This is a genomic window from Mucilaginibacter mali, assembly GCF_013283875.1.
Classification (GTDB): domain Bacteria; phylum Bacteroidota; class Bacteroidia; order Sphingobacteriales; family Sphingobacteriaceae; genus Mucilaginibacter; species Mucilaginibacter mali.
Window position 1 is genome coordinate 5413379 of the sequence record NZ_CP054139.1, and the last position, 57671, is coordinate 5471049.

Annotated in this window: 56 protein-coding genes (2 of these 56 running past the window's edge); 31 read left to right on the top strand and 25 right to left on the bottom strand. The window is 47.1% G+C overall.

Annotation, left to right across the window (positions count from 1 at the left end; all coding sequences use genetic code 11):
* From HQ865_RS22975 to HQ865_RS22990, 4 genes are all read left to right on the top strand, one after another.
* Positions 1-524 carry the 3' portion of a hypothetical protein gene (locus tag HQ865_RS22975; RefSeq protein ID WP_173417150.1) on the top strand. The gene continues 181 nt to the left of window position 1, outside the view, so only the last 524 of its 705 coding nucleotides appear in the window; its start codon lies off the left edge, out of view; the stop codon is at positions 522-524.
* A gap of 6 nt (positions 525-530) precedes the next feature.
* Positions 531-887: an MmcQ/YjbR family DNA-binding protein gene (locus HQ865_RS22980; protein ID WP_173417151.1), complete on the top strand. Its 357-nt coding sequence runs from the start codon at positions 531-533 to the stop codon at positions 885-887.
* Between the two features lie 158 nt (positions 888-1045).
* Complete coding sequence (locus tag HQ865_RS22985; RefSeq protein WP_173417152.1) at positions 1046-2794, top strand: M14 family zinc carboxypeptidase; 1749 nt, start codon at positions 1046-1048, stop codon at positions 2792-2794.
* A complete protein-coding gene (locus HQ865_RS22990; protein ID WP_173417153.1) occupies positions 2795-3412 on the top strand; it encodes a rhomboid family intramembrane serine protease in 618 nt (205 codons plus the stop codon).
* A 56-nt stretch (positions 3413-3468) separates the two neighbouring features.
* Here HQ865_RS22990 and cysS read toward each other — a convergent pair whose 3' ends face one another.
* The 3 genes from cysS to HQ865_RS23005 form a co-directional block, all read right to left on the bottom strand.
* Entirely contained in the window at positions 3469-4929 is a 1461-nt protein-coding gene (gene cysS, locus HQ865_RS22995; protein WP_173417154.1) for a cysteine--tRNA ligase, read from the bottom strand.
* 138 nt (positions 4930-5067) lie between these two features.
* Positions 5068-5406, bottom strand: coding sequence for a DUF5615 family PIN-like protein (locus HQ865_RS23000; RefSeq protein ID WP_173417155.1), 339 nt, complete (start codon positions 5404-5406; stop codon positions 5068-5070).
* Positions 5403-5633, bottom strand: a complete 231-nt coding sequence (locus tag HQ865_RS23005) for a DUF433 domain-containing protein (RefSeq protein WP_202020421.1) — start codon at positions 5631-5633, stop codon at positions 5403-5405. The genes HQ865_RS23000 and HQ865_RS23005 overlap by 4 nt, the downstream gene beginning before the upstream one ends.
* Before the next feature lie 173 nt (positions 5634-5806).
* Between HQ865_RS23005 and HQ865_RS23010 the strand changes: the two genes are divergently transcribed.
* From HQ865_RS23010 to HQ865_RS23035, 6 genes are read left to right on the top strand one after another with little or no spacing between them, the layout of a single operon-like run.
* Positions 5807-6274, top strand: coding sequence for a MarR family winged helix-turn-helix transcriptional regulator (locus HQ865_RS23010; protein WP_173417156.1), 468 nt, complete (start codon positions 5807-5809; stop codon positions 6272-6274).
* A gap of 16 nt (positions 6275-6290) precedes the next feature.
* The gene (locus tag HQ865_RS23015) at positions 6291-7385 is read left to right on the top strand and encodes an efflux RND transporter periplasmic adaptor subunit (RefSeq protein ID WP_173417157.1); all 1095 of its coding nucleotides are present in this window, start codon (positions 6291-6293) and stop codon (positions 7383-7385) included.
* 5 nt (positions 7386-7390) lie between these two features.
* Positions 7391-10531 (top strand): efflux RND transporter permease subunit, encoded by a 3141-nt coding sequence (locus HQ865_RS23020; RefSeq protein WP_173417158.1) that lies wholly within the window; start codon positions 7391-7393, stop codon positions 10529-10531.
* Positions 10532-10536: 5 nt separating this feature from the next.
* Positions 10537-11856 (top strand): TolC family protein, encoded by a 1320-nt coding sequence (locus HQ865_RS23025; protein WP_173417159.1) that lies wholly within the window; start codon positions 10537-10539, stop codon positions 11854-11856.
* A 60-nt stretch (positions 11857-11916) separates the two neighbouring features.
* The gene (locus HQ865_RS23030; RefSeq protein WP_173417160.1) at positions 11917-12297 is read left to right on the top strand and encodes a response regulator; all 381 of its coding nucleotides are present in this window, start codon (positions 11917-11919) and stop codon (positions 12295-12297) included.
* On the top strand, positions 12294-13151 hold the full coding sequence (locus HQ865_RS23035; protein WP_173417161.1) for an N-acetylglucosamine kinase: 858 nt from the start codon (positions 12294-12296) through the stop codon (positions 13149-13151). The genes HQ865_RS23030 and HQ865_RS23035 overlap by 4 nt, the downstream gene beginning before the upstream one ends.
* Before the next feature lie 259 nt (positions 13152-13410).
* Here HQ865_RS23035 and HQ865_RS23040 read toward each other — a convergent pair whose 3' ends face one another.
* On the bottom strand, positions 13411-15117 hold the full coding sequence (locus tag HQ865_RS23040) for a S41 family peptidase (RefSeq protein ID WP_173417162.1): 1707 nt from the start codon (positions 15115-15117) through the stop codon (positions 13411-13413).
* 271 nt (positions 15118-15388) lie between these two features.
* On the bottom strand, positions 15389-17254 hold the full coding sequence (locus HQ865_RS23045; RefSeq protein ID WP_173417163.1) for a DEAD/DEAH box helicase: 1866 nt from the start codon (positions 17252-17254) through the stop codon (positions 15389-15391).
* Positions 17255-17435: 181 nt separating this feature from the next.
* Here HQ865_RS23045 and HQ865_RS23050 point away from each other — a divergent pair, with 181 nt between their 5' ends.
* The 3 genes from HQ865_RS23050 to HQ865_RS23060 all read left to right on the top strand — a co-directional run bounded on the left by HQ865_RS23050 (position 17436) and on the right by HQ865_RS23060 (position 19172).
* Complete coding sequence (locus HQ865_RS23050; protein WP_173417164.1) at positions 17436-17681, top strand: hypothetical protein; 246 nt, start codon at positions 17436-17438, stop codon at positions 17679-17681.
* A gap of 54 nt (positions 17682-17735) precedes the next feature.
* Complete coding sequence (locus tag HQ865_RS23055; RefSeq protein WP_173417165.1) at positions 17736-18296, top strand: NUDIX domain-containing protein; 561 nt, start codon at positions 17736-17738, stop codon at positions 18294-18296.
* 108 nt (positions 18297-18404) lie between these two features.
* Positions 18405-19172, top strand: coding sequence for a lysophospholipid acyltransferase family protein (locus tag HQ865_RS23060; protein ID WP_173417166.1), 768 nt, complete (start codon positions 18405-18407; stop codon positions 19170-19172).
* A gap of 119 nt (positions 19173-19291) precedes the next feature.
* On the opposite strand, the gene pyrH is transcribed toward HQ865_RS23060, so the two are convergent.
* The 6 genes from pyrH to rplM all read right to left on the bottom strand — a co-directional run bounded on the left by pyrH (position 19292) and on the right by rplM (position 24263).
* A complete protein-coding gene (pyrH, locus tag HQ865_RS23065; protein ID WP_173417167.1) occupies positions 19292-19996 on the bottom strand; it encodes a UMP kinase in 705 nt (234 codons plus the stop codon).
* A gap of 49 nt (positions 19997-20045) precedes the next feature.
* Positions 20046-21161 (bottom strand): N-acetylglucosamine-6-phosphate deacetylase, encoded by a 1116-nt coding sequence (gene nagA / locus HQ865_RS23070; RefSeq protein ID WP_173417168.1) that lies wholly within the window; start codon positions 21159-21161, stop codon positions 20046-20048.
* Positions 21162-21554: 393 nt separating this feature from the next.
* Entirely contained in the window at positions 21555-22394 is an 840-nt protein-coding gene (gene tsf / locus HQ865_RS23075) for a translation elongation factor Ts (RefSeq protein WP_173417169.1), read from the bottom strand.
* A 147-nt stretch (positions 22395-22541) separates the two neighbouring features.
* Positions 22542-23390: a 30S ribosomal protein S2 gene (gene rpsB / locus HQ865_RS23080; RefSeq protein WP_173417170.1), complete on the bottom strand. Its 849-nt coding sequence runs from the start codon at positions 23388-23390 to the stop codon at positions 22542-22544.
* Positions 23391-23411: 21 nt separating this feature from the next.
* Complete coding sequence (rpsI, locus tag HQ865_RS23085; RefSeq protein ID WP_173417171.1) at positions 23412-23798, bottom strand: 30S ribosomal protein S9; 387 nt, start codon at positions 23796-23798, stop codon at positions 23412-23414.
* 27 nt (positions 23799-23825) lie between these two features.
* Positions 23826-24263: a 50S ribosomal protein L13 gene (gene rplM, locus HQ865_RS23090; RefSeq protein WP_173417172.1), complete on the bottom strand. Its 438-nt coding sequence runs from the start codon at positions 24261-24263 to the stop codon at positions 23826-23828.
* Positions 24264-25096: 833 nt separating this feature from the next.
* Here rplM and HQ865_RS23095 point away from each other — a divergent pair.
* From HQ865_RS23095 to HQ865_RS23105, 3 genes are all read left to right on the top strand, one after another.
* Entirely contained in the window at positions 25097-26635 is a 1539-nt protein-coding gene (locus tag HQ865_RS23095; protein ID WP_173417173.1) for a YifB family Mg chelatase-like AAA ATPase, read from the top strand.
* Positions 26636-26649: 14 nt separating this feature from the next.
* Positions 26650-27069: a hypothetical protein gene (locus tag HQ865_RS23100; protein WP_173417174.1), complete on the top strand. Its 420-nt coding sequence runs from the start codon at positions 26650-26652 to the stop codon at positions 27067-27069.
* A gap of 165 nt (positions 27070-27234) precedes the next feature.
* On the top strand, positions 27235-28155 hold the full coding sequence (locus tag HQ865_RS23105; protein ID WP_237073557.1) for a DOMON domain-containing protein: 921 nt from the start codon (positions 27235-27237) through the stop codon (positions 28153-28155).
* A 47-nt stretch (positions 28156-28202) separates the two neighbouring features.
* On the opposite strand, the gene HQ865_RS23110 is transcribed toward HQ865_RS23105, so the two are convergent.
* The 3 genes from HQ865_RS23110 to HQ865_RS23120 all read right to left on the bottom strand — a co-directional run bounded on the left by HQ865_RS23110 (position 28203) and on the right by HQ865_RS23120 (position 31798).
* On the bottom strand, positions 28203-28949 hold the full coding sequence (locus tag HQ865_RS23110) for an energy transducer TonB (protein ID WP_173417176.1): 747 nt from the start codon (positions 28947-28949) through the stop codon (positions 28203-28205).
* A 66-nt stretch (positions 28950-29015) separates the two neighbouring features.
* Entirely contained in the window at positions 29016-30305 is a 1290-nt protein-coding gene (locus tag HQ865_RS23115) for a GntT/GntP/DsdX family permease (protein ID WP_173417177.1), read from the bottom strand.
* A 5-nt stretch (positions 30306-30310) separates the two neighbouring features.
* Positions 30311-31798: a gluconokinase gene (locus HQ865_RS23120; protein WP_173417178.1), complete on the bottom strand. Its 1488-nt coding sequence runs from the start codon at positions 31796-31798 to the stop codon at positions 30311-30313.
* 356 nt (positions 31799-32154) lie between these two features.
* Between HQ865_RS23120 and HQ865_RS23125 the strand changes: the two genes are divergently transcribed.
* Positions 32155-32832, top strand: coding sequence for a hypothetical protein (locus HQ865_RS23125; protein ID WP_173417179.1), 678 nt, complete (start codon positions 32155-32157; stop codon positions 32830-32832).
* Positions 32833-33093: 261 nt separating this feature from the next.
* Here HQ865_RS23125 and HQ865_RS23130 read toward each other — a convergent pair whose 3' ends face one another.
* The 3 genes from HQ865_RS23130 to HQ865_RS23140 all read right to left on the bottom strand — a co-directional run bounded on the left by HQ865_RS23130 (position 33094) and on the right by HQ865_RS23140 (position 34190).
* Positions 33094-33768: a hypothetical protein gene (locus HQ865_RS23130; protein ID WP_173417180.1), complete on the bottom strand. Its 675-nt coding sequence runs from the start codon at positions 33766-33768 to the stop codon at positions 33094-33096.
* 72 nt (positions 33769-33840) lie between these two features.
* Positions 33841-34032: an IS110 family transposase gene (locus tag HQ865_RS23135; protein WP_173417181.1), complete on the bottom strand. Its 192-nt coding sequence runs from the start codon at positions 34030-34032 to the stop codon at positions 33841-33843.
* 11 nt (positions 34033-34043) lie between these two features.
* A complete protein-coding gene (locus tag HQ865_RS23140) occupies positions 34044-34190 on the bottom strand; it encodes a hypothetical protein (RefSeq protein ID WP_173417182.1) in 147 nt (48 codons plus the stop codon).
* Between the two features lie 519 nt (positions 34191-34709).
* Between HQ865_RS23140 and HQ865_RS23145 the strand changes: the two genes are divergently transcribed.
* The gene (locus HQ865_RS23145) at positions 34710-35117 is read left to right on the top strand and encodes a hypothetical protein (protein WP_173417183.1); all 408 of its coding nucleotides are present in this window, start codon (positions 34710-34712) and stop codon (positions 35115-35117) included.
* 385 nt (positions 35118-35502) lie between these two features.
* On the opposite strand, the gene infB is transcribed toward HQ865_RS23145, so the two are convergent.
* The 4 genes from infB to HQ865_RS23165 form a co-directional block, all read right to left on the bottom strand.
* Positions 35503-38478, bottom strand: a complete 2976-nt coding sequence (infB, locus tag HQ865_RS23150) for a translation initiation factor IF-2 (protein ID WP_173417184.1) — start codon at positions 38476-38478, stop codon at positions 35503-35505.
* Between the two features lie 61 nt (positions 38479-38539).
* Positions 38540-39775, bottom strand: coding sequence for a transcription termination factor NusA (nusA, locus tag HQ865_RS23155; protein WP_173417185.1), 1236 nt, complete (start codon positions 39773-39775; stop codon positions 38540-38542).
* A 1-nt stretch (position 39776) separates the two neighbouring features.
* Positions 39777-40244, bottom strand: coding sequence for a ribosome maturation factor RimP (locus HQ865_RS23160; RefSeq protein WP_173417186.1), 468 nt, complete (start codon positions 40242-40244; stop codon positions 39777-39779).
* Positions 40245-40337: 93 nt separating this feature from the next.
* On the bottom strand, positions 40338-40757 hold the full coding sequence (locus tag HQ865_RS23165; protein ID WP_173417187.1) for a hypothetical protein: 420 nt from the start codon (positions 40755-40757) through the stop codon (positions 40338-40340).
* Between the two features lie 141 nt (positions 40758-40898).
* Between HQ865_RS23165 and proB the strand changes: the two genes are divergently transcribed.
* From proB to HQ865_RS23195, 6 genes are all read left to right on the top strand, one after another.
* Positions 40899-41978 (top strand): glutamate 5-kinase, encoded by a 1080-nt coding sequence (gene proB, locus HQ865_RS23170; protein WP_173417188.1) that lies wholly within the window; start codon positions 40899-40901, stop codon positions 41976-41978.
* 3 nt (positions 41979-41981) lie between these two features.
* Positions 41982-43229 carry a glutamate-5-semialdehyde dehydrogenase gene (locus HQ865_RS23175; RefSeq protein WP_173417189.1) on the top strand — a complete coding sequence of 416 codons (1248 nt, stop codon included), beginning with the start codon at positions 41982-41984 and terminating at the stop codon, positions 43227-43229.
* A gap of 58 nt (positions 43230-43287) precedes the next feature.
* On the top strand, positions 43288-43743 hold the full coding sequence (locus HQ865_RS23180) for a hypothetical protein (RefSeq protein WP_173417190.1): 456 nt from the start codon (positions 43288-43290) through the stop codon (positions 43741-43743).
* Between the two features lie 86 nt (positions 43744-43829).
* Positions 43830-44426 carry a DUF4142 domain-containing protein gene (locus HQ865_RS23185; protein ID WP_173417191.1) on the top strand — a complete coding sequence of 199 codons (597 nt, stop codon included), beginning with the start codon at positions 43830-43832 and terminating at the stop codon, positions 44424-44426.
* Between the two features lie 462 nt (positions 44427-44888).
* Complete coding sequence (locus tag HQ865_RS23190; protein WP_173417192.1) at positions 44889-45905, top strand: Gfo/Idh/MocA family oxidoreductase; 1017 nt, start codon at positions 44889-44891, stop codon at positions 45903-45905.
* A gap of 41 nt (positions 45906-45946) precedes the next feature.
* Positions 45947-46525, top strand: coding sequence for a TlpA family protein disulfide reductase (locus HQ865_RS23195; protein ID WP_173417193.1), 579 nt, complete (start codon positions 45947-45949; stop codon positions 46523-46525).
* A 128-nt stretch (positions 46526-46653) separates the two neighbouring features.
* Here HQ865_RS23195 and HQ865_RS23200 read toward each other — a convergent pair whose 3' ends face one another.
* The 3 genes from HQ865_RS23200 to mqnB are packed head-to-tail and all read right to left on the bottom strand — an operon-like array spanning position 46654 to position 48681.
* Positions 46654-47493, bottom strand: a complete 840-nt coding sequence (locus HQ865_RS23200; protein WP_173417194.1) for a menaquinone biosynthesis family protein — start codon at positions 47491-47493, stop codon at positions 46654-46656.
* A complete protein-coding gene (locus HQ865_RS23205; protein WP_173417195.1) occupies positions 47490-47939 on the bottom strand; it encodes a DUF1572 family protein in 450 nt (149 codons plus the stop codon). The genes HQ865_RS23200 and HQ865_RS23205 overlap by 4 nt, the downstream gene beginning before the upstream one ends.
* A 49-nt stretch (positions 47940-47988) precedes the next feature.
* Positions 47989-48681: a futalosine hydrolase gene (gene mqnB / locus HQ865_RS23210; RefSeq protein ID WP_173417196.1), complete on the bottom strand. Its 693-nt coding sequence runs from the start codon at positions 48679-48681 to the stop codon at positions 47989-47991.
* Between the two features lie 76 nt (positions 48682-48757).
* Between mqnB and HQ865_RS23215 the strand changes: the two genes are divergently transcribed.
* The 5 genes from HQ865_RS23215 to HQ865_RS23235 all read left to right on the top strand — a co-directional run bounded on the left by HQ865_RS23215 (position 48758) and on the right by HQ865_RS23235 (position 55584).
* Positions 48758-49174, top strand: coding sequence for a 6-pyruvoyl trahydropterin synthase family protein (locus HQ865_RS23215; protein ID WP_173417898.1), 417 nt, complete (start codon positions 48758-48760; stop codon positions 49172-49174).
* Between the two features lie 6 nt (positions 49175-49180).
* A complete protein-coding gene (gene folE / locus HQ865_RS23220; RefSeq protein ID WP_173417197.1) occupies positions 49181-49822 on the top strand; it encodes a GTP cyclohydrolase I FolE in 642 nt (213 codons plus the stop codon).
* Between the two features lie 105 nt (positions 49823-49927).
* The gene (fabD, locus tag HQ865_RS23225) at positions 49928-50827 is read left to right on the top strand and encodes an ACP S-malonyltransferase (protein WP_173417198.1); all 900 of its coding nucleotides are present in this window, start codon (positions 49928-49930) and stop codon (positions 50825-50827) included.
* Between the two features lie 94 nt (positions 50828-50921).
* A complete protein-coding gene (locus tag HQ865_RS23230; RefSeq protein ID WP_173417199.1) occupies positions 50922-54650 on the top strand; it encodes a sensor histidine kinase in 3729 nt (1242 codons plus the stop codon).
* A 55-nt stretch (positions 54651-54705) separates the two neighbouring features.
* Complete coding sequence (locus HQ865_RS23235; protein ID WP_173417200.1) at positions 54706-55584, top strand: alpha/beta fold hydrolase; 879 nt, start codon at positions 54706-54708, stop codon at positions 55582-55584.
* A gap of 122 nt (positions 55585-55706) precedes the next feature.
* Here HQ865_RS23235 and HQ865_RS23240 read toward each other — a convergent pair whose 3' ends face one another.
* Positions 55707-56063, bottom strand: coding sequence for a winged helix-turn-helix transcriptional regulator (locus HQ865_RS23240; protein ID WP_173417201.1), 357 nt, complete (start codon positions 56061-56063; stop codon positions 55707-55709).
* Positions 56064-56174: 111 nt separating this feature from the next.
* Between HQ865_RS23240 and HQ865_RS23245 the strand changes: the two genes are divergently transcribed.
* Together HQ865_RS23245 and HQ865_RS23250 are read left to right on the top strand one after the other, a co-directional pair.
* On the top strand, positions 56175-56777 hold the full coding sequence (locus HQ865_RS23245; protein WP_173417202.1) for an FMN-dependent NADH-azoreductase: 603 nt from the start codon (positions 56175-56177) through the stop codon (positions 56775-56777).
* Between the two features lie 200 nt (positions 56778-56977).
* Positions 56978-57671 carry the 5' portion of a hypothetical protein gene (locus HQ865_RS23250; RefSeq protein ID WP_173417203.1) on the top strand. Its footprint extends 92 nt past the window's final position, so only the first 694 of its 786 coding nucleotides appear in the window; its start codon is at positions 56978-56980; its stop codon lies off the right edge, out of view.

The following is a 57671-nucleotide window of genomic DNA, read 5'->3' on the forward strand; positions in this document are numbered from 1 at the left end:
ATCTTCCATTCGCACTGGAGGGGCAGATAGGTAAACTGTCGGGCGGAAACGACCTTACCGACCCATCGCACCGCTATTTTGTGAACAATTACCTGGCTTTTAATGTTCATGCCGATTTGCAACTGGGCGAGATAACCGAATATGAGGGTGATTTTTTTATGCAGCGCTTAAAAGGCTTGTACATGGGGCTGGGCGTAGGCGCCATATTTAATAATATTACCTCGGTAAGACGTAACGCGGCCGATATTCCCGAGTATGTTTTTCCGGGTAAAGACCACTCTGTTAATGCCCTGATACCGGTAAGATTGGGGTACGAATTTAAGATCTACAATTACGATGATGAGCCTTTTATGTCCATCAACTTTACCTACACGCATAACCTTACCTTTGCCGAAGGACTTGACGGATATGATGACCCCAACAACCATTTTAAAAATAACGCGCAGGATATGTTCAGGGCGATTACAGTGGGCATAAAGATCAACTTCGGCAATTCGGTATCATACATTAAATCCATCAGGTAAACGGTTGTGAACATTGAAACCCTGCGCGAATATTGCATTATTAAACCGGGCGTTACCGAGGGTTTCCCCTTTGGTGAGGACACATTGGTTTTTAAAGTTGGCGGCAAGATGTTTTTGCTGAGCGGCTTATCCGAAGGCGACCGTTTCAATGTGAAATGCGACCCTGAACTGGTTGTTGAACTGCGTGAACAACACACTGAAGTACAGCCGGGCTATCACATGAATAAAACGCATTGGAACACCGTTTTTATGAGCGGCAGCCTTACCGAAAAGCAACTGCGCGATATGATAGACCACTCGTATGATCTTGTACGGAAAAGTTTGCCTAAAAAATTGCAGGCAGAAATAGCGGCAGAAAAATAAGGGCCGGCATCACCTGTATTTTCAGATTCCCGACAATATTGTTGCACAACCGACAAGACAAATGTGTGAATTAGGATATATATTTGATTGTGAGTTTGATGGATGGGGCACTATTTCGCATCTATAAAATCCCTTTACTACTTAACTGATCGACCAAAATGAAGAGAACTTTACTTATCGCATTGCTAAGTCTTGCTATTATTAGCGCCAAGGCCCAGCTAACACCTTTTGAAAAAAGCAAAGACAAAAACTACACGGCCACTTATAAAGAAGTGATCAGCTATTATCAGGGGCTGAGCAAGAAGTACCCGCAAATGAAGCTGATCAACTACGGAATGACCGATATCGGCAAGCCATTAACGCTGGTGGTATTATCCAAAAATAAAGTGTTCGATCCGGCACAGGTCAAAAAGCAAAACAAACGTGTGCTGCTCATCAATAACGGCATCCACCCCGGCGAACCCGAAGGTATTGATGCCAGCATGATGCTGATCCGCGACCTGCTGCAAAAAAATAAACTGCCAAATGATGTGGTGCTTTGCTTCATCGCCGTTTATAATATTGATGGTTGCCTTAACCGCGGCCTTTCACGTGTAAGCCAAAACGGCCCCGAAGCTTATGGCTTCCGCGGCAATTATCGCAATCTTGATTTGAACCGTGATTTTATTAAAGCCGACAGCCGTAACGCTTTGGCCTTTATGCAGATCCTGAACACCTGGAACCCCGAGATTTTTTTGGATAACCACACCAGCGATGGCGCCGACTACCAGTATGTGATGACGCTGATAGAAACCCAAAAGGATAAGCAAAACCCCATCCTGGCCGACTATACTACCAAAACGCTTTCGCCTGAACTGTACAAACGCATGAAACAAAGCGGTTTTGAGATGATCCCTTATGTAGAGGGCGGTCGCGGCGGCACGCCCGACTCGGGCATTGTATCTTACCTGGAAACACCACGTTATGCTACCGGTTATACCGCGCAGCATAATATCATCAGCTATATTACCGAAACCCACATGCTGAAGCCCTTTGATAAGCGCGTATACAGCACTTATGATTTTATGGTGCACCTGATCGATCTTGTACAACGCGATCACCAGTTGATCGGTAAACTAAAACACGATGCAGACGAGCAGGTGAAAAACCAAACCAGCTTCGCGATGAACTGGACACTGGATGCATCTAAGTACGACACCATCACCTTTAAAGGTTATGCCGCGCTGCGCAAACCCAGCGAGGTAAGCGGCATGAGCCGTTTATATTACGACCGCAGTAAGCCCTGGAGCCACCCGATAAAATATTTTAACACTTATAAGGTAACCCAAACGGTTGATAAGCCGCTGGCTTATGTGATCCCGCAGGCATGGGGAAAGATCATCGACCTGTATAAACTGAATAATGTAGTGATGCACCGCCTGGCGCACGACACCACTGTTGCCCTGCAGGTTTATTACCTGGGCGATTTCACCAACGGACAGCGCCCGTACGAAGGCCACTACCTGCACAGCAATGTAAAGTTAACCACAGTTGAACGCAAAATTAAATTTTACGAGGGCGACTATGTGGTATACACTAACCAGGCACTTAACCGTTATATTGTGGAAACGCTGGAGCCGCAGGGTGTCGATTCGTTCTTCGCGTGGAACTTCTTCGATTCGGTATTGGGGCAAAAGGAGGGGTACTCAGACTATGTATTTGAAGACACGGCCGCCGAGTATCTGAAAAAGAACCCCGAAGTGCGCAAGCAACTGGACGAAGAAAAAGCGAAGAACCCGCAACTGGCCGGCAGCGGCCGCGCGCAACTGAACTGGGTTTACCAAAACTCGCCTTATTACGAGAAAACCTATCAGCGCTACCCTGTAGGCCGTGTGCTTACCGATATAAAATTTGACTTTAAAAAATAAATGATAGAGATATTTTTAGCCGCTCCCGTAGCCTGGACCATTTTTGTAGTAACGATAGCCATCAGTTTGCTGGTGTTTTCGCAGGAGCAATTATATGGCCGGTTGATGCTGCACCCCTACAGTGTTTCCCGTGGGCGTATGCAGTATACCATTATCAGCAGCGGCTTTATTCATAAGGATTGGACGCACCTGATCTTTAATATGATGTCGTTCTATTTCTTTGCTATTCCATTAGAGCGATATTTTTTGGGGCACTGGCAATTTGGCTTAATTTACTTTGTTTGCCTGATCTTTAGCGATCTGCCAACTATTGTAAAACATCGCGATGATTATGGCTACCATAGCCTTGGCGCATCGGGGGCTATCAGCGGGGTGATATTTAGTTGCATATTGTTTGCGCCAACCGCCAGCATGTATCTTATGTTTTTGCCCATACCAATGCCGGCATGGCTGTTTGGTATATTATATCTTATTTACTGCTGGTACGCCTCTAAACAATCGCGCGATACCATTAATCACGATGCGCACTTCTTCGGGGCCATTTGCGGTATTATGGTTACCATTATTTTGAACCATCAAATTATCCCCCATTTTTTAAATCAACTGGGGCTGCATTGATAAGTACAAAAAACACTAAAACAAAAACGCCTGCTTCATAGCAGGCGTTTTTGTTTCTACATTTTATTCCAGGTGGTTCCGTCCTTGCTGTCTTTTAGCTGGAAGCCTATTTTTTGCAGGCCATCGCGTATCTTGTCTGATGTGGCGTAGTCGCTGTTCTTTTTGGCTTCGCCGCGCAGGTTGACGATCATGTCCATCACCTTCGGCAGGTCGTCGTTAGCGGCAACCTCGTTCTGCAGGCCTAAAACATCCACAATAAATACCTGCATCATATCTTTTAACTGTTGCAGGTTATCAGCATCTATCTTCAGTTTACCATCGTGCACCGAATTGATGATACGGGTGGCCTCAAATAGTTCGGCTATCAGCACGGGGCTGTTAAAATCATCATTCATGGCATCGTAGCAACGCTGCCTTAAAGGGGCTATTTCCACTTCGGTAGTGGCCGATGCTTTCAGGCCATCCAGCAGGCTAAAGGCGTTCATCAGGCGTTTAAAGCCTTTTTCCGATGCTTCCATGGCATCGTTACCAAAATCCAGCGTGCTACGGTAATGGGCCTGCAGCATAAAGAAGCGCACCGTCATGGGGCTGTAGCCCTTGCTTAATATCTTGTTATCGCCGCTAAACAACTCGTGCGGCAGGAAGCTGTTGCCTAATGATTTTGACATCTTCTGCCCGTTCACCGTCAGCATATTTGTATGGATCCAATAAGTGGCCGGGTTATGGCCGCAGCTGGCCACGTTTTGGGCGATCTCGTTGGTGTGGTGGGTAGGCACCAAATCGATACCACCGCCGTGGATATCAAATTGATGGCCCAGGTACTTATTACTCATGGCCGAGCACTCCAAATGCCAGCCCGGGAAACCCACGCCCCAGGGCGATGGCCATTTCATCAGGTGTTCGGGTTTGGCTTTTATCCACAGGGCAAAGTCAAGCTTGCCGCGTTTTTCGTCCTGTCCGCCCAGGTTGCGGGTATTGTTCAGCAGGTCTTCCAGGTTGCGGCCGTTCAGCACGCCGTAGTCCTGCGTGGCGTTATATTTCTCTACATCAAAATAAACCGAACCGTTTACCTCGTAGGCGTAACCGCGGTTTAGGATCTCTTTTACCAGTTCTATCTGTTCTATCACGTGGCCGGTAGCTGTTGGTTCGATGCTGGGTGGTAACGTATTCAGCAATTTCATTACATCATGGAAACCTACGGTGTAACGCTGTACGATCTCCATTGGCTCCAGCTTTTCCAGCTTGGCTTTTTTTGCAATTTTGTCGTCGCCCTCATCCGCATCGCCTTCCAGGTGGCCGGCATCGGTTATATTACGCACATAGCGCACCTTATAACCTACATGGTTAAGATAGCGGAATATCAGATCGAACGATATATAGGTACGGCAATTGCCCATGTGGGCATCGCTGTAAACGGTAGGGCCGCAAACATACATGCCTACGTGGGGCGGGTTTAGCGGTTTAAAAGCTTCTTTGGTACGGGTTAAAGTGTTGTAAACAAATATATTTTGTTCCATGGTGCAAACTTACAATTTTTATATATACCTGTAAGTTCAAATGAATGTAAAGTAATGAAGTGATGAATTAACCACGGAGGACACAGAGGGAGGAGCAAAGAGGGCACGGAGCTTTGCAATAGGGCAAATAAATATGAATTAAAAGTGTATCTCTAACAAACCTAATTCATCATTTTGCAAGAACGCGCCTATTGTGAAAAGTTCTTTCTTAAGGCAATTCGCAATTTCGGCAGTACTGCAATTCCCGGTGCGCAGCCATATGATCTTGGGCGGGAAAGAATAAAGATTTTGCAATTCGGAAAAATCCTCATCGAATGTAAGGATATGATATTGATTAGCTTTGGCAAATCGCCATATAAATATATCGGATACTCTGTTCTCAATATCAATCTCGTTCGCGGGCAAAATATCCCAATCGGGTAGAAGTTTTTTTAATCGCCAGGATATATTTTCATCCGAGATAAGGCGAACGCTCATGCTACTTTTATAATACGTTCTTTATTAGCCGCGTAAGCAAGGCATGCCAGCAATTGATCTTGAGTTAATTGCGGAAAATCGGAGAGTATCTCTTCCTGACTCATTCCGGAGGCTAGCCATTGCAAAACATCGTATACTGTAATACGGGTACCCTTAATAACAGGTTTACCAAACCTTACTTCCGGGTTCACTTCTATGTATAACTTATAATCGATGTGCTGTGACATATACAAAATTAATTAAATTTTCTCAAATTATATATCGCGATTACAGATGCGACCAATACCGCAGTTATACCCAAATCCCTACCTATAAGTCTGTATCTCGCACCATCCTGTAAAATGGTTGATACATACAACTATCTGCAAACCGTACTATTATATCTTCGTTGTTGAAAAACATGAACGAAGTAACAGAACCCGTTTCGCGTAAGCTGATACATCTGGCTAAAATATACCTGAATGTCCTGTCGGAAAGGCTGGGTCATTTGGATATTGACCGCTATTGGTACTTCCTTTCGGTGATACGCGCTAACGATGGCCAGCTTACCCAAAAAGCCCTGGGCGATAAGATGGGAAAGGATAAATCGGCTGTAGTAAATATCATTGATAATCTGGCCGAACGTGGGTATGTTTATAGGGAAATAAACCCGGCCGACAGGCGGCAGCACCTGCTGCGTGTAACCGAAAAAGCCAACCGGGAAGTACCCGAAATGCTGACCACTTTCGACGAACTTAACGCGCTGGTGGCAGGCGATATCCCGGCGCAGGAACTGGAAATATTCTTCAGGGTGTTGCTGCAAATGGAAGACAACCTGAAACCTTATGCCACGCAGGAAATGAACATAAAACTTAACCTTAACAAGTAATTCAATAAAACACAATATGAAGATCAGGTATATTGCATACATCATAATTGCCTTGATAATAGGCTATTTGGTTTACAGCAAGCTTTGGGGCGCAAAAGCCAAAGAGGCAGCGGCGGCAACAGGCGGCGCCGGCGGTAAAGGCGGCAAGGGCGGCAAAAAGAAGGGCGGCCCCATTCCCGTTAAAGTAATGATCGTTAAGGATACGACGGTGATCAACAACATCGACGTTACCGGTTCTATCGATGCCAACGAAAAGGTAAACCTGATCAGCCAAACGGCTGGCAATATCACCGGCATTTACTTTAAGGAGGGTAGCTATGTAAGCAAGGGCCAGCTGCTGGTAAAGGTTTACAACCAGGATCTGCAGGCATCGTACCAGCAGGTGCAATACCAGGTGGCCTTAGCCAAGCAAACCGAATACCGCAACAAGATATTGCTGGAAAAAGAAGCGATCAGTAAAGAGGAGTACGAAACATCGTTAACCAGCCTTAACTCGCTTAATGCCCAGGGCGATATGATAAAAGCCCAGATAGCCCGTACCGAGATCCGTGCGCCGTTTAGCGGTACTATTGGTTTGCGTAATGTTAGTCCGGGTGGCTACCTGTCGCCATCAACCTCTATCGCTACGCTGGTCAATATCGATCCGGCTAAGCTGACGTTCTCGGTACCGGAACGTTACCTGCCGTTGATACAGCCTGGGGCTAATATCAGCTTTACCGTAGCCAGCAGCAATAAAAAATACAATGCCAAGGTATATGCTATCGAGCCGGCTATCGATGCTACCTCGCGCACCATCACTATCCGCGCGCAGGCTGCTAACCCTAAAAACGAGTTAAAGGCAGGCGCTTTCGCTAAGATCAACCTAACGCTCGATCAGATCCCGAAAACCATTATGGTGCCTACCGAGGTAGTTATCCCCGATTTGAAAAGCAGCAAGGTATTCCTGGTTAAAAAAGGCGTAGCCACACCACAATTTGTAAAAACCGATCTGCGTACCGATACCAGGATCCAAATTACCGACGGCCTGAAGCCGGGAGATAGTTTGATCGTGTCGGGCATTATACAAATGCGCCCTAAAGTGGCCTTAAAAATTACTAAAGTTATTAAATAAGGGTTATGAGTTTATCCTCAGTAAGTATAAAAAGGCCGGTACTGGCAACCGTATTATCGGTTGTGATAGTGGTATTTGGGGTTATCGGCTATACCTTTTTGGGCGTGCGCGACTTCCCCTCGGTCGATCCGCCTATTATTTCTGTAAGTACCAGCTACTCGGGCGCTAACTCTGATGTTATCGAATCGCAGATCACCGAGCCACTGGAAAAAGCCATTAACGGTGTGCCGGGTATCCGTAATATCACGTCGAGCAGTTCGGTAGGTAGCAGTAACATTACTGTTGAGTTTACGCTTGACGCCGATTTGGAAACCGCCGCTAACGACGTGCGCGACAAGGTATCGCAGGCACAGCGCCAGCTGCCGCAGGATATCGACGCCCCGCCGGTAGTAACCAAGGCTGATGCCAGTGCCGACCAGATCATCACGCTTACCGTTAGCAGTAATACCCGTAACATTAACCAGGTAGATGATTATGCCGAGAACGTATTGCAGGAGGGCCTGCAAACCATCCCCGGTGTAAGCTCCATCAACATACAGGGCCAGCGCCAGTACGCCATGCGTTTATGGATAGACCCTAACAAGCTATCGGCACTTAAACTGGCCGCTACCGATATTAAGGATGCCCTGGCAAAAGAAAACGTGGAGTTGCCTGCCGGTAAAATTGAAGGTAACAATACCGAGCTGGCCGTTCGCGCCCTGGGTAAGCTGCATACCGTAAAAGATTTTAACGACCTCATCATCCGTGCCGACAGCAACCGGGTGATCCACTTTAGCGATGTTGGTTATGCCATATTAGGTTCTGCTAATGAGGAGTCATCGTTGAAAGAATCGGGCGTTCCCGAGGTGGGTTTGGCCATTGTGCCGCAGCCAGGTGCCAACTATGTGCAGATAGCCAAGGACTTTTACAAGCGCCTGGAGCAGATAAAAAAAGACCTTCCACCCGATATTAAAGTAGTAGTAGCGCTGGATAATACCCGCTTCATTAACCAATCTATCACCGAGGTGAAGGAAACGCTGCTGGTATCGTTCATCCTGGTGGTAATTATTATCTACCTGTTCTTCCGCGACTGGCTGATCGCTTTCCGCCCGTTGATAGATATCCCGGTATCGCTTATCGGTGCATTCTTTATCATGTACGTATTCGGCTTCTCTATCAATATCCTTACCCTGCTGGGCATTGTATTGGCGACGGGGCTTGTGGTGGATGACGGTATCGTAGTAACGGAGAACATTTATAAAAAGGTAGAATCGGGCATGGATGTCCGCAAGGCGGCGTTCGAGGGTTCGGCCGAGATCTTCTTTGCCGTAGTATCTACTTCGGTAACGCTGGCGGCGGTGTTCTTGCCTATCGTGTTCTTAGAGGGCTTTACCGGGCGCTTGTTCCGCGAGTTCGCGGTGGTGGTAGCGGGGGCGGTGTTGATATCGGCCTTTGTGTCGTTGTCGCTTACGCCAATGCTGAACGTAAAGCTGATTCGCAAGAACCAGAAGAAATCGAAGTTTTACGAAAAGACAGAGCCTTTTTTCGAGCGTATGACCAATGCCTATACCGAAACGCTGACCAATGCCATGAAATGGCGCTGGACATCGTGGCCTATACTGGCGGTGTGTTTAATTGGTGTATACATTTTTGTAAAGGTGATCCCATCAGAGTTGGCACCGCTTGATGACCGCAGCCTGCTGCGTTATTCGGTAACTGCGCCCGAAGGTTCATCGTACGAGTATACCAGCAATTACATGGATAAGGTATCGCAAATGATTGAGGATTCCATCCCCGAAAAAAATGTGAACATCTCTATCACAGCATTTGGTCGTGGTGGTGCAGGCTCGGTAAATACCGGTTTTGGCCGTATCGGTTTAGTTAAGCCCGATGAGCGTAAACGCACCCAGGCACAAATTGCCGATTACATGACCAAAAAACTGGCTAAGTTCCCGGATGCCCGCGCTATTGTGGTGCAGGAGCAAACCATATCTGGCGGCGGTAGCGGTGCCCGTACATCGTTGCCTATCCAGTTTGTATTGCAGAACCAGGACTTTGAGAAGATCCGAAAGGTATTACCGGGCTTTTTGGCCGAAGTGCAGAAAAGCACCTTACTGCAAACGGCCGACGTCGATTTGAAATTTACCAAACCCGAACTAACCGTAGTAACCGACCGCGACCGTGCCCGCGATTTGGGTGTGAGCGTAGCCGATATCGCGTCGACACTGCAATTATACTATAGCGCCGGCCGTGTAGATTACTTCCTGATAAATGGTAAACAGTACCAGGTAGTGGCACAGGTTGATCGCGCCAATCGCGACCAGCCGCTGGATCTGAAATCGGTATACGTACGTAGTTCAAACGGTAGCCTGGTGCAGCTGGATAACGTGGTAAAGGTATCCGAAGATGCCATTCCGCCATCTATCTATCACTTTAACCGTTTTAAATCGGCCACTATACAGGCTGGTTTAGCGCCAGGTGTGAGCATGAGCCAGGGCATTGCCGAAATGGAGCGCATCGCTAAAGAGCAACTGGACCAAACATTCAGTACCGCCCTTAGCGGCCCATCGCGCGATTATTCGGAATCATCGTCAAACATCATGTTCGCGTTCCTGTTCGCGCTGTTGTTGATCTACCTGGTACTGGCCGCGCAGTTTGAAAGCTTCATCGACCCATTCATTGTAATGATGACCGTGCCGCTGGCTATTGCGGGGGCGTTCCTGTCGCTATGGCTGTTCAACCAAACGCTCAATATCTTTAGCGAGATCGGTATGATCACGCTTGTGGGCCTGGTAACCAAAAACGGTATCTTAATTGTGGAGTTCGCCAACCAGCGCATGGAACACGGACTGAGCAAATATGAGGCCGTGATTGAATCGGCTACGGCACGTTTGCGCCCCATCCTGATGACCAGTTTGGCCGTGGTGCTGGGTTCGGTGCCAATTGCCCTTGCTTTGGGTGCAGGCGCTAAAAGCCGTGTATCGCTGGGTATCGTGATCATCGGCGGTATGCTGTTCTCGCTGATGCTGACACTGTATGTGATCCCGATGATCTATATGATGATTGCCGCCAAGGTGCGTAAAGACCCTGACGCGGAAGACGAAGAAGTAAGCGAGCCAAAAAAGCGGCTGAACCCTAAACAACCAAAATTGATAGAAAAGCTGTAAGCGATATGAAATTTAGTAAAATAGTTTGCCTGCTGTTTTTATGCACCGCTACGGCGCCTGGCACCCGTGCGCAAAACGCGCCTATGCTAACGCTTAAGGAAGCGGTGGAGATAGCATTAAAAAACAACTACAATATTAAGCTGGCCCAAAACAACAACAGCATTGCCAAAAACAATGTTACACCGGGCGCGGCCGGCATGCTGCCAAAGGTAAGCGCCGATCTGACCACTAATAACAGTAAGCAAACCATCAAGCAAACCCGCAGCGATGGTACCGTAAATAACCTTAACGGCATCAGCAATAGCAATATTAGTTACGGCCCCAGCCTTAACTGGACCCTCTTTGATGGCTTTGCCATGTTTGCCAACTACGATCAGTTGAAGCAACTGAACCAGCTAAGCGATGTGCGCCTGCGCGATACCATACAAAGCACCATGGCCAACGTAATTGCCACCTATTACGATCTGATCAACCAAAACGAACAGATCAAGGCGCAAAAGGGGGCCATCGCCATATCGCGCACACAATTGCGCATCGCTAACGATAAGCTTTCGGTAGGCCGGGCCTCAGGTCTTGACGCGTTGAACGCCCAGGTGAACCTGAATACCGATACCGCTACCCTGCTTAGCCTGGTGCAACAGTTTAAAGCTAATAAGATCAAGCTTAATCAACTACTTGTAAGGGACCTGCAAACCGATTTTGCTGTAGCAGATACCATTGTGGTCGATCAGCACCTTTCATTGGGGAATATCCTAAGCAGCGCGCAAACGCAAAACCCGGCTATCCTGTCGTCCGAGATTAGTAAGCGTTTGGCCGATATTAACCTGCGTCAGGTAAAGGCTACCCGTTTGCCAACCTTAAGTGTGGGCAGCGGCTACACCTGGACCAACAGCAAAACTCCCGCGGGCTTTACCCGCACGCAGGATGCGCATGGCTTTAACTATGGGCTGACGGCCTCCATCAACATCTTTGATGGTTTTAACCAAACCCGTAAGGAACGCAACGCCAAAATACAAATTGATAACGCGGTGATAGATGCCAAACAAGTACGCCTGAATGTGGAGGCACAAATTAATAACCTTTTTGTTAGCTACCTTTCGGGCTTAGACCTGGTGAAGCTGGGGCAGGCTAATGTGGCCATCGCCAAAAAGAATTTAGATATATCGCTGGAAAAATATAAACTGGGTAACATCACCCCGCTGGAGATCAGGGAGGCACAAAGGAACTATCTGGACGCGCAATCGAAGTTTTTTGATGCCCAATACCAGGCCAAACAAGCAGAAATTACCTTAAAGCAGATAACCGGCAGCATAAATATTGAATAAAAAGAATAACATTTATTGAATATTTGCGTAAAACATTATTTTTGAGGATCATAAATGATTATGCCCGCCACTTATAAAATATGCTTGCTGATTGATGACAATTACATTGATAATTTTGTCACCCGCAGGATATTGGAAAGCGGGCATTTTGCCGATGAAGTTATTGTGCGGCAATCGCCTGCCGATGCTATCGATTCGTTAAGAGATGGCAGCGTTAAACCCGATGTGATATTTTTGGATATCCGGATGCCGATGATGAGCGGGTTTGAATTTTTGCAGGAATACGATAAGCTGAATGATGAGGTGAAGAAAGCCAAAATATTTATGCTTTCGTCGTCGCTTGATCCTACCGATCTTAAAAAATCAATCGAGAACAAATACATCACCCAGTTCATCCACAAGCCGCTTACCCACAAAATACTGGAAGAGCTGAGTGCATGATCGTAGTTGCTGATAGTGGTTCGTCAAAAACCGACTGGCTGCTGGACAAACCCGGCACCGACCCTGTTGAATATCGTACAGACGGACTAAACCCTTACTTTTTAACCGAAAAAGAGATCGCCAAAAAGGTGCACGATCAGTTGCCCGGGTTGGTAGCTATAGCCAATCAGGTTACGGAGATCTATTTTTTCGGCGCAGGCTGTTCCAGCCCCGACCGGCACGAGATGGTATCAAACGCCCTGAGCCAGGTTTTCCCAAAAGCCTTTATCAGTGTTGATAGCGATCTGTTGGGTTCGGCGTACGCCACCTGCGGGCGCGAGAAAGGGTTGTGCTGTGTGCTGGGTACTGGTTCAAACATCTCATTTTTTGATGGTGAAGACGTGGCCGAAGGCAAGCATGGCCTGGGTTATGTTTTGGGCGACGAGGGTTCGGGATCGTGGTTGGGCAAAGCCCTGGTAACCGATTACATGTACAACAAGATGCCGGCAGCTATTCACGATATGTTTCGCGATGATTATCATTTGGATAAGGCCACCATCATCCGCAATGTCTACCAGCAGCCTCGTGCCAATTCCTACCTGGCATCATTTGCCAAATTTCTGAACAAGATACAACATACCGAATACGGTCAGCATGTACTAAACTCGGCTTTTTTAGAGTTCATCGAGACCAACATTAAGAGCTATCCCCAATATCACCAGTATAAATGCCACTTTGTTGGCTCCATTGCCTGGCATTTTAGCGATGAACTGAAACGCCAGTGCAGCCGCCACCATATCCATGTAGGCAAGATTATCCAAAAACCGATAGATGAGTTGCTGCCGTTTATCCGTAAGCGTAATGGGGTGATGTGATTAGAATGAGACTGTCAGTCTGAGCTTGTCGAAGACTGCGTGCTTAGGCCGACCCACCATGGTTAGACAGGTTCACCATGACATCCTGCCGAACTTGTATCGATTCCATTTGTGGCTAAAGCCTTTTGTTTTTACATTAAGCCCGTCCCATAAATGGGACGGCAATGAATAGGATTGTTTATTTCATTTCCGTTGGTTTTAACCAACGGATAATAAGCGGACCAAAGGGTGGCTTTAGCCCAAACACTCAAGTAACAGATTATTTCAATACCTCCAGCGCCTTTTTTAACACGCTATCTGTGCCATTATAAACATCATTAATATTCTTCTCCACAACTATCTGAGGAATTACACCTACACCCACAAATTCCTTACCGTCGGGATATGTTTCGCGGCGGGCGCAATAGCGGGCGGTGCCGCCGCCGGGTAGGGTAAGGCGCAAAGGCTGCCCGGTGCTACCGCCGCTTGGCTGGCCAATAATGCTGCCTCGCTTCATTGCATCAAAAGCAACGGCAAAATCCTCGGCGGCCGAGAAGGTGGCCGCGTTGATGAGCAGGGTTACCGGTTTGTTATAATAATGTTTTTTGTTGGGATACTCTATCGCTACACCGTTGCCCAGCATATTAGGTTCGGGCTGCCCCGGGGCTTTGTTCAGCGCGTTAAAAGTAACCTGGCTATGCGAGAACAGATCGAATTGTTTATCGGTAAGGTAAGCTAATATCTGGTTGCCTATGCCACTGTCGCCGCCGCCATTATCCCTGATATCAATCACCAGGCCCTTGGTTTTTTGTACCTGGGTAAATAGCGAATCGAATTGCTTAACAATCTTATCATCCTCAAAATTATGGATAGCCAGGTAGCCGATCCCGTTCAGTTCCTTGTATTCCATAGCTGGTAACGGCGCTACTTTAGGATAACCCGAACGCGGGATTGTAGCCGTAAATATCTTTCCTTTTCTATCTTTAAGTTCGAGATTTATGGGTTTGGATGCAGCCCCCGCCAACAACATATAGGTATAGGTACGCTGATCCAAATCCTGCGGGGTCGAACTGCTTTGGAATGGCCTTACGTTAGCATCTGCATATGCCTTAACCGGTTGGTGGTCTATACTGATCACTTCAAGCCCGGGTACTATGCCGGTTTTTTGCAGGCTATCATTAACTACTTTGGTGATATAAACATGGCCGCCTATCAATTCGGTCCGCACAGGTGGGCGGGAATAGATCTCGTTTGTCAGTTCTTTGGGGAAATAAACATTAGTGTGCCCGTCATGCAACTGGGCGTAAAATTTTTGCAGCACCTTGTAGTATTCCAACGTGCTTTTGGTGGCTTGTACCTGCGGGATATAATCAAGATAGGTTTGGTTCCAGTCTACGGTTAGCCTGTCAAAATAAGCAAAACCAAGCTTGGCCTGCGCCCATAGCAATGACAAACCCGCCAGCTTCTCGGTAGCAGACAGATCTGCCTTATAAGGCGTTTTAAAGGCGTCCCCTGCCCATAGTCCCGAACGTGCCTTGTAATGGTCTATCACAGCCATAAACTTAGGATCGGTTTTTAACTGTATAAAGGCCGAATCAGCCAGCATCTCTATAATATAAAAGGAAGTCCCTTCCTTATAATGCTCAGTTAGTGTAGCGGTAGCCAAATCGTTCTGCCCGTTTTTGGCATAGGCGTATACCATCTCACGCAGCACGTCTGATCGGCGGAACTTTAAATACATATTGGTTTCGGCCATTTTTTTAATAGCCGGGCTATCCAAAAATCTGATAGAGCGTTTCAGCACACCGATGCCCTGCTCAATATCCTGCTTTGTAGCGTGGTCTTTGTTGTATAAATGCCGGGCGGTATCGCGCTGGCGTTGTACAAAATCGGCAGCCAGGTTCCCCGGCGTTCCTTGCTGGGCGAACAAAGGCAGCGAAAATGCTGATGCTAAAACAAATAAAGCGATGCGCAGGGGTGTTTTCATTGAATAATAGTTAAGGTAATGCGGTGATAATAGAAAATATGATGCCATCTATTTAAGTAGCTAATAATAAGATTTTTATGCGTGGTACAGGCTGCTCTGCCTGTATCGTATCCGAACAGTGACCGTTCGCTTACAGCGGGGCACAAAAAACAAAAGCCCCGCTGCTTACGCACCGAGGCTTTGTTAAACTAAACTAAAAACTGATCTTATTATAATGGATGGTTTTACGGCGGGCGATCTTACAATCCGCCGAAAACTCATGCATACTTTTTTAGAAGCGCCTGCGGCGTTCGCCACGGTCTTCTTTGCGTTTGCCCGAGAAATCGCGGAAACCGCCACCCGAGTTACCGCCATCGCGCTTATCGCCGTTGTAGAAATTGCGTTCGCCACGGTTGCCGTTATCACGGTCGCGGTTGCCACCATCCCTGCGGAAGCCACCGCCGCTGTTGCCGCCATAGCTTCTGCGCTCGCCACCACGGTTGCCACCATCACGGCGCTCACTTACGCCCTCGCCGGCAATTTCAATACGAACTTCGCGACCCTGGAAATCGGCGCTTTTAAAGCCCGACTGAACCTTTTCTACCTCATCATGCGGTACCTCGAAGAACGAGTACACACCTTTAACATCTATTTTACCAACGGTGCGGCCGCTGATCTTTGTGGTGTTGCAAATGTAACCCAGCAAATCGCCACGGCTAAAGCCATCTACCGAACCCAGGTTAATGAACAGGCGGGTAAAATCGCCGCGTACACCGGTACGGGCAAATTTTTCGCCACCCTCGCCGCGCTCTTTACCAAAGCGGTCGTCGGCAGGGGCGTTCAGGTCTGGCGCGTTCTTATAATATTCTAAGAAGCTATTGAACTCCAGCGAAGCAAAACGCTTAATTACATCCTCTTTGCTCAGGTCGGCAAATTCGGCCATAATGCGCGGGATGTATTGTTCAATCTGCTGCTCGTTCACTTCTACATTGTGCACCTTATGTACCAGGGCGAACAGTTGTTTCTCGCAAACATCAAAACCGGTAGGTATCTCGGCCTTAATGAATTTTTTACCGATAACACGCTCTATCTGGCGGATCTTACCCAACTCTTTCGAGTTGATGATGGCGATAGATACACCTGTTTTACCGGCACGCGCGGTACGGCCGCTACGGTGGGTATAGTTCTCTATCTCATCCGGTAACGAGTAGTTAATAACGTGTGTAACGTCGTTAACGTCGATACCACGGGCGGCAACGTCTGTAGCAATTAACAGCTGCAGGCTGCGTTCGCGGTAGCGTTTCATTACCTTATCGCGCTGTTGCTGCGAAAGGTCGCCGTGCAGGCTATCGGCATTGTAGCCATCTTTAATTAAAGACTCGGCAATTTCCTGCGTTTCAATTTTTGTACGGCAAAAAACAATACCGAATATCTCGGGATTGAAATCTACTATACGTTTAAAGGCGGCATATTTATCGCGGGCACGCACTACATAGTACTCGTGCTCGATATTGGCGTTGCCGGTATTTTTTTCGCCCATGGTCAACTCAAATGGGTTGTCCATGTATTTTTTTGCTATGCGGCGTACTTCGCTTGGCATAGTGGCCGAGAATAACCAGGTCTTTTTCTCGTCGGGTGTGGTTGACAGGATACTATCAATATCTTCCTGAAAGCCCATATTAAGCATTTCATCAGCCTCGTCTAAAACTACATACTGCACAGCCGAAAAATCAATAGCCTTACGGTTAATGATATCCAGCATACGGCCGGGTGTAGCCACAACAATTTGTACGCCACGTTTGATGGTGCGTAACTGATCTGAGATACTAGCGCCGCCATATACCGCTACAACATTTACGTTGCGCATGTTTTTGGCATAATTTTTCAGATCGTTGGTGATCTGTAAACAAAGTTCGCGTGTGGGGCACAGTACAAGTGCTTGCGGATGATTTTCTTCGAAATCAAGCAATTCTAACAAAGGCAGGCCAAAGGCAGCAGTTTTACCGGTCCCGGTTTGGGCTAATCCGACAAAATCGTTGCTGCCTGTTAACAATACCGGGATCGACTGTTCCTGGATTGGCGTTGGGTTTTCAAACCCTAACTCAGAGATGGCATTAACAATATCATGACGGATCCCAAGATTACTAAATGGGTTCATGAATTAAAATAACGTATTTGACAACATTGTCAAATCGGCTGCAAAGGTAAGGTTAAATAGGCGCATTTCAAATAGTGTCACATTTAATTGTTAAAACACTGATATAATGACAGTTGAATGATAAAAATAAGTCGATAGTCAATTGAACTTTATAATTATTATATTTGTTTTAACCGTTAGTATGAAAACAGAGGCCATAAAATTTGACCTGCATGATAAGATAGACCATGCAGATGTTCACCAGTTGGAAGACCTGCACGCGCTGGTAACTAATTACCTTAAAGGCGATTCGGCAGATAATGGCTGGGATACCCTATCGAAATCAATGCAGGATAAATTATCAAAGAGTATCCAACAGGTAGATGCCGGTTTGGGTACACCTGCCAGAGATGTGATAGGGGATATAAAATCGAATGTATTGATCTAAATTCATTCAGAATATTTCAGAGCTATTTCCACATTCTTCTCTATTTTCACCACCATGCAACATCCCGAAGACAACCCCTGGAAAATAGTATCCGAAAAAGAGATATATACCAACCCATGGATAGCCCTTACCGAGTACCAGGTGATCAACCCATCGGGCAACCCGGGTATTTATGGCAAGGTACATTTCCATACGGTAGCCATTGGCATTGTACCGCTTGATGAGGATATGAATACCTATTTGGTGGGCCAGTATCGCTTTGCTCCCGATGAATATAGCTGGGAGATACCCGAAGGCGGCGGTTTGCTGGGGATAGACCCGCTTGATTCGGCTAAGCGCGAACTGCTGGAAGAGACCGGTTTGAAAGCGACCGACTGGAAGGAAGTGCTGCGCATGCACCTTTCTAACTCGGTAAGTGATGAATTGAGCATTGTTTATATTGCCCGCGGCCTGGCACAGTTTGAAGCTGAACCTGAAGATACCGAGCAATTGATTGTAAAGAAGGTGCCGTTTAGTGAAGTATATGATATGGTTTGCCGTGGCGAGATCAAAGATTCGATAACCGTAGGCGCGGTATTGAAAGTGCAACTGATGATTATGGAGGGGAAGTTATAGCCAAGCCCCGGCCCTCTAAAGGGGGAGCAGAATACCTGCTGTATTCAAAACTTGTTATATTTGCTTCAAAATTAAAATCACTCCCCCTTTAGGGGGGCCGGGGGCTTCATGAGAAAACTTTTAGGCTATATACTTTCACCTATTCATTATATCGGCTTCGGGCTGGCATTGTTGATATTTCATCCCATACAGTGGGTGTGCTTCCATTGGTTTGGTTACAAGGCGCACAAACGCTCGGTTGATATACTGAACTGGTTTTTAAAAGGCAGCTACTACCTGCTGGGTAATACCGTAACCTTTGTTAATAAGCAAAACTTGCCGGTGGGCCGCCCGATAATTTTTATGGCTAATCACCAAAGTACATATGATATTCCCCCGCTTATCTGGTACCTGCGTAAATACCACGCCAAATTTATTTCTAAAATAGAGCTGGCTAAGGGCATCCCGTCCATCTCCTTTAATTTGCAGCATGGCGGCGGCGCTAATATCGACAGGAAGGATAACCGGCAGGCTATTGGCGAATTGGTAAAGCTGGGCACCCGCATGCACGAAAACAAATGGTCGGCAGTGATATTCCCTGAGGGGACACGGGGTAAGGACGGCAAGGTAAAGATGTTCCAGGGCGGCGGACTTGGCGCACTGCTGAAGAAGTGCCCGGAGGCCCTGATCGTACCGGTAGCTATCAGCAACTCGTGGAAGGTAGTACAATACGGACAGTTCCCGTTGAATACCTTTATAGCCATGCACTGGGAGGTTTTAGAACCCATAGAACCAGGCAGCGCCACCGCTAACGAACTGGCGCTGATAGTTGAAAGCAAGATAAAGGCACACCTTGGTCAGCAGGAGCCTTTGGCTACCGAAGATTCGTTAATGTGATGTAATACTCATTTTTCCCAATATATTCTAAAACAAAAAGAGCAGCATTAAGCCGCTCTTTTTGTTTTATGTCAATGAAACTAATCTCTAATCAACCAATCACTAATCTCAGCTAAGCCCTACTTCACCAGCGTACCGATAGGGTTACCTTCGGCAATCTGCATAAAGTTACCGGGTTTGTTCATATCAAATACAATGATCGGCAGTTTGTTTTCCTGGCAAAGGGTAATGGCGGTCATATCCATTACGTTAAGGCCTTTATCGTATACTTCCTGGAAGCTGATCTCATCGTAACGGGTGGCAGATGGGTCTTTCTCCGGATCGGCGGTGTAAATGCCGTCAACACGGGTGCCTTTTAGCACTACATCGGCTTTTATTTCGATAGCGCGCAGCGAGGCGGCGGTATCGGTAGTAAAATATGGGTTACCAGTACCGGCACCGAAGATCACGATCTTGCCTTCCTGCAGATGGTGCATGGCCCGGCGGCGTATGTATGGCTCGCAGATCTGCTCCATTTTAATGGCCGATTGCAGGCGGGTTTCCACACCGATGGTCTCCAGGGCGTTTTGCATGGCCATACAGTTAATTACCGTGGCCAGCATACCCATATAATCGGCCTGGGCGCGCTCCATGCCCGATTTCTCGGCGCTCAAGCCCCTGAAGATATTACCGCCACCAACAACCAATGCAATCTCGATACCTTTATCGTGCACGTTTTTAATATCATGGGCGTATTGCAATACCTGGTTATTGTCGATACCGTACTGGCGTTCGCCCATCAGCGATTCGCCGCTTAATTTCAGTAATATCCTTTTGTATTTCATCAGGGTGAGATTTTGGCAAAAATATATAAATATAATTATTGTTAAAATTTTATCTCGGCGATGTTAATTCGCCGTTAAGCACAACATGCTGCACTTCAAAATTGTTGTTAAATACCAGTAGATCTGCAATATAACCAGCCTCTATTTTTCCCTTATCTTTTAAGCCTGCCAACCGCGCGGGATACAAGCTTGCCATGTTAACGGCGTCGGGCAGCGAAATGTTGGCCTTATCTACACAATTTTTTATGGCTTTAAGCATGGTAAGCGCCGAACCCGATATCGTTCCGTTCATTACATAATGATCGCCGTTCAAGCGGTGCTGATGGGTGCCCTCATTGGTTTCGGTAACTGCGTCGGTAATCAGGAACAGCTTATCGCCCAGTTGGCGCTTGGCCATAGCTATCATAGGGTAGCTTACGTGTATGCCGTCGGCTACGATGCTGGTGTATGGTTGCTTTTCAAAAATGGCGGGGATAATGCCCGGCGCGCGGTGATGCATTTGCGGCATGGCATTAAATAAATGCGTTGCGGCTTTTATCCGGCCATCAAAAAAAGCCGAAGCTTGTTCATAGCTGGCATCGGTATGCCCGGCAGATACAATTACGCCCTGGCTGTGCAGGTAATCTATTACCTCCTCGTCTTGCAGTTCAGGTGCAAGGGTAATCATTTTGATTACGCCTTCGCCCATCTCTATCCATCTTTTTACTTCGGCCAGTGCAGCCTTGCGGATAAATTCTTCGGGGTGCGCGCCTTTACGTTTGGGGTTAAAGTAAGGGCCTTCAATATGCAAGCCTAAAAAGTTGCCTATAGCTTGTTTAGCATAAGCTTTGCCGGCAAGTATGCCCCTTTCTATTACCTCGTTGGTATTGGTTGCCGCGGTAGCTAAAAAACCGGTGGTGCCTTGTTTCAAAAAGTCGGTTTCCATTTGGTGCAGCGCTTCGATAGAAGGCGCACCGCTGAATAGTTGGCCACCGCTGCCATACACTTGCAGGTCTATCAAGCCGGGAGCAAGGTAGGCGTTATTAAGGTCGATGCGTTTGGCATTTGCGGGGATATCTGTATCGGGTAAAATGGCTGCTATTTTGCCGTTTGCTATCAATACGGCTTTCCCGGTGATGGTTTCACCGTTGGTGATGATCTGGGCGTTATGGAAGGCTGTTTGCATAATTGCTTTTACCAATTTGTCATTGCGAGCGATAGCGCGGCAATCTCGTAGTTCTCAGGTCAGTTAGTAATGAAAGTTCGTCTGCTCATAGCCGCAGTGGCCTATTACTTTTTTCTTTAAAAAAAAGTAACAAAAATTCAAGACAGCAAAAATGCTTCCTTTGCCGCGCGTGGCCTTTGCCCTGCAAACCGGGCAGAACCACAGGGCCGAACCTTGATGCCCCTGCTTCGCACTCGCAAGCCCTTCGCTTCGGGCACCAAGCTAATGCCCTTTCCCGCGGCACAGGGCACCCAGTTCTGCCCGCTTTCGCCCGGAAGCTGTTTTGCTGTCGCGGAGCACAAAACAAAAGGTCAAAAAAAATCCCCCCTCACATTGTGAGGGGGGATTTAAATATTAAGCTCCTAAAGCTACTCGCTTAAAGGCGGTAACGGTAAGGCCTTTTTCAACTGTCGCTAAAAACTGAGCAACGGTTTTAGATGAATCTTTAACAAACTCCTGGTTTAACAGGGTGCTGTCTTTGTAAAACTTGTTCAGTTTACCGGCAGCTATCTTTTCAACCATTTCTTCTGGTTTGCCTTCCTGGCGGATCACGTCTTTAGCAATCTCCAGTTCACGCTCGATAGTAGAAGCGTCAACACCATCTTTATCGATAGCGATAGGGTTCATCGCGGCAATTTGCATAGCTACGTCTTTACCGGCTTCTTCAGCACCGGCTGCATCAGCGCTTAAAGCAACCAATACACCTAAGCGGTAGTTACCGTGGATGTAGGCAACAACTTTATCGCCGGTAACAACTTCGTATTTAGATACACCGATCTTCTCGCCGATTTTACCGGTTTGTTCGATGCAAGCTTCAGCAATAGCAGTACCATTAACAGTAGCCTGGTTTAAAGCCTCAAGGTTAGCTGGATTTTGCTCAACAGCGGCGTCAGCAATTGAATTGGCGAAAGCGATGAAATCAGCGTTTTTAGCCACGAAGTCGGTTTCGCAGTTCAATTCGATGATCACGCCGGTTTTGCCATCGGCGCTGGTGCGCGCAATAACAACACCTTCGTTGCTGTCGCGATCCTGACGGCTGGCGGCAACTTTAGCGCCTTTTTTCCTTAAAAAATCGACTGCAGCTTCAAAATCACCGTTAGTTTCGGTTAAAGCTTTTTTGCAATCCATCATACCGGCACCAGTTTGCTGGCGCAGTTTATTTACATCCGATGCAGAAATTTGTACTGTGGACATTTTTTTGTGTTTTAAATGTTGTAATGTTTACGGGTTACAATTTGCAAATCAACTGTTAACCCAATATTTCTTTTAAAATAAAAGTCGTAAGTCTAAAGTTCGCGAAGTCTATAAGACTTACGACCTAAGACTTACGACTATATTTAATTACTCTTCTGTAGCTTCAGGAGCATCAGCAGCCGGGGCAGCTTCAACTTCAGCAGTTACGCGTTTCCTTTTACCACCTTCGGCAGGGGCTTCAGTTGCAGGGGCATCAATTTTAGTTTTTGCCGCTACTGCTTCTTTCTCTGCTTCGTCTTCTTTCTCGCGTTTGCGCTCGTCTAAACCTTCCTGTATCGCCTGGATGATAACGCCGGTGATCAATGAAATTGATTTTGTAGCGTCGTCGTTAGCAGGGATAGGGAAATCGATGTTTGAAGGATCAGAGTTAGTATCAACCATTGCAAAGGTTGGGATGTTTAATTTTAATGCTTCAGAAACAGCGATGTGCTCTTTCTTCACGTCGATCAGGAATAAAGCCGCAGGTAAACGGTTCAGATCAGAGATACCGCCTAACAGGCTCTCTAATTTGATACGCTCACGCTGTATCATCAGGCGCTCTTTTTTAGAAAGATTGCCATAAGTACCGTCTTTAGTCAGTTTATCGATGTTAGACATCTTTTTGATTGACTTGCGTACGGTAGCGAAGTTGGTTAACATACCACCTAACCAACGCTCGGTTACGAAAGGCATGTTTACTGATTTCGCGTAATCGGCTACGATATCCTTAGCCTGTTTTTTGGTAGCTACGAATAATACCTTGCGGCCCGATTTTACAATTTGTTTTATAGCTGTAGCAGCTTCTTCAACCTTTACTAAGGTTTTGTTCAAGTCGATAATGTGGATACCGTTGCGCTCCATAAAAATGTACTGAGACATTTTTGGATCCCATTTGCGGGTAAGGTGGCCAAAGTGTACACCTGCATCCAGTAAATCCTGATATGTTGTTCTTGCCATTGTTGTGTCCTCCTTAAAATATTAACGTTTACTGAATTGGAATCTCTTACGTGCTTTCTTGCGGCCTGGTTTCTTACGCTCAACCATACGGTCATCGCGGGTCATGATACCTTTAGCACGCAGCGCTGGTTTCTTTTCAGCATCCAGTTCAACAATAGCTTTAGCAATGGCTAAACGAACGGCCTCTGCCTGTCCTTTTACGCCACCACCAGCAACGTTAACCTGCACATCGTACTGGCCGGCTGTGCCCGATACTTCGGTAGCCTGGTTAACGATGTACTGCAACGGCAATGTTGGGAAGTACTCTTTGTAATCTTTACCATTTACGGTAACTGCGCCGCTACCTGCTGTAAGGTAAATGCGGGCAACGGCTGTTTTTCTTCTGCCTGAAGTGTTAGTTGTTGGCATTTTCTTTTTTCTCCTTTAATAATTAGGTTAAACGGCTTTAGGGTTCTGACCAGCATGAGGATGCTCGGCACCGGCATAAACATGCAGGTTACCATACAACGCACGGCCCAAACGATTTTTAGGTAACATACCACGCACGGCTTTTTCAATTACGCGTGTTGGATGTTTTGCCATTAACTCCTTAGGAGAAATGAAACGCTGACCACCTGGATAACCAGTGTAAGACACGTAGGTCTTATCGCTGAATTTGTTTCCGGTCAGTTTTACCTTGTCTGCATTGATAACGATAACGTTATCGCCGCAGTCTACGTTCGGGGTGAACTCTGGCTTGTGTTTACCACGGATCATCATAGCGATCTTAGTAGACAAGCGCCCCAAGATCTCGCCTTCAGCGTCAACAACAACCCATTGTTTGTTAACGGTTTTTTTGTTGGCAGAGACAGTTTTGTAACTTAACGTATTCACTTGCTTTAAATTAAATTAATTAAACGTTTTTAATACCCCGTATTTTCGGGACTGCAAAGATACGCTTATTTGTTTAATTTACAAGGGGGTGTGGTGGAAATTGTTGAAAAAAGTTAACAATGGGTATTGTGGTGATTTAACCACGGAGGACACATAGGGGGAAGCACGGAGAGCACAGCGGGTTTTGCGGGCTTTATTTATGGAGACACGAAGTATCGTGTCTTTACATTTGTTTGCCTGGAGATAAAAAAGGCATATTCCCGTAGAGACACGATATTTCGTGTCTCTGGTCTGATCTAATAGTTATATTTTTTAACAAAAACGCTTATTTCCCGGCACAATTATATTATATCCTTTTACTATTATGCGCTTATGATGGGTATACGCCACTATCGCTAATTGGCGCGGGTGTGTAGTGCCGGCTAAAACGGGGAAATACTCGTTCCTTACAAGAAATAAGTTTAGTTAATCTCCCCAATTTTTCGTATATTGTATCAAACATCCATTGCTGCAATTCCATTGTACGATCTTCGCAAAAGCCGCTTTTTTAGATCTATCTAACTCTCCAAATTATATTTTGTAAAACAGGGCTTCGGCAAACAGCAAAAACCAATAGTTCTTTAATGTTAATTACCGCAAAAGTGCCACTAAAAGGCGCAGTATAAGTTTCGTGTACTATGCGCCTATAATTATTGGCAAACGGGATTGAAAACGATCAGGGCATATTTTCAATTTCTGAAAAAGTTTTTATGATAAGATTCTACATGTGGCCAGTCCCGCTCTTGCTTATCCCCTAAAATGCCTTTATCTTTCGCTGATTAAACTTTAGCACATTGTTAGTAAAAACTTTTGGCAGCGCGGTTTATGGCATCCAGGCCATTACGATCACCATCGAGGTGAATATCGCTGCCGGCACCAAATATTTTATCGTCGGGCTCCCCGATATAGCGGTTAAAGAAAGCTACTTCCGTATCGAATCGGCACTGAAAAACTGTGGTTACAAAATGCCCCGCCAGCAGGTGGTGGTCAACATGGCCCCTGCCGACATCCGCAAGGAGGGCTCGGCTTACGATCTCACTATCGCCACCGGCATACTGGCCGCCTCGGGCCAGGTGCAGGATACCGAACTGGATAAATACCTCATCATGGGCGAGCTTTCGCTGGACGGCAGCCTGCAACCCATTAAAGGCGCGCTGCCCATTGCCATACAAGCCCGAAAGGACGGCTTTAAGGGTTTTATCCTGCCCGTGCAAAATGCCCGCGAGGCCGCCATTGTAAACGATATTGAAGTATACGGCGTAGAAAGCATTAAACAGGTGGTGGACTTTTTTAACGGCGACGGCAACCTGAAGCCCACCGTTGTAAACACCCGCGACGAATTCTTCGATAGCCTGAGCAATTACGACAGCGACTTTAGCGATGTACGCGGACAGGAAAACATCAAGCGCGCGCTGGAAATTGCCGCAGCGGGTGGCCATAACGTGATACTGATCGGTCCGCCGGGAGCAGGGAAGACCATGCTGGCCCGGCGGTTGCCATCTATCCTGCCGCCCTTGAGCCTGCACGAATCGCTGGAGACCACCAAGATCCATTCGGTAGCGGGCAAGCTTTCGGCAACCGACTCGCTGGTAACCGTGCGGCCGTTCCGCAGCCCGCACCATACCATTAGCGACGTGGCTTTGGTAGGCGGCGGTGGCAACCCGCAACCGGGCGAGATCTCGCTGGCGCACAACGGCGTTTTGTTTTTAGATGAACTGCCGGAATTTAAGCGCAGTGCCTTAGAGGTAATGCGCCAGCCGCTGGAAGAACGCCGCGTAACCATATCGCGCGCCAAGTTCACGGTTGATTACCCGAGTAGTTTTATGTTGGTGGCCAGTATGAACCCCTGTCCATGCGGCTATTATAACCACCCAGAGAAGGAATGTATCTGTCCGCCGGGCGTAGTGCAGAAGTACCTGAGCAAGATCTCCGGTCCGCTTTTAGACCGGATAGACCTGCACGTAGAAGTTACCCCGGTAAACTTTAACGAACTGGCGTCCGACCGCCTGGCCGAGAAGAGCGAACTGATCCGCGACCGTGTAATAAAAGCCCGCGAGGTGCAGCAGGAGCGCTTCGGCAATAAGCCCGATCTGCATGCCAACGCCCAGATGAGCCCGCAAATGGTACGCGATATCTGCAAGATCAGCACCGCCGGGCAGGCCCTGTTGAAAAAAGCAATGGAAAAACTGGGTTTATCAGCCCGCGCTTATGATCGTATCCTGAAGGTAGCCCGCACCATTGCCGATTTGGCCGGCAGCGAGGAGATATTGCTGGAGCATTTGGCCGAGGCGATACATTTCAGGAGTTTGGACAGAGAGGGTTGGGCGGGGTAATCAGAAAACACACAATGATAGAGATCGCACATGATGTAACAATAACAGATAAGGCGGATGTAACATTTAACGCTTATATATTTGCCGCTTATCATAACAATAGCACCACACTAAGTATGATTAGTAGCCGTATTAATTTCATGGATATTCCTGGTACCGATTTTCTTGATTGCCTGACCACACTAAGGGAAGAACTGGAAGAGCAAGGGTTGTTTATATTATGCCAGGGTGCTGCTAAAAATGTTCGCCCGTCAGGCATGAGCCGGAGTATGAGCAATGGTTTAAGCGCATATCGCTTTGAGATGGGAAAGAAAACTTCGATGGAGGATTTGGTATACATTTTTGACCCGGCCCCTATTGAAATTGTTGGTACAATTGCAGAGCAAGAGGATTTTTTTATGCAGTGGCTTAATAACCTCCGTAAACTAAGCTGAATTTCTCATCTACAAAAAACCCCGTTCTGTCGCATTTTTGTTACCAGTCGTCTACTTCGTTTTTTTGAATGCATTTATCTGCTTGCTTTGGGATATAATTTAATTACACAATAGACCCTGATCAAATTTAACTGAATGAACAAATTAAAAACAATGTGCCTAACAATGGCACTGTGCACAGGCGCTGCGGCATACGCGCAAAAAGGAGGCAACATACAGGAGGGCAGCGTACGCGCGCCACTGAATGTTAAGATAGACGGCAAACTGAACGAATGGAACGACGATTTCCAGGCGGTGAACAAAACCACGCTGCTTACTTACTCCATCACCAACGATGATAATTACCTGTACCTGGTATTAAAAACGGCCGACCAAACGGCCAGCCGTAAGATCACCGCCGGCGGTATCAGTTTCACCATTAATACCGCCAATAAAAAGAAGGAGCAGGACGCCTTTAAACTGGTTTACCCCATGATTGATGGCAACGCTATGCGCGGCGCATTTCAGCGCCCCGGCGGGCAAGGTGGTCAGGGCGGTCCTCCGGCCGGCGCTGTGGTTGTTGTTGGCGGTATGGCCGGTGGCGGCATGGGCGGTGGGCGTCCGTTCCAGATGGATTCGGCTACACTGGCAAGTATGCACAAAGCCACTATCGATGCCGCTAAGGAAATTAAACTGTTCGGCTTTAAGGATATTGCCGATAGCGTGATCTCGGTTTATAACGAGTATAATATTAAGGCGGCCATTGGTTACGATGCCAAAGGGGCATTAACTTACGAGATGGCTGTGCCATTAAAATCGCTTGGCCTATCAACCGATAGCCCTAAAGAGTTTGCTTATAACATTAAAGTAAACGGCATACAAATGCGCATGGGGCCCGATGGGGGCCACGGGTTTGGTGGTGGCGGTATGGGCGGCGATGGACCGCGCGGCGGCGGCGAAATGCGTGTTGATGTTGTACGTGTTGACGGTGGCGGCGGTAGTTTCGGCGGCGGCCAGGGCGGCCCTCCTCCGGGTGCGTTCGCGGCTATGCAAAGCATGTTTTCGCCAACCGATTTCTGGGGGAAATATACGCTTGCTAAAAAGTAAATCAACAAACAAGCCCCGAATTTAACGGGGCTTGTTTGTTATTAGCTCTAAAACAACCGGATGGGCACTTTGCAAATGCTTTTAACCGGCTTTCCATCCATCATAGCGGGCAACCATATCATATCTGTTTGCTTTACAAGCGCAACAATAGCTTCATTATCGATGTTTTTTATCGATTTGATCAGGTGAAAATCCGATAGGTGCCCCTGCTCGTCAACAGTAAAGGCGATGGTAGCTGCTCCCTCTACTTCTTCAAATTTAGTGGCATGCGGCTCCTTAAACAAATCGATAAACTTATTGGTAAGGCACCGCAGGTCGCCCAGCAAAATAGGTGCCCGGCTCACACGGCTGTATAAGGTATCCCTGCCCTGTATTATTTTATAGGTCTGCACAGTATCGGTATTGGTGATCCGGTGGTACGTCAGCTGGCTCTTGTTAAAATCATACTCATCGGTTACCTCCTCATCAGTATAATATTTCCACACGCCGGTTTTTGCTCCCGCTTTGTAGTAGCCCTCTGCTATTAATTGTTCACGGATGTCGTATTCCCGCCAAAGGCTGTCTTTCAGATTGTTTTTATAAAAGCCCTTGTAGATAGGTATATAATTCCGCTGTCGCAAAAGCTTGTACTCGCCCTGCTTAACATGCGGATCATCGCGCAACACATAAAAGGCTTCCTTTACACCTTTCGACATATGATCTATCCCCATATACACCAGCTTTTGCGCACGCAATGCCTGCGATATGAATATAACGATACTTAAAATGAGTAATTTTTTGCAGCTGTTTTGCATTTAATAACAATAAGGTTTAGTTAGATAGCTATCCCGCTAATTTGTACGCAATATAGCAAGCGGATGTTATATCGCCGCGTTCAATATCATTACACCAATCAATCCCGATACAGAGATGATACACTCCATGGCCGTCCATGTGCGAAACGTTTGATTAACCGACAGGCCGAAGTATTCCTTAAACATCCAAAAGCCGGTATCGTTCACGTGCGATAACATCAGGCTGCCCGCGCCAACGGCCAGTACCATCAACTCGGGCGGGGTACCGTTATGAATAAGCGGCAGCACAATACCCGCCGCGGTAAGCGATGCCACGGTTGATGAACCCAGGGTAATGCGCAGCAGGGCCGCCAGTCCCCAACCTAATAAAAGGGGCGAGGCATGCCAGTCTTCGGCCAGGGTTTTTACCTGTTCGCCCACGCCGCTGTCAATCAATATTTGTTTAAAGGCCCCGCCGGCGGCAATAATGAGCAGGATCATGGTGATATTCTTCGCGCCCTCCACACAACTTTCCATGGCGTTTTTTAGGGATACCTGTAATATCAGCAGGATAATTAAAACAGCTAACAGTAAAGCCAGCGTTGGGTCGGCCAGTACTTTACAATAGTAAGCCATCTGCCCGTTAAATACCAGCGAACCTACATTGCCGGCAATAATGAGGAATACCGGCATCAACGCTATCGCGAAGCTTTTTGTGGCCGATGGCAGGTGTTTACCCGGGTCGATCGTAATAGTATGATCATTTAGGTTAAGATGCTTAATGCTGATGGTCAACCGCGGGAAAAATACGCCCGCCAGCGTAGCCACCGGGATGCTGATGGCCAGTCCATACAGCAGTACCTTGCCAATATCAGCATGAAAGATGGATGCCAGCGCTACCGGCCCGGGGTGTGGCGGCAGGAAGCCGTGGGTGATGGATAAGGCCGCGATCATGGGCATCCCCACATACAATTTAGGCAGGCCTGTAGCCGAAGCAATACTAAATGCCAATGGCAACAACACAATAAACCCCGCGTTGTAAAACAGCGGGATACCCACCAAAATGCCCGTAAGCAAAGCCGCCCATTGGATATTTTTTATGCCGAACCATTTGATCAGCACATAAACAATACGCTCGGCAGCGCCATAATCCTCGGCCAGTTTACCTATCATGGCGCCCAGTGCTAATACCATAATGAGGCTGCCCAGCGTATTGCCAATGCCTGCGGTGATGGACGCCATTACTTTATCGGCCGGCATTTTTAGCAGCAGACCGGTGATGATGGATACGATGAGGAGGGCCAGCATCGGGTTCATCTTTTTAAAGATGAGCACCAGCAGGATCACGATACCCAGCAGTATATACAGTAAACTCATATCGGCTAATTATTTAATTGGTTAAGCTGGCGCATAGATGCACGGGTATCGGCATAAAGCTGTTTAAATATGGGGAACGTTTGGGCATAAAGCCGGTGATTACTCATATTAGGCTCTACTACGCTAAACTGTTCGGGAGCGGAGAGATCGGTGCCGGGATACAACACCTGCATGGCCAGGTACACCGCCCCAATAGCCGATGCGTCTTCCAGTTGCAGCATCACCAGTGTTTTGCCGGTGATATCAGCCAATAGCTGCATCCAAACATCCGAACTTACAAAACCGCCGCTCACATTCAGCTGGTTTATTTGTACCGATGCTTCCAGTGTCTGCAATACATCCTTCAGCGTGAAGCAAATGCCCTCTAAACCTGCCCGCAGGAAATGGGCCTGCGTATGCACGGGCTTCACGTTAAGGTAGGCGCCGCTGGCCCCGGCATCCCATAAAGGGGCGCGTTCGCCGTACAGGTAGGGTAAAAACACCAGCCCATCGCTGCCGGCAGGTATGCGGGCAATCTCGTTAAACAGGTTATCGTAATCCTTACTGCCGATGCCCGTGATGTTTAAAAAACTGCTCAACAGCCAGTTTACGGCAATGCCGCCATTGTTTACCGCCCCGCCGCTGATATAGGTTTTACCATCAAGCAGGTAGTTAAACGTCATCGACCCGAAGTTATAAACAGGTTTATTGCCGGTTACCCGTACCGCGCCACTGGTGCCAATAGTGAGGGCGGCAGTGCCCGGGGCAATGGCTAAACTGCCCAAATTAGCGCAGCAGCCATCAGTTGCGCCTATGATGAGTTTAGTTTCGGCAGGGATATTTAAAATCGCCGCCACGTCGGGCTTCATGCCCGAACGGATGTAGGTGGTATCAACCGGTTCGGAAAGTTTATTGGAATCGACCCCTGCAAAATTGCAGATTTCGCGGCTCCATTTCAGCCTGATGATATCGAACAAGCCATTGCCCGATGCCACACTGTAATCAACCTCAAAAATACCGAACACCTTATGCCAGATATATTCTTTTATCGAGATAAACTTATGCGCGCTGTTAAATAATTCCGGTTGGTTATCTTTTAGCCAGATCAGCTTGCACAGCGGCGACATGGGGTGTATGGGTGTGCCCGATGTACGATAAATATGCTCGCCCCCAACCGAATCGCGAATGCTTTGCGCGATGTGTTCGGCACGGGTATCGGCCCAGGTCATCATTGGGGCAAGGGCGTTGCCATCAGCATCCACAGGGATAAGGCTATGCATCACACAGCTAAAACTGATGCCTTCGGGCGATGATCGTAACTGACCAACTACATCGGCCACACATTTAATAAAAGCCTGGTATATCTGCTCCGGGTCTTGCTCGCTATGGCCGGCATGCGGCTGTTGGATGGGATAATGTTGTTTAACCGTAGCTAAAACGTTGCCGCCGGTACCCATAGCCACAGCTTTGGTGCTGCCGGTGCCGATATCTATCCCAAGTATGTATGATGGCATTAGTGGAGGTTTATTGGTTTGCTGAAAGGGGCTGCCTTATCGGAAATAAAGCTAACCTAATTTTTTAAGGTTTTAAACCCATTGTGGTGTGTTGTGGAAAAGGCCCTATCCTGTTCTGCATGGATCGGTTTTGCAGGCGGCTTTTTGTAGGGATGATTTAGGGTGGAAGGCGTAGTTTACAATATGCGAAAATCCCCTATTGAAAATAAACTACCAGGCGAGTGTAACGTTTTGGTTATCATTTTCGTCAATGCATTCAAATTATCCGGCGGCATTGCACTGCTCCCGGGTTATTGATACAATTAATAATTTATTTAATCAAAAACGGCGGGATGCCGTCTTATTTCTTAAACACAATGAAAAACAAATTTTTAACCTTAACCGCAATCGTAGCTGTTTTATTTTCGGCTTGTACTAAAGATGTCATCAACACCAAACCCGGCGAGGAAATAACCGGTGGCGATTACCAGTCTTTTGCCAAAGGATCCACCTGGCAATACCAAACATCGGTACACATACCGGGTACCAATAATGGCACCGAGGTAGAGAACAGCACCATCACCATGACCGATGGCCTGTATTACATGGACAACAAGACCTTTCACCTGGCCAAATCAACTACCGGCACCGAAACCGAGAACGCCTTTTTTGGCTATAACGAGCATGTGTACAGCATCCGCCAGGTTGATGAAACCGTTGGCAACGGCGAAAGCTTTACGCTGCCCTACTTAAATGCCGGCCTTGATGCCGGCGCCACCTGGACAACCACCGCCAGCATACCCGGCACCGCCGCGCAGGTACAGATAAAAACCACTATGGTTGAAAAAGGAATCAGCAAAACCATCCTTGGTAAAACCTATACCAATGTGATACATACCTGGGCCGAGATCCAATACAAGATCAATAACGCGTACCAAACTACACTGACGTATGATTTTTATATAGCGAAAGGTGTAGGGATGGTCGGCATTTACGCTAAAACACCTGCCGGGCCGTTGTCTGACACGGAGTTGGTGGGATATAGTATAAAATAGGTTTTACCAAATCTAAAAATTTGTCATTGAGTAATAACGTGGCAATCTCGTAGTATGCAGAGGAAAGCGACGAGATTGCCGCGTTGCACCGACAAGCTAAGCCCCATTGGCTACCCATGACATAATCCGCTAAGCAGGAATAAGTTCCATGTTCATTTCAAAGGCAAGTTTTTCTAAGTGTCTCTTTTTCTGTTGGATTAGGATGTTTTGATAAGCATCCATTCACTTTTCGACTAATTCACTCTCTTTAAAAATCAACCGCTAATATTGGGCAGCAAGTTTCCTGGCAGTAGCTTTTATAGCGACTGCCGGGCCTTTGCGTCCCCTGAGGCGCCTGGCAAAGGCACCCCAGCCGATGTATTTGCTGTTGAGCAATCCATGGGCCATTTGTTTGAATATCTGTCCAACGGCAAGCTTACCCTTGTTTTTATTTTTGTTCTTTTTACCGGAGTTGTTTTGTCCGGGTGATAAGCCAAGCCAGTTGTAATCAGTGAAACCAGGAAGTTTGGTGGCATCCCGTCCATTAAAGATCTTTAGTAAATGATCACCCAGGTCATCAACATTTGGTTTATTATGACGGATAGGTTTCCGTTTCCCCGAGCCGGATCCGGGCAGAAGACTTTTGTCTCTATTGATTTTTTGAAGCGTAGCATCTATTTGACGGTCGCATTCAAATATTTGTTCCTGATAAAACTGATAAGCTTTCAACGTTTGATTTAGTGAAAAAAGACCTTGCGGAGTATAGTGGCCCTTTAAAGCTTTACGCAACTCTTCGCATTTGTTTTCCCGTACTTTTGAATGGCATAGGGCAACCAGCTTCTCTGTATCCCGCTCTCCTGCCGAAATAGCTTCGATCAGCGCGATCCCACTTACGCCATGCATCTGGCTTAACACTTCCGTAAGGCGAATATTCATACCAATCAGCGCCTTTTGCATGTGTTGCACATGCATCGCCCCGCTTCGAAGATGATCCTCACGTAAGCGCTGATAGCTGCGCAGTTCCTTAACCTATCCCTCAGACATATAACAGCGATTTAATAAACCATAGCTATGCAACTGCTGTATCCACTGGCAATCCTTAACATCCGTCTTTCTACCGGGCAGTTGTCGTGTCTGGCGACCATCCACCAGCCAAACATCTAAGCCTGCATCTAAAAGGATATCGTAAAGCAGGTACCAGTAAACGCCCATCGCCTCCATCGCTACAGTAGTTACTGGTGCTCAAGCAAGTAATCCTTAAGTAGTTCTAAATCGCTGGTAAAGGTCTCAAACCAGCGTACCGGACTGTCTTCCAATCCAACAAATACCTTGCGCGAACCGATATCTATCCCGGCTGCATGATAATGCATCTTTTCCATTCTGATGATGTATGATATAATAAGCCGTACCTAAAGGAGTATAAAGAAAAGACAGGCTACCCATCGGACAAATACATTAGTATCGTACCATACCCTTAGACTCCTTGTTTCAGAACCATACTCAACAACCGGCAATATGCACTATAACATAGTCGGCCAAACTGCACGGCCCTGCAAAGATAATGTCATTACACCTTTAAAATCCGCGGATTTTATCACTCAACATGATGTGCAGACTCACCCGGTCGTTGCTTCGCTCGACCACCCTCTCTCCGCTGCGCGGAAAGAGGGAAATAGGATTTTCTACATTACATATCCGATACAACTCCTGCCTTCTTTCCGCGCAGCGAAGAGAGGGCCGACCAGCGTAGCGTTGTCGGGGTGAGTCTGCGCCAAAAGCAGAGCAGCTTGGGAGTGCTCGCTACCGCTCACGATGTTGTGGTTGCCCGCTTTTTTGCCCCCCTGTCAACACAATTACCCGTTTGCTGGTTTATAGTATATAGACTTAAACAGCCAGCTATGAAAATCTTCCGTTTAACATCAACCAAACAAATAAAAGTACTGGCCATAGCAGCCATGCTAACCGGCTTGTTCGGCACTAAAAGCTATGCCCAGGTTATCCGCAGTAAGGCCCCCGGCGATACGCTTACCTACATGTTATATAACAGCGACCTCAACTTCGACCCAATGCGTACCCGGGTTTTTGAAGATAAGGCAACCGTCGATTCGATGGTAAACGTTTTAGCGGCTAAGGAAAACAAGCAATACCAGATCATCTACCGTAAAGAGGGGCAGCAGGGCAAAACGGTTACTGCCCGTAACTTGCGTATGATGGATAGGAGCGGCGTTTTCCGGATAATGATCACCTATAACAAACCCGGCTTTGGCGATGATGTGCACCCGATGTATATTCTTTCGTCGAAGTAGTTACCCATTATAATAAACATCTTGTCATTGCGGGCGACAGCGTGGCAATCTCATAGGAGAAGCAACGAGAACCTGCCTATGAGATTGCCGCGTCGCTCCATTACACATCCCCGCGCACTTGCTCCTCAATGACAAAGGGCTATAAAATGCAGAAATGCGATCATTTGATCCCAAACACCGGCTTCAGTTTACAACTGAAGCCCCCGATGACAGCAAGTCTGTGACTTGCGTTTGCCCGGAAGTCTCAGACTTCCTTTTATCTGTAGGCTTCAGTTGTAAACTGAAGCCAGTGAAGCATATAAAACGAATAAAGGCGCTCAATCGAGCGCCTTTATTCGTTTTATATGCGGTAAAACCTTTCGACTTTTACCTTTAAGCTTTCGCCTTATAACTTCCTTTTCACTTCCACATTTTCGTAAGCTTCTACAATGTCGCCCACTTCAATGTTGTTGAAGTTCTGGATGTTCAGACCGCACTCGTAACCGGCGTTTACTTCTTTCACGTCGTCTTTATAACGTTTCAGTGATGCCAGTTCGCCGGTGTAAACTACTACGCCATCGCGAATGATACGGATCTTGCTGTTACGGGTGATCTTGCCATCCAGCACCATACAACCTGCAATGGTACCAACTTTGGTAATTTTGAAGGTTTCGCGTATCTCTACGTTAGCAACAATCTTCTCTTCAAACGTTGGTGCAAGCATACCTTCCATCGCGGCTTTAATCTCGTTTATCGCATCGTAGATGATCGAATACAGGCGGATATCTATCTGCTCCTGCTCGGCCAGTTTGCGGGCACCGCCTGATGGGCGTACCTGGAAGCCGATGATGATCGCATCTGACGCCGAAGCCAGCAATACGTCTGATTCGGATATCTGACCTACGGCCTTCGATATGATGTTCACTTGTATCTGGTCGGTAGACAGTTTCAGTAACGAGTCAGACAATGCCTCGATAGAACCATCCACGTCGCCTTTTACAATGATGTTCAGCTCCTTGAAGTTACCGATAGCTAAACGGCGACCGATCTCATCAAGTGTGATGTGTTTCTGCGTACGCAGGCCTTGTTCGCGTTGTAATTGCAGGCGTTTGTTGGCTATCTCACGTGCTTCAACCTCGCTTTCCAGCGAGTTGAACTTATCGCCCGCGGTAGGCGCGCCCTGCATACCCAGTACCTGTACCGGGATAGACGGGCCCGCTTTATCTATCCGCTGGCCACGGGAATTGGTTAAGGCCTTAACACGGCCGCTATAACAACCAGCTAATATCGGATCCCCCACTTTTAGCGTACCAGCTTGTACCAGGATGGTGGTAACAATACCACGGCCTTTATCAAGGGCAGCCTCTATAACGGTACCAACGGCACGTTTGTTAGGGTTAGCCTTCAGTTCTAACAATTCGGCTTCAAGCAATACTTTTTCAAGTAACAGGTCGATGTTCATACCCTGCTTGGCCGAAATTTCCTGGGTTTGGTATTTACCACCCCACTCTTCAACCAGGATGTTCATACCTGATAATTGTTCGCGGATCTTATCGGCGTTAGCACCCGGGCGGTCCATTTTGTTAAAGGCGAAGATGATCGGCACACCGGCAGCCTGCGCGTGGTTAATGGCCTCGCGGGTTTGTGGCATCACGCTGTCATCGGCAGCAATAACAATGATAACAATATCTGTTACCTGGGCACCACGTGCACGCATAGCGGTAAACGCTTCGTGGCCCGGTGTATCCAGGAAGGTGATCTTACGGCCATCTTCCAAAGCCACATCGTAAGCACCGATGTGTTGGGTGATACCACCCGCCTCGCCGGCTATTACGTTGGTTTTGCGTATAAAATCGAGCAATGATGTTTTACCGTGGTCAACGTGGCCCATAATGGTTACAATAGGCGCACGTGCAATTAAGCTTTCCGGTGCATCCTCTTCGTCAAGGTTGGCCTCTTCGTCCTGCGGTTTAACAAACTCTACTTCATAACCAAACTCGTCGGCAACAATGGTTAGGGTTTCGGCATCCAAACGCTGGTTAATGGATACGAACATGCCCAAACTCATACAAGTGCTGATGATCTGCGTAACCTGTACATCCATCATCGATGCCAGTTCGTTTGCGGTTACAAACTCGGTAACCTTCAGTACCTTGGATTGCAGTTCGCGTTCCAGTGCTTCCTCCTCGGCCGATGCAGCTACGTCATCACGTTTCTGGCGGCGGAATTTGGCACGCTGCGCGAATTTACCCGATTTACCTGCGCCGCTTAAACGGGCAAGTGTAGCCTTGATCTGGTCTTGTATCTCTTTTTCCGATGGTTCCTCTTTAGGGCCCGACGGCGCATTAGTTATTGGTGTACGGTTCCTGAAATCAGGACGGCCCGGTGTGTTGGTTGTTGGTTTAACACCGCCACGGTTATCGGGCCTGTTACCACCCTGGCCCTGCTGGCCACCGCCTTGCTGCTGGTTGCCACCTTGTCCCTGTGGGCCGCCGCCTTCTTTGCGCTTACGTTTGCGCTTATGGTCGGCATTGCTGTTAGGGTTAGATGACGACGCGATAGGATTACGCCTTGACGGATCTACCGGCAATTGGATCTTACCAATGATATTCGGGCCACTTAAGCGCTGGGCGCGGGCACGGATCACTTCGTCGGTTTCCGGTTCTTCGGCCGCAGCCGGGGCGGCAGGTGCAGGCGGTGTTTGCGCAACTGGTGCGGCAGGTTTTGGCGCTTCGGCAACTACCGGTTTTTCTTCAACCTTTGGTGCTGCCGGGGCAGCCGGCTCCGGTTTCGGAGTTTCGGCAACTACTGGTTTTTCTTCAACCTTTGGTGCCGCCGGAGCAACCGGCTCTGGTTTCGGAGTTTCGGCAACTACCGGTTTTTCTTCAGCTTTCGGTGCTGCGGGAGCAACCGGTTCTGGTTTTGGCGCTTCGGCAGCGGCAGGTTTTTCTTCAACCTTTTTGCCTAAGTTATCCAGGTCAATTTTACCCACAACGGTAACGCCGGGCAATGAGGCCTCGTTGCGTTGCTCCTGTGGTTTTGGCTTTTCAAAAGCAGGCGCGCTGTGGCCTGTGTTTTTGATCAGGATCTCCTCGTTCTCAAAATCTTTGGAACGGGTGTTTTCAAAAGGTTTGTGCGGTGTTGGCTCAACCACATCCTCACGGCGTATCTTGCCGATGTTGATCTGCTTGGCTTCCTCCTTAATAATTTTATCGGCAGCAAATTCCTTCAACAGGGCAGTGTACATGTCGCCATCCAGCTTGGCCATCGGTTGCTTTTCAACCTTATAACCTTTTGTAGCCAAAAAGTCGACAATGGTACCCATACCAATGTTAAGCTCTTTTACCGCTTTTATTAATTTTATTGATTTGTCTTCTGACATTTAATAGTTTTTCTCGTCTTATTTTATGCAAAAATACGATTTTTTAATTGGTAAATCATCTTTATTCGAACTCTGCCTGAAGAATTGATAACACTTCTTTAATGGTTTCTTCTTCAAGGTCGGTACGTTTAACCAATTCGCCAACGCTAAGGGCCAGTACAGACTTGGCTGTGTCCAGGCCAATGCGTTTAAATTCGTCGATGATCCAACCATCAATCTCGTCTGAAAATTCTTCTATATCCACATCTTCCTCGTTCTCGCCGGCTTCGCGGTAAACATCAATTTCATAGCCGGTTAACTTGCCTGCCAGTTTAATGTTGTGTCCGCCACGCCCGATAGCCAGTGATACCTGGTCGGGTTTTAAGTATACCGCGGCCGTTTTTTTCTCATCATCCAGTTTAATAGAGGTGATCTTGGCCGGCGATAAAGCACGCTGGATATATAACTGAATATTGTTGGTATAGTTTATCACGTCGATATTTTCGTTCTTCAACTCGCGAACGATACCGTGTATACGCGAACCTTTCATGCCCACGCAGGCGCCTACCGGGTCAATACGGTCGTCGTAAGATTCAACAGCCACCTTAGCACGCTCACCCGGTTCACGAACGATCTTTTTGATAGTGATCAAACCGTCAAAAATTTCCGGTACTTCCTGCTCGAATAGGCGCTGTAAAAACTCAGGGGCTGTACGCGAAATGATGATCTTAGGGTTGCTGTTCATCATATCTACCTTGTGCACAACGGCCTTCACATGGTCGCCTTTTTTAAAGTAGTCGGCCGGGATCTGCTCGGTCTTTGGTAATAAAAGCTCGTTGCCTTCATCGTCCAGTACCAGGGTTTCTTTTTTCCAAACCTGGTAAACCTCGCCGGTAACAACTTCGCCTACACGGTCTTTATATTTTTTGAAGATCTCGTCTTTCTCTAATTCTAAAATTTTAGATACCAGCGTTTGGCGTGCAGCTAAAATAGCGCGGCGGCCAAAGCTTTCTAAAGTGATCAGCTCTACATACTCGTCGCCAACTTCCAGGTCCGGATCAATTTTATTCACCTCGGCCAGTTCAATTTCCAGGTCATCATCCTCACTAAAGCCATCTTCCATTACCATACGCGTGCGCCAAATTTCCAGGTCACCATTGTCCGTGTTCACAATTACGTCGCAATTCTCGTCGGTACCATATTTCTTCCTGATCATGCTCCTGAAAACATCCTCAAGCACACTCATCATGGTCGGGCGGTCGATGTTTTTAAAGTCTTTAAACTCCTGGAAAGACTCTATTAAATTAATACTGCTCATTTTATTTGAATGATATTAAAACTTTTATTTCCGTTATCTGCTCCATCGGGATGGCGGCCTCAACAAGCGCGGCCTTTTTCCCTTTTTCTTTTATTTTTTCTTCTATTACAATGTCGTTATCGTTAACTGCCAGTAATTTACCTTCGCGTTTAGTGCCATCAGGCATTTTAACGGATACCGTGCGGCCGATGTTTTTGGTATATTGACGCACCAGCATCAGCGGCGTATCAATACCCGGCGACGATACCTCAAGGTTATAAGCATCGGCAATCAGTTCGCCTTCTTCCAGCTTAAAGCCAACGTAGCGGCTCACCTGGGCGCATTCGTCTATACCGGCCCCGCGGTCGCCATCAAGTAGTATTACCACCTTGTTGCCGCTCACCTTCACATCCACCACAAAAATATCCGGCCTTGCAATCTCGACTATCTTCTCTTCGGCCAGTTCCCTTACTTTCTTTTCTAAATCCATAACCGTTATTTCGGCAAAATAAAAGAGGGGACTATAGCCCCCTCTTCCTGTTATTAAATGCAAATATAGTGATTTTTTTTAAATTTCAATGCCTTAATACTTAAAAATCAATTCGGTATAGGTGGCCTTTCCGGTCTCGCGGCGATGCAGTACCAGGTCTAAGCCGCTGATCTTATCGTCGTAATGATAATAGCGTGCAAAATAGGTTTGCCCGGCTTTAAAAGGCGTATCGGGAGTGAAGGTGATGGCGCCACTGCTAATGCCATATTTACCCTTAATGGCCGGTTGATAATTGCGCAGGTCGGTATCGGCAGGCATCTTGCAAACAAGCAACAGGTTTTGCCAGGCATCCACGGGTAAGCTATCGCGCTGAATGCCGTTAAGCATATACACAGGCAGGCCAGTTGCTTTTATCATGCCATACGCTTTATCCGGTACGATGTTTACCACAGTAGCCGGTTTGCTTCGGCAGGCGGCAAGGAGGAGCAATAAGGGCAGCAGAAGTTTTTTCATTAAGATAAAGGTATGTAAATGATATGGAACTATAGCGGTGGGGTTTCAAACTCATTGCTATGCAGAAGATAAGATGTTAATCCCTACTGTTTTAGTCGTATTTAAAAGCAAAGCCTTATATTAGCAGCCTGTAATACTACTATGGCAAATAACTACCAGCGCATCATTATTAAAATAGGCTCCAACGTGCTTACACAAAGCAATGGATTGCCGGATGCGGCGCGCATCAGCCATTTGGTAGACCAGGTGGCCGCCATAAAAAAAACCGGAAAGGAAGTGATCCTGGTATCATCGGGCGCGGTGGCTTCGGGTCGCAGCCTCATCAGTATTGATGAAAGGGTGAATGCCGTTGCCGCACGGCAGTTACTGGCCTCCATAGGCCAGGTGAAACTGATCAACACCTACGCGCATTTATTTGATGTTTACCAGATGCTGTGTTCGCAGGTGCTGGTTACCAAAGAGGATTTTCGCGACCGCATGCATTACCTGAACATGAAAAACTGTTTGGAGATCTTGCTGCAGCACGGCGTTATCCCGGTGGTGAACGAGAATGATGTGGTATCGGTTACCGAATTGATGTTTACCGATAATGATGAACTGGCCGGACTGATAGCATCGATGCTGAACGCGCAGGCACTTATTATTTTAAGCAATGTAGATGGCCTTTACAACGGCGACCCCAAAAGCCCGGAAAGCCATGTGATAGAAGAGATTGACGGGCAGACTGGTAACTTCGCTTCATTCGTTACCTCGTCGCGTTCGTCGTTTGGTCGTGGCGGGATGCTAACCAAAAGCAATATGGCGCAAAAGGTGGCGCAGCTGGGCATTGCCGTGCATATTGGTAACGGCACCCGCGATAATATCCTCACTGATATTTTAGCCGGGAAAGCTAAACACACCAAATTTATCCCCAGTAAAAACACATCGGGCAAAAAGAAGTGGATAGCGCACTCGCAAAACTTTGCCAAGGGCGTGGTGCAGGTTAATGAGGGGGCAAAAACGGTGCTAACGTCGGCTAAGGCCACCAGTTTGCTGCCGGTAGGTGTTACGGCCATCATGGCCGATTTCCAGAAAGGTGATATCATTAAACTGGTGGACGAAAGTGGCAAACAAATTGGCGTTGGCATAGCCGAATACGGCTCGGACAAAGCCCGCGAACGCATTGGCCAAAAGAAACAACGCCCGCTGGTACATTACGATTATCTTTACTTAAACGCATAAGCCATGGGCTACCAAAACTATTTTGAGAACGCGCGAAAAGCCGGTCGCCGCATAACCGGGCTGGATAAAGCCACCATAGATCAGGTACTGCTCGATCTGGCCGACGCGGCAGAATCATACACCGATATCCTGCTGGCCGAAAACCAAAAGGACCTGGACCGCATGGACCCCGCCGACCCCAAATACGACCGCCTGAAACTTACCCCACAGCGCATTGCCGATATCGCTACTGAAATACGCAACGTGGCCGCGCTGCAAAACCCTATAGGCGAACTGCTATCGGAAAAAACAATGCCCAATGGGATGCAGATATCTAAAGTGCGAGTACCGATGGGGGTGGTAGGCGTAATTTACGAGGCGCGACCCAATGTTACCTTCGATGTATTTTCCCTTTGCTTTAAAACCGGCAACGTGGCGGTACTAAAAGGTGGCAGCGACGCGGAGTTCTCTAACAAAGCAATTATTGAGGTGATCCATCATGTGCTTTCCGATAACCGGATTAATGTTGATGCTGCTATATTGCTCCCCGCCGAGCGTGAAGCCACCGAAGCTTTGCTGAATGCTGTAGGTTATGTGGATGTATTGATACCCCGTGGCAGCCAGGGACTGATCAATTTTGTGCGGCAAAACAGCCGGGTACCGGTAATTGAAACAGGCGCAGGCATTGTGCATACCTATGCCGACGAAAGCGCTGATATTGATAAGCTGAAAGCCATTGTTTTTAACTCCAAAACCCGCCGGCCAAGCGTTTGTAATACGTTGGATTGCCTGATAGTCCATCAAAACCTGTTGGCCCAATTACCCGAGATAGCCGCGCCGTTGGCGGATAAACAGGTAGAAATATTTGCCGATGAAGCAGCTTGTGCCGCATTAAGCGGGCATTATCCGGAAAGCCTGCTACATCCGGCACTGCCCGAGCATTTTGGTACGGAGTTCCTATCGCTAAAAATGGCTATTAAAACGGTATGCACTTCGACGGAAGCGTTAGAACATATCGACCAATACAGCTCTAAACACAGCGAGGCTATCGTATCGGAAGATGCGGCCAATATCGAAACCTTCCTGAACTCTGTCGATGCCGCCGCGGTATATGCTAACGTATCCACCGCCTTTACCGATGGCGCGCAGTTTGGCCTGGGTGCCGAGATAGGCATCAGCACCCAAAAACTGCATGCCCGCGGCCCCATGGGCCTTGCCGAACTAACCAGCTATAAATGGGTAGTGCGCGGTGATGGGCAGGTGAGAGGTTAAGATTCAACCTTGTCCTTTGCGGAGAAATAGCGATATTGCAGATGTCAATCTATAACCAATGTCTCTAAAACCAGCGATACTGCTGATATCCGCAGGGGTATTATGTGCGTGTAATCAAACTACTAAAACTCAAAAGCAGGCGGATAGCCTTACTTATAAAAATCCTGCGGTCAAATCAACCCAATTATTGATTGAAGATTTCGATACGTTCTTTAAGAGATTTGAGAATGACGAGGCGACCTATTTATTGCGGGTAAAATTCCCGTTAAAAATTATTTATAAAACAGATGGGGCCGATGCTGATAAGGTCGACTCGGTTAAAGTAATAGAAAGAAAGGACTGGCATTTTTCAAGAACGAAGACAAAAGGCCTGATCGTGAAAAAGATTTATAACAGCCCTAACGAAATGCATGTGCTGTACCAGGTAGAGGATACCGGCATACATACGGTTTATTTCTTTAAACGCAAGGGCGAATCATGGCAGTTAGATCATATTGAAGACAGCTCGGATTAAAATGCTATGGTTAATTAAGTAAAGTTTAATTAATTAAAACTTAAAAACATGGTTTTTGTAGTTAATGTATAAACATCACAAACACCATGAAAAAGCTAAATTATTTATTCGTGCTATTGTGCGCGGCCTGGATTATCCAGGGCTGCGGCAGCAGCAACACATCAAGCACCGACAAGGCCGACAGCGCCAATGCTGCCAAGGTTGACAGCAGCAAGGCCGACAGTACCGCTAAAACAGCTGTAATTAACGTAGACAATGCCGATGCCGATTTTGCCGTAGCCGCGGCCAACGGCGGTATGACCGAAGTGGCCGTAGCCAAGCTGGCTCAAACAAAAAGCACCAACGCCAAAGTGAAAGAATTTGCCGATATGATGGTAATGGACCATGGCAAAGCCAACGACGAACTAATGGCCCTGGCCAAAAGCAAAAACATCACCCTGCCCAGCACCATCAGCAACGATAAGCAAAAAGAAATGGACGACCTGAACAAGAAGAACGGCGCCGATTTTGATAAGGCTTATGTTGATGCTATGGTAGATGGCCATAAAAAGACTATCAGCATGTTCGAGGATGAATCGAAAAACGCAAAGGATCCTGACCTGAAAGCTTTTGTAGATAAAACCCTGCCGACCATAAAAATGCACCTGCAACACATCGAAAGCATTAAAGCCGGTATGAAGTAAAGATAGAGCCCAACAATCTAACACCTGTTGGAACGGGGTGGCTTGAAAGAGCTGCCCCGTTTGCTGTTTGTAGCCCCAGCAAAACAAGTGGTGGGCGATTTCCTCCCACGGTGCTATCGTGTGGATAATAAGTACAATTTGTCATTTCGAACCCCTGGAGGGAGGGAATAGTAGGGCAAGGGTGAGAAATCTTATACGTGCGACAAGCATTTTGTATAAGATTTCTCCTCACGCAACCGCGCATCCCCTCCCAGGTTCGTCGAAATGACAAGCTATTAATAAATGTGTCCACACGATAGCCCACTATGAGGGTGTGGGGAGGGGTTTATATTATATCCCATAGTGGTTAAACCCCTCCCTGCCACCTCACATCCCATCGCACCCCTCCCCGTGGGAGAGAACCGGATCTGATCCAAAAAATCTTTTCCCGCACAACACACAAAATCGTATAATTGCATATCTATGGCAGCACCTATTGTAACCGGTTTAATGGCCTACGGCATGTCGGGCCGTATATTTCACGCGCCGTTTTTAAGTACGCATCCCGGCTTTAAACTAAAAGCCGTTACCGAGCGTAGCAAAAAGGTTATGGCCGCGCATTACCCGGGTATTATTAGTTACGATAGCATCGATGAATTGCTGAACGACGCCGAAATAGAACTCATCGTAGTCAACACCCCCAACCATACGCATTTCGATCTGGCTACCAAAGCGTTAAAAGCCGGCAAGCATGTGCTGATAGAAAAACCTACCACGCGCACGGTTGCAGAAGTAAAGGCTTTGTACGATTTAGCCCGCGAGGTTGGTAAACAGGTATTTGTTTACCAAAACCGCCGCTGGGACAGCGATTTTTTAGCCGTAAAACAAGTACTGGAAAGCGGTCGCCTGGGTAAGCCGGTAGAGATCAGTTTCCGGTTCGACAGGTATAAACCAATATTAAGCCCGAAGAAGTTTAAGGAAGATGCCGGCATGGGGACCAATGGTTTGGTATACGATCTTGGCCCGCATTTGATAGATCAGGTCATCAGCCTGTTTGGCAGGCCATTGTCGTTCCATAAGGTTATAGCTAATCACCGTGAAAATTCGGAGGTGATCGATTATTTCAGCATTCAGTTATCATACCCCAACCAACTGAATGTATATTTAACATCGGGCTTGCTGATCCCCGAGCCGCTGCCATCATTCGTGGTACATGGCTCGTTGGGTAGTTTTATTAAAAACCGCTGCGATATGCAGGAGGAGCAGTTGGACAAAGGCATGATGCCAACCGACCCTGCATACGGACAAGAACCAACCAACTGCGAAGGCAAACTGGTGCTTGCAGATATGGACGGAAAGAAACATACGGAAATGGTGCCATCGTTAAAGGGAGATTACACGCATCTGTTCGAAGCAGTTTATCAAAGCATCCGCCACAACGCCTTATACCCGATAACCGAAGAACATATTGCCTGGCAAACCGAAATGTTGGAAGCCTGATTTAGATAGCATACCTTTATTAAAAACTGATATACAAACCCATGAAACGAATACTCCTTTTATTAGCCTTAGCAACTTTCATCAGCTGTACCAATGCGCAGAAGACCGATGCTAATACAAAAACGAAACCAGATAGCGGCACAAAGCAGCAAACTGCCCAAGTACAGGAAGAAGCACCGGGTGCACCCGTAAAGCCACGCCCCATCCCTGATTATCGTATTTTAACTACCGATAGTGTTTGGGTAACCCCGGCCGATCTACATAAGGGGAAGCCGGTGGTGATCATCTACTTTTCGCCCGATTGCAGCCATTGCCAGCGTATGATGTATGAGATGAAGCCTAAGTTTAACGAATTAAAAAATGTGCAGTTTGTAATGATCACCTGGTCGTTAAAATGGGATATCCGTGCAATTAAGGAGTTTCGCCGTGATTATGGGTTGAAGGACTTTGCCAACTTTATTATCGGCACCGAAGGTTATACCAAAAAAGTGCAGGATTATTACGACGTACATACCACCCCATACATTGCCATGTACGATAGCAAAGGTAAATGGGTAAAAGGTTTTGATAAAGTGCCCAAGACTGAAGATGTGGTGGCGGGCGCTAAGGGCTTGAAGTAAGCCTTTTATCTTCTTGTCATTTCGAACGATAGTGAGAAATTTTATAAGTGCAGCCGGCTGCACTTATAAAATTTCTCTTTCGCCCCGCCGCGCATCCTCCCCGGCTCTATCGTATGACAATAACGGAATTACGTTAAAAATATATCCGAACTCAAAGCTGGGATGATCCCCTTTTCCAAGGCCGTATCAAACATCAGTTGTATAGCCTTGCGGCCCTCGGTACCCAACTCAACCGAGTACTGGTTCACATACAGATCAATGTGCTTATACATCACTTCCTCGCTCATCTCCTGCGCGTGGCTACGGATAAACTCCAGCCCCGATTTGGGGTTAGCGAACGCGAACTCTACCGATTTGCGTAATACCCGGTTCAGCTTTTGTAAAACATCGGCAGGTAAATTACGGTTAGCCACAATACCACCCAGCGGGATGGCGCAGCCGGTTTGTTTTTCCCAATAGTCGCCCAGGTCGATGATCTTCTTCAGGCCCTTATCCTGGTAGGTAAAGCGGTTTTCGTGGATGATGAGGCCAATATCCACCCGGTCATCCAGCACGGCGTTTTCAATATCTGAGAATACCAGTACCTCTTTATTGGTAGCTTCGGGAAAAGCTAAGCCTAACAGGAAATTAGCAGTAGTGTACTTGCCGGGTATGCCTATTTTGTAAGCGGGGTTGTTTTTTAGGTCATTAACCGAAATCTCTTTTTTTGATATCAACAATGGCCCCACACCAAAACCCAGGGCGCTGCCGCTATCCAGCAGCACATATTTATTGGCCACGTAGGCAAAAGCATGGTAGCTGAGTTTGGTAACATCCAGTTCGCCGCGAAAGGCTTTCTGGTTAAGGGTTTCCACGTCCTCGTAATGCACTTCAAAGTCTAATCCTTCGGTATCAATTTTGTGGTGGATCAGGGCATCGAAGATAAAAGTATCGTTAGGGCAGGGCGAAAAGCCGAGGGTTAGTTTCATAGGGTCAGTAGTCGTCGGTGATAATTTACCTGCCCTAAATGATAGGCCAGGTGAGTTGACAGGTGAATTAAAAAATACTCGGTAGATGTTCTTTGTTCGTTCAGCACTATTTGCGGGTATTCCGCGGCAAGCTGATCATCACTTAATTGGCTTAAAGTTGTGTCAACTATGCTGATGGTATCGTTTATCTGGTGGATAAGTTCTTCGGATGGGACGTCTTTCAGCGAGAACTCCAGGTCGCGATGGCGGATGTAGCCGGTACCGCCAAGTTCGGCACCTATATAAGTATTCAGGTTACCTATCAAGTGCAAACAAAGGTTCCCGGCCGAATTGGCGATATGCCCGTCGATGACCCAAACAGATGGTTCGTCGGGATATTGCGCTATCTCAGCTTTTAGCTTGTTAAGGTCGCGGGCAAAAAGTTTTCGCAAGGTTTCTTGTAGCATATTGATACTTTGTAGCTGTTAATGCCGGTAAGCCACCTTTGGATCGGTATTATTTTATGGTGGCCAGCCTTTGCAAAAGCGCATCGGCAAATGTATTGAGATTTTTAATGGCCAAACCTATCTGCCAGCTGTCGCGGTTACGCTTTTCTACATAATTTGACACTGCCCTGATCTGCAGACAAGGCACACCCGCTTTACGGCAGGCATAAAAAAAGGCCGCGCCCTCCATGCTTTCTACCTGCGGGTTCAGGCGGCTGGTTACCTTGCGGATGGCTTGCTCGTTGCCGTGCACGGTATTTACGGTAATGCCGGTTGTTTGTTTTAATAACAGGTCGGCGCCATCAATTGCATTATGATTAAATATGCCCGAGAGGGTAGTGCTGGCCGTAAAAACACTCTCGCCAAACCCAAGCTGATCGATAGGTAAAAAATCCTCGTCATCCTCTGCGCCCAGTTCGGCCAGCATATCGGTGGTTACTTCCACTACTTCGCCAAGGTTAAGGCTGCGGGCAAAACTGCCGGCAATGCCCAGGTTAATGGCCAGGTCGTACTGGTTTTGTGCCAAATGCCTGCCCAGCGAAAAGGCGGTAGCTACCATACCCACGCCGGTAGTTAAAAGTCGTAAGTCCTGGGTTTGAAGTTCTAAGCCTGTTTCCTGGCTTGAGACTTCTGGCTTGAGGCTTGAGGCTGAAAACAAAGGTGCTATCTCGCCTTGGGTGGCTGCAACTATCAGTATCTTCATGGTAAAAATTGTATGCTAATATAAAAACAATAGTGCTGTTTTTGTTTTAGTATATTTGCAGCCAATTATTGCTATGATGATATACATGACGCGCAAAGAACACTTCAACGCCGCACACCGGATGTACCGCGATGAATGGAGCGCCGAAAAAAACGCTGAAGTATTTGGCAAATGCGCCAATCCCAACTGGCACGGGCATAACTATAACCTGTTTGTAACCGTAAAAGGCAACATTAGTTACGAAACCGGCTACCTGATAGACCTGAAAGAATTAAAGGTAATTATCAACACCAACGTAATTGAAAAGCTGGATCATAAGAATATAAACCTTGATGTGCCTTTTATGAAAGGCAAAATGGCATCGACAGAGATACTTTGCATCGAGATATTTAACCAGTTGAAAGGCCCTATCGAGGCTCATGAGGGTGTTTTTTTGCACTCGATCAAACTTTACGAAACCGAGAACAACAGCGCCGAATATTTTGGCGGATAAACCATTATGACCGTTACACCTTACATGCCCGATGACGAGGATGATGAAATGAACGGCTATCTGAAGATAGATCGTTACAATCCCGAAATGATAGCAAAGCTGTCGGCACATTACGAAGACATTTTAGCGCAGATAGGCGAGGACCCTAAACGTGAAGGCCTGCTGAAAACGCCCGAGCGTATTGCCAAGGCCATGCTGTTCCTTACCCAGGGGTACGATCTGGATGCCAAGCAGATACTGGGTTCGGCCCTGTTTAAGGAAGAATACAGCCAAATGGTAGTGGTAAAGGATATTGAAGTTTACTCGATGTGCGAGCACCATATGCTGCCATTTTTTGGGAAGGCGCATATTGCTTACATCCCTAATGGGCATGTGGTGGGCCTGAGCAAGATTCCGCGTGTGGTGGATGTTTATGCCCGTCGCCTGCAAGTACAGGAACGCCTGACCAACGAGATCCGCGATTGCATACAGGAAACCCTGCAGCCGGTAGGCGTTGGCGTGGTAATGGAATGCCGCCACCTGTGCATGTGCATGCGCGGCGTACAAAAACAAAACTCGGTAACCACCACATCGGCATTTACCGGTGGCTTTTTGCAGGAAAAAACAAGGGCTGAATTTCTTAACCTAATTTCGAGTAAATTAAGTTGATTAGGTGAGCGGTTGATTAGGTGAGTAGTTCTGTTTGCAACTATTCACTTAATCCAACACAATAAACTAAATCAACTACTCACTTAATCAACCAATTTAACTAAAATGAAAGCATACATTTTCCCGGGACAAGGCGCACAGTTTGTGGGCATGGGCAAGGATATTTATCAACAAAATGAAGAAGCAAAAGCCTTATTTGAGCAGGCTAACGATATACTGGGTTTCCGCATTACCGATGTAATGTTTGAAGGTACAGACGAAGAACTAAAGGAAACCAAAGTTACCCAGCCGGCTATCTTTTTGCATTCGGTAATTTTAGCTAAGGCTTTGGGTGCCGATTTTCAACCAGAGATGGTTGCCGGTCATTCGCTGGGCGAGTTTTCTGCACTGGTATCAGCCGGGGCATTGAACTTTGAGGACGGTCTGCGCCTGGTGGCTGCCCGCGCCAACGCTATGCAAAAAGCCTGCGAATTGCAGCCATCAACCATGGCGGCAATTTTAGGTTTGGATGATTTTACGGTGGAAGATATTTGCCATCGCGTAAGCGATGTGGTAGTTCCGGCCAACTATAATTGCCCGGGTCAGTTGGTAATATCTGGCAGCATTGCCGGTGTTGATAAGGCTTGCGAATTATTGCTGGAAGCAGGCGCTAAGCGCGCGCTGAAACTTAATGTGGGTGGCGCGTTCCACTCGCCGTTGATGGAATCGGCCAGGGTAGAGTTAGCCGCAGCTATCGAGGCTACCGAAATAAAAGCCCCGGTTTGCCCTATTTACCAAAATATCGACGCTAAACCGTACACCGATCCGGCGAAGATCAAGGAAAACCTGATCGCGCAATTAACAGGCCCGGTGCGCTGGACACAAACCGTATTGCACATGCTGCAGGATGGCGCCACCTCATTTACCGAAGTTGGGCCGGGCAATGTGCTGCAGGGCCTGGTTAAAAAAGCCGACCGCAGCGTAGCCACCTCAAGCGCCACGCTGCCCCAAACAGACGCCGAATAAAAAATAAATTAAAAAGCCGCAAACTAAAGCGGCTTTTGTTTTTTATGATAAATTTATATCCGGTAATATATACCGGTTCGTTATCGGCTTTCTTTTGAGTACATCTGCAAAAATACGTTTCCTGCTGGCCATTGTATGCGCCGCGTTCCTGCTAACAGCTATCGTTGTTAAACATACCTTTACGCCCCGCTTTAACCTTGATCAAACGGCAGGCGTGCTGCAAACTAACCTCAACAATAAAGAGGCGTATATCAACAAATTCCTTAAGTCGGCCGATGGTATGAAGCGGCTGAAGCGATTGGATACAGGCAATCAATCACAAACACTTGCCTTTATACAGGATTTTACCACCGATAACCACATATGGGTTTGTACCTACGTTAACAGGCACCTCACGTTTTGGTCGGGCGTAAAAACACTGCCGTCAGACCCTGGTCAATTTCATGAGGGTATTAATTTCTCACGCCTCGATAATGGCTATTATCATGTGGTTAAAAAAACCGATGGCAACTTTGTAGCCCTGTTTTTAACACCTGTAAAAACTATTTATTATTATCAAAACCGATACCTGCACGATGCTATTGATAAAGGCTTGCTCACGGATGATAACTTAGATATTGCCGATGTAACCGACAGGCAGGTGTATCCTGTCAAATCGCTTAATAAAGCTTACCTGTTTTCGGTAAAGTTGAAGCCGGGGCAAATCAACCATCGTTTTTATTATTTAGAAGTGATCTTTTGGTTACTGGGCTTCCTTTCGCTATGCACGCTGATACATAATACCTGCAACTATGTAGCAGGTAAAGGCCGCCCGTTTTTATCATTTGCTGTTTTGGGTGTTTTTATTGTGCTGTTACGGTACATCAATATTGCCTATACCTGGCCCGGTTTAGGATCGTTCGAGTTATTTAGCCCCACGCTGTACGCGTCAAATATTGTTTTTCCGTCTCTTGGCGATTTTTGCATCAACCTGCTGTCGGCCTGCTGGTTTTTTGCTTTTGTATATCATCACAGGCATAAAATAGTGCGTAAACCGGTGGGCAGGGCTGCCGCGTATGCCATTGTTGTTATTTGCAGCGCGGGCATTATGCTGCTTGCTACTGCGCTTTTAATTCTTTATTACGGCCTGGTCATCAATTCGCATATCAATTTTGATGTTACCAACGTATTTAATTTATCCGGATACAGCCTGTTAGGTGTGCTGATGCTGTGCTTCACCTTTTTATTGTTCTATTTGCTTAATGATACGCTACTGATCGTTACCCGGCGCCTGCCCGTCCCTGCCGCGCATAAACTGTGGATATTTATTGGCTTTGTGTTGCTGGCAACCCTTATTACCGTTATTTTAAAGGATGCCAGCATGTTTTACCTATTGGTAGGTTTATTCACTGTTTTGCGCGGGCGCGATATCTGGTATACCGATGGCAAACTGAACGCTACATCGTTTTTAAGCCTGGTGGCTATATGCGCGCTGATCTCGGCTGTTAAACTATACCATTTCCAGGATATCAAGGATTTTAGCATGCGCCAAAGCCTGGCCCAGAAACTGGAAACTGCCGACGATGCTATAGCCGATTCAACTTTCCACCGTATAGAACACGATATACTTACCGCAAAGGTTACTACCGATTATTTTCATGGGCGCGATCGTAACGATGAATACCTGAAAAATAAACTGCAAAAAAATTACTTCGATGGCTACTTGAGTAAATACGAAGTAAAGGTGTATGCATTTGATGGTAACGGCGAACCCATAACCAGCGACAAAGGCTACCTGCTGGGCAATTTTAAAGATCAGGTTGCTTACACCTCGGTAAAAAAGGTGTCCGATTTCTTTTATCACGATAACACCTTCGGGTCGCAATCGTATTTTGCCATGCTGCCGGTAAGCGGCGATGATCCTGCATCGTCGGGCACGCTGGTGATACAGCTTGTAGCCAAGCCATTACTTGCCGGCAGTACCTTCCCCGATCTGCTGGTAAATGGCGAAAGAAAATCGGACGAAGCGTTTAAAGATCATTCTTATGCTTTCTACAGCGACAATGTCCTTTTGAACCAAAGCGGAAAAGTAAATTATCCGCGTCAGAATAATGTGCTGAAAGGCACTTTACGGAAATTTGTGATCCAAAAAACCCGTGTGGAACATGTATGGTACAAGCCCATGGCGGTTATTAACCACATGATCTACCAGGCCAGCGAGCGAAATATGATCGTTGTAAGCCGCGAGGAAGACCCCATAGCACAGGGTGTTACTTCGCTTACTTTCTTTTTTGTCACGCTTTTGAGCTTTAGCGGCGTGGTTGTTTTTGCCAGCTGGCTGTGGACACGTATCCGCATCTTCAACATCAAAAACCAGCAAATAAAATGGGGCTTCCGTATCAATATGGATAAAATATTGTACCGCAGCCGCATTCAATTCTCGGTGGTGTTCACTGTGGTATTTACCTTATTGCTGATCGGTGGCATCACGTTTTCATCCATCAGCACGCAGTATAAAGATCAGCAGAACGATATCATCCGCGAGAAGATCAATCGTATTGGCGCGGTGTTTGAAAAAGGTTTGCAGCAGGGCGATTTTACCAGTACCCCGGCCGGGCAGGTAAAATTTAACGATTTTGCCAGTACCTATCGAGCCGATCTTACCTTATACAATAAGCTGGGTATCCCGTTATTGACCACCCAGCCTAAGATATACGATCATAACCTGCTGGCCCGACGCATGAACCGCCGCGCTTATATCGCCATGAACAAGTTGCAGCAATCCATCTTTCTTAACGATGAAAAAATAGGCGACCTGAGCTACAAAGCTGCCTATATACCTATCACCAACTCGTTTAACGTTACAACCGCTTATTTGCAACTGCCCTATTTTAGCAACGAAAGCGAATATAACGACCGTAAAGGCGCCCTGCTGAATGCCATGATCAATATCTACGCGCTGGTATTTATCGCCATTGGTTTGTTTGCCATTGTTATTGCAAGGCAAATCACCGCGCCGTTAACCTTTATACAGCAAAGCCTGAGTAAAACTATTTACGGCCAAAAGAACGAGCTGATCGTTTGGGATCGCGACGACGAGATTGGCGCGCTGGTGACTGAATACAACAAAATGATAGCCCAACTGGAGAATAGCGCCCAGCGACTGGCCCAGTCTGAAAGGGAGACCGCCTGGCGTGAAATGGCCAAGCAGGTAGCGCACGAGATAAAGAACCCGCTTACCCCGCTAAAACTTGGTTTGCAACTGTTAGATAAGGCCTGGAAAGATAAAGACCCCAAATTCGATCAGAAGTTTGAGCGCTTCAGCAAATCGTTTGTGGAGCAGATAGAAAGCCTGTCGTCCATCGCGTCGGAGTTTTCGGCCTTTGCCAAAATGCCCGATACCAAGCTGGAACAGTTTAACGTGTTTGATATTATTAACCAGGCGGTTATCATTTTTAAGCAGATGGATAACGTAACTATCGACATGGAACCGGGAGAAGCCTTCCTGATCCGTGCCGACCGCGATCAGTTGCTGCGCTGCTTTAACAACCTGCTTAAAAATGCCATTGAAGCGATACCCGATGGACGGCTCGGGGTTATCCGGATCAGCCATAAATTTAATGCAGGCCATGTGCTGATCATGGTGGGCGATAATGGCAATGGTATCCCCGAAAACCTGCGCGAGAAGATCTTCGCGCCAAACTTCACTACCAAAAGTTCGGGAACGGGTTTAGGCCTGGCCTTTGTGAAAAACTCGATAGAGAACGCGGGTGGCAAGATCTGGTTTGAAACGGAGAGGGGTAAGGGAACTACGTTTTATTTGAATTTGCCGAAAGCGGTATAACCGTCTTTAAAAATCGAACTAAAGCACTTTAATAAATAAACCATAAAACATCGCCATGAGGTCAATAGCTTATCTATGCATTATCCTGTCAGCAGGTCTGGCAAGTGCCTGTTCAAATAATCAGCAGCAGGGGCAGCAAAGCAGTAGTCCCGCTAAAATAGCCATCCACAATAACAGCGTAAATATTGCCTATACCGATACCGGCAAGAACGATACCACCCTGCTGTTTGTGCACGGCTGGGCCATTAACAAAGGCTACTGGGCCAACCAAATTAAATATTTCGGCAAGCGTTACCGGGTAGTGGCGATGGATCTGGCAGGGTTTGGCAATTCGGGCAAAAACCGGGATAAGTGGGATGTTTACGCGTTCGCCTCGGATGTAGATTCTGTTATCAAAGAACTGGATCTGAAAAAAGTGATCCTGATCGGCCATTCCATGTCGGGCGATATCGTATTGCAATCGGCCATCGACAATAAAGACCGCGTGATTGGCCTGGTTGGTATCGATAACTTTAAAAATCCCGGGTACCAGTTAACCGAAAAGGATAAAAAAGAGTACGAAGCCGCCATGGCCCAAATGAAGCAACATTTTGTAAAAACCGCTACCGATTATTTTAACCAGGCACTTTTTTATAAAACCACCACGCAGGCTGTTCGCAATAGAGTATTAAATGATGTGGCCCATGCCGATTCGGTTATCGCGATAGCATCCATGGCTAACACGGTTAATTTTGATGAACTCCCCAAATTGAAGCAGGCTGGTAAAAAACTGTATGTTATCGGCAGCGATGTTACCCCGGTTGATACCACCCATATGGTTGCAGAAAAGATACCTTTCAAAATTTATAACATCCACGCTACCGGGCATTACCCTATGATAGAAAAGCCTGATGATTTTAATTTGCTGCTGGATAAGGTGATACAACAGCTTTAAAAATTTCAACTTGTCATTTCAAACCCTTGCTTCGCTATCACCCTCCCGCTGTTAGTCGACATGACAAGTGGTTAAAGATGTGTTCGCAGGATAGCCCGACGCAACCTCATGGTCTAATTTACCTACCGCTCCTGCCGTATCTTATCGCGGTGGGTGGCGCCCCAGGTAGATAGCGCCGTCAGTACATCGCCGAGGGTATCGGCGTAGGGGGTAATATGGTATTCAACCACTACCGGGGTACCGGTATGTACCTCGCGCCTCACAAAGCCGTTCAGTTCCAATTCGCGTAATTCTGCCGATAATACCTTGGGCGATATGCCGTCGATAGCGCGCTGGATCTCGTTAAAGCGCTTGTGCCCCTCGCGCAGGGAAACGATGACCCGCAGCTTCCATTTGCCGCCAATTACGTAAAGCGCATCGCCTATGGAGGTGAGATGCCGCTTGCATTGTACCTCGTCTACCGGAGCGGTGATATCCATAACTATTTGATAATTAAATTACTATACAAAAAGTAAGTACTAACCTTTTGTATAGTGCTTACTTTTTGTAAGTAAATGTACATAGCTTTGGCCAATAAAACATAAAAACAAATGAAAAAGCTATTGCATATCATCTCCAGCCCCCGCGGCGAAGCATCGTTCAGTATTAAGCTGGGTAATGCCATTATCGAAAAACTGAAGCAGCAGTATCCCGGTAGCACCGTTAAGGAGGTTAACCTGGTGAACCTGCACTTTCCGCACCTGGAAGAGGCGCATATCAACTCGTTCTTTACCCCGGCCGAGAGCCGCAGTCCTGAATTACTGGAAGCCGTACGCCATTCGGACGATGCCATTGCCGATATACAGGAGGCCGATGTGATCGTTATCGGCGCGCCGATGTATAACTTCAATATCCACTCATCGTTAAAGGCCTGGTTAGATCATATTATCCGCTCGGGCGTAACCTTTAAGTATGATGCCAATGGCCCGCAAGGATTGGTTAATGGCAAAAAGGTTTACATTGCCGAGGCTATGGGCGGCATCTACTCAGATGGCCCGATGAAGGATTGGGATTTTATTACCCCATACCTTAAAGCAGTACTGCCATTTATCGGCCTGTCCGATGTTTCAGTTTTCCGTGTTGAGGGAACCGCGATACCGGGTGTGCAGGATACCGCGCTTGAAAAGGGCTTAAGCAGTATTCATCTAAATTAAGCAGGTAAAAAGCGCTTCGTCATTCTGAAGCGATAGCGAAGAATCCCAAACTGTGCAGGTCTTCTGCTTTGCTAATCGGGGATTCTTCGCTCGCGCTTCCAGAATGACGGGGTGTTGTAAAGCATCCATCCAAAATTTAGAACCGTCTCCATTTGCTAATTAGGGTTTAAGAATTATCTTTAACCAACCTAATTTATCAAATGAAAACCCTGATCATCCCCTCAATTTTACTGGTACTTTTTTGCACCTCCTGCTCTAAGCATTATTACGCCCCGGCATTGTATAATCATGATGTTTCCTATCAACCCAAACCAACCTCGTTCGATAAGGTTAAAAGTGCCACTTACGTTTCGTTGGGCGGCGGGTTTAACCAGGCCGTAGATGATAACAACAGCATATCATTTGCCGAGTTCAATTTATCAGAGGGGCATGTTTTTGACCACGCGAACCTCTCGTACGGCGCGTTTGGATTTGCAGGTGCTATAGATAACGCCAATCACGAAAACGAAAAGAGCGACCCGCTAAGCTTCGCTTCTAAAAGCTTCGCGGGTGTTGGCGGTCGCGCGTCAATAAACATGTTCAACGTAATTGATAATGTAAACTTCAGGTACTTCGGCATCGAAGCTAATTACAGCAAGGAGTTTGGCGATTTTGCCGCTTACCGCCGCGCGGTACAAGGCTTGCCCGATTATCATGTGAGCACCCGCACCGAAATGTTTACCCTCGGCGCCACCAGCGAGGTGATATGGCATGCCCGGAACGCGGTGGAAAATCAATACGCGCTCCGACTATTTTTAGGTAAAAGCCTTGGCAGTTACAGCGAACTGAAATCGACCAACAGTAGCGATTTTAAGCTGCCCGAATTCCCGGTATATCTTACCGTAAGCTACTTTA

Bases quoted from the DNA above. Each gene is read 5' to 3' on its own strand.
- HQ865_RS23245 (WP_173417202.1), top strand. From the start codon at position 56,175: ATGAAAAAGCTATTGCATATCATCTCCAGCCCCCGCGGCGAAGCATCG.
- HQ865_RS23050 (WP_173417164.1), top strand. From the start codon at position 17,436: ATGAAAACAGAGGCCATAAAATTTGACCTGCATGATAAGATAGACCAT.
- nusA (WP_173417185.1), bottom strand. From the start codon at position 39,775: ATGAGCAGTATTAATTTAATAGAGTCTTTCCAGGAGTTTAAAGACTTT.
- rpsB (WP_173417170.1), bottom strand. From the start codon at position 23,390: ATGGCAAGAACAACATATCAGGATTTACTGGATGCAGGTGTACACTTT.
- HQ865_RS23125 (WP_173417179.1), top strand. From the start codon at position 32,155: ATGAAAAACAAATTTTTAACCTTAACCGCAATCGTAGCTGTTTTATTT.
- HQ865_RS23110 (WP_173417176.1), bottom strand. From the start codon at position 28,949: ATGCAAAACAGCTGCAAAAAATTACTCATTTTAAGTATCGTTATATTC.
- HQ865_RS23190 (WP_173417192.1), top strand. From the start codon at position 44,889: ATGGCAGCACCTATTGTAACCGGTTTAATGGCCTACGGCATGTCGGGC.
- folE (WP_173417197.1), top strand. From the start codon at position 49,181: ATGACCGTTACACCTTACATGCCCGATGACGAGGATGATGAAATGAAC.
- mqnB (WP_173417196.1), bottom strand. From the start codon at position 48,681: ATGAAGATACTGATAGTTGCAGCCACCCAAGGCGAGATAGCACCTTTG.
- pyrH (WP_173417167.1), bottom strand. From the start codon at position 19,996: ATGAAATACAAAAGGATATTACTGAAATTAAGCGGCGAATCGCTGATG.
- HQ865_RS23010 (WP_173417156.1), top strand. From the start codon at position 5,807: ATGAACGAAGTAACAGAACCCGTTTCGCGTAAGCTGATACATCTGGCT.
- HQ865_RS22990 (WP_173417153.1), top strand. From the start codon at position 2,795: ATGATAGAGATATTTTTAGCCGCTCCCGTAGCCTGGACCATTTTTGTA.
- HQ865_RS23055 (WP_173417165.1), top strand. From the start codon at position 17,736: ATGCAACATCCCGAAGACAACCCCTGGAAAATAGTATCCGAAAAAGAG.
- HQ865_RS23025 (WP_173417159.1), top strand. From the start codon at position 10,537: ATGAAATTTAGTAAAATAGTTTGCCTGCTGTTTTTATGCACCGCTACG.
- HQ865_RS23130 (WP_173417180.1), bottom strand. From the start codon at position 33,768: ATGCAAAAGGCGCTGATTGGTATGAATATTCGCCTTACGGAAGTGTTA.
- HQ865_RS23020 (WP_173417158.1), top strand. From the start codon at position 7,391: ATGAGTTTATCCTCAGTAAGTATAAAAAGGCCGGTACTGGCAACCGTA.
- HQ865_RS23120 (WP_173417178.1), bottom strand. From the start codon at position 31,798: ATGCCATCATACATACTTGGGATAGATATCGGCACCGGCAGCACCAAA.
- HQ865_RS23100 (WP_173417174.1), top strand. From the start codon at position 26,650: ATGATAGAGATCGCACATGATGTAACAATAACAGATAAGGCGGATGTA.
- infB (WP_173417184.1), bottom strand. From the start codon at position 38,478: ATGTCAGAAGACAAATCAATAAAATTAATAAAAGCGGTAAAAGAGCTT.
- HQ865_RS23195 (WP_173417193.1), top strand. From the start codon at position 45,947: ATGAAACGAATACTCCTTTTATTAGCCTTAGCAACTTTCATCAGCTGT.
- proB (WP_173417188.1), top strand. From the start codon at position 40,899: ATGGCAAATAACTACCAGCGCATCATTATTAAAATAGGCTCCAACGTG.
- HQ865_RS23135 (WP_173417181.1), bottom strand. From the start codon at position 34,032: ATGGAGGCGATGGGCGTTTACTGGTACCTGCTTTACGATATCCTTTTA.
- HQ865_RS23105 (WP_237073557.1), top strand. From the start codon at position 27,235: ATGGCACTGTGCACAGGCGCTGCGGCATACGCGCAAAAAGGAGGCAAC.
- HQ865_RS23035 (WP_173417161.1), top strand. From the start codon at position 12,294: ATGATCGTAGTTGCTGATAGTGGTTCGTCAAAAACCGACTGGCTGCTG.
- HQ865_RS23000 (WP_173417155.1), bottom strand. From the start codon at position 5,406: ATGAGCGTTCGCCTTATCTCGGATGAAAATATATCCTGGCGATTAAAA.
- HQ865_RS23045 (WP_173417163.1), bottom strand. From the start codon at position 17,254: ATGAACCCATTTAGTAATCTTGGGATCCGTCATGATATTGTTAATGCC.
- cysS (WP_173417154.1), bottom strand. From the start codon at position 4,929: ATGGAACAAAATATATTTGTTTACAACACTTTAACCCGTACCAAAGAA.
- HQ865_RS23160 (WP_173417186.1), bottom strand. From the start codon at position 40,244: ATGGATTTAGAAAAGAAAGTAAGGGAACTGGCCGAAGAGAAGATAGTC.
- HQ865_RS23175 (WP_173417189.1), top strand. From the start codon at position 41,982: ATGGGCTACCAAAACTATTTTGAGAACGCGCGAAAAGCCGGTCGCCGC.
- HQ865_RS23215 (WP_173417898.1), top strand. From the start codon at position 48,758: ATGATATACATGACGCGCAAAGAACACTTCAACGCCGCACACCGGATG.
- HQ865_RS23185 (WP_173417191.1), top strand. From the start codon at position 43,830: ATGAAAAAGCTAAATTATTTATTCGTGCTATTGTGCGCGGCCTGGATT.
- rpsI (WP_173417171.1), bottom strand. From the start codon at position 23,798: ATGCCAACAACTAACACTTCAGGCAGAAGAAAAACAGCCGTTGCCCGC.
- fabD (WP_173417198.1), top strand. From the start codon at position 49,928: ATGAAAGCATACATTTTCCCGGGACAAGGCGCACAGTTTGTGGGCATG.
- nagA (WP_173417168.1), bottom strand. From the start codon at position 21,161: ATGCAAACAGCCTTCCATAACGCCCAGATCATCACCAACGGTGAAACC.
- HQ865_RS23145 (WP_173417183.1), top strand. From the start codon at position 34,710: ATGAAAATCTTCCGTTTAACATCAACCAAACAAATAAAAGTACTGGCC.
- HQ865_RS23240 (WP_173417201.1), bottom strand. From the start codon at position 56,063: ATGGATATCACCGCTCCGGTAGACGAGGTACAATGCAAGCGGCATCTC.
- HQ865_RS23115 (WP_173417177.1), bottom strand. From the start codon at position 30,305: ATGAGTTTACTGTATATACTGCTGGGTATCGTGATCCTGCTGGTGCTC.
- HQ865_RS23030 (WP_173417160.1), top strand. From the start codon at position 11,917: ATGCCCGCCACTTATAAAATATGCTTGCTGATTGATGACAATTACATT.
- HQ865_RS22985 (WP_173417152.1), top strand. From the start codon at position 1,046: ATGAAGAGAACTTTACTTATCGCATTGCTAAGTCTTGCTATTATTAGC.
- HQ865_RS23180 (WP_173417190.1), top strand. From the start codon at position 43,288: ATGTCTCTAAAACCAGCGATACTGCTGATATCCGCAGGGGTATTATGT.
- HQ865_RS23235 (WP_173417200.1), top strand. From the start codon at position 54,706: ATGAGGTCAATAGCTTATCTATGCATTATCCTGTCAGCAGGTCTGGCA.
- HQ865_RS23015 (WP_173417157.1), top strand. From the start codon at position 6,291: ATGAAGATCAGGTATATTGCATACATCATAATTGCCTTGATAATAGGC.
- HQ865_RS23040 (WP_173417162.1), bottom strand. From the start codon at position 15,117: ATGAAAACACCCCTGCGCATCGCTTTATTTGTTTTAGCATCAGCATTT.
- tsf (WP_173417169.1), bottom strand. From the start codon at position 22,394: ATGTCCACAGTACAAATTTCTGCATCGGATGTAAATAAACTGCGCCAG.
- HQ865_RS23140 (WP_173417182.1), bottom strand. From the start codon at position 34,190: ATGGAAAAGATGCATTATCATGCAGCCGGGATAGATATCGGTTCGCGC.
- HQ865_RS23005 (WP_202020421.1), bottom strand. From the start codon at position 5,633: ATGTCACAGCACATCGATTATAAGTTATACATAGAAGTGAACCCGGAA.
- HQ865_RS23205 (WP_173417195.1), bottom strand. From the start codon at position 47,939: ATGCTACAAGAAACCTTGCGAAAACTTTTTGCCCGCGACCTTAACAAG.
- HQ865_RS23165 (WP_173417187.1), bottom strand. From the start codon at position 40,757: ATGAAAAAACTTCTGCTGCCCTTATTGCTCCTCCTTGCCGCCTGCCGA.
- HQ865_RS23200 (WP_173417194.1), bottom strand. From the start codon at position 47,493: ATGAAACTAACCCTCGGCTTTTCGCCCTGCCCTAACGATACTTTTATC.
- HQ865_RS23060 (WP_173417166.1), top strand. From the start codon at position 18,405: ATGAGAAAACTTTTAGGCTATATACTTTCACCTATTCATTATATCGGC.